We start from the raw sequence: 57,406 nt of genomic DNA, 5'->3' as shown, positions 1-57,406 counted from the left end.
GCCACCCTTGCATATCATAGAAGAATCTTATTTACAGACTTTTTCTCACAGTCTCAATCTGGATACAATTTCAACTGCATCGTTGATACACGCTGTGTTTATCTCGTTTACTGTATCATTCATAAGAATTTAATTGGTTATGTTTATTGTGATGATAGAGTAGCCTTTGTTTTGAACATCTTCCTTGAAAGATTTGTAAACGATACTGTAGATTATCATATTCATTATGTCGGCGTAGATTCTTTAGATGAAGAATGTATTGAATGCAGAAAATACTCTGATTATTGTGAACATATTTTACCTGCTTTCTGGATAGATGACGATTTTTGTGAATAATGAAACACTGGTGTTTGGTTATTCAAAATTTAAGCTGATAGATACTGGTGTTAAGTATATTAATCCGAAGCATTTTTCCGTAAAAAACTTTGTAAAGTATTGCAGATTCAATAAAGAGTGAAATTACAGTAAAATAAAAGATAGTTTTTTCGTTCCTTTGTTATGCCATTGTTCTACGCCGGAATCTTTTCTGCCATCTCCGGCAGGCACTTCTCAAATAATTCCCGATATCTTCGATACCCTTCATCCCGGAGTGGACCTTGCAGTGATGTCAGAGACCAAAGGAGAAGCTCTTCCTCTTCCACAGCATACGGAGAGGTATAGACAAATTTTTTCCCGTCAAAATGCGGTTTTGATAACTTCAGTATTTCCGTAATCTCTCCTTTTGTTTCCGCCTGCATAATCATTTCCACTTTCTTCCGATGGAACTCGCAGACGATGCTCTCCAGAAATCCCTGCTTCAGATAAAATTCCGCCCTTCTATAAAGTTTTACAAGAGCCTCCACTCTTTCATCAAATAACTTGTCCTTTTCACTGACTATCATCTGTGCCAGTGCGTTTGCATGTTCCATAACCAATGCTGTTCCCATTACATTTCCTCCCATAATAAAAGCTGGCATAAGAAATTTCTTCTCACACCAGCACGATTCTTTTATTCCTCTGTGATGATCTCACTGCTTAATTTTCCATGTACCAGATAGCGATAATTCCGTCTGGAATTGACACAGGTAGACAGCGTAACTATCCGATCCGTTGCCGACAGCTCGGTGCCGGTATCATAATCCCTATAAGAAGACACCGTATCCAGAAACGTCTGAAAATCTTCCGCTTCCGGGAAATGATACCTATATCCCTCACTTCCGGTTCTTCCCGCATAGCAGGAAAAGATACGATACTTGAGGATCTTGTCCGGCAAATAGAGATAAAACTCCGGATGTTGTTCAAATAGCTCTTTGTCTTGATACTTATCCAGAGTTCCGAACATGCTCCCGTTTTTCATATTATGCCCGTACACGATCGTATTCTGATCCGTAAAGTCCGGCTGATTATGGCAGTCCACAAAGATGCTCCCGTTGATATTGGATTCTCCCGAAAAAAGGTGATGAAGATAATATGCATTATCTTTCCCCTGTACCACTGGATAACTGATATCCAGTGCCGGAATCTGAATCCACGCTATGACATCCGGATTAACCGCTTTTAAACCTGCAAAATCAATTTCCAGATACCTATTCTTAGGTTCCTCCTTTTCTTTCTCAGGCTCCGGTGATTCTTCTTCCTCTGGTTCCTGAACATATTCCTGCAGTTTCTCGTAACTTACGTCCCCTTTCTGATACTTCAGATAAGCACCAAAGAGTTTTCCTGCCGCTGCGAGAAAAACAAGCAACAGGCAGATAATGAGTCCTGCAAGAACCGTATTTCCTTTTTTTCTCATGATTGTTCTCCTTTCGGAAGAGCCGAAGTCTGTGCCCCGGCTCCTTCCTTCTGTTTGATGGCGGCTAAATAGTCATCAATCCCCTTGTGTTTCCCGTTCCACTCCCCGCTCTCGTCCATATCCCAGACCATCCGGTTCATCGGCAGGGAAAGCTCCCGGCAGATTTCATAGACCTTATTGCAACCGTTCTGGATAATCCTCCGTTTCTCCGCCTTATGCTGGCAGATAACAGGGGAACGCTCAAAACAGACCGCACACTTACTGTCATGATGATTACAGGCTACTTTCATCTTCTTATCCATGTCATACGCCTCCAAAAGCTGTTTCATCCCATAACCTTTCATCCGTTCCAGCACTGGTTTTAAATTCCGATACTGATTCACTCCGGCAACACATACAAAGGTCGCACTGGATAGATAATGGGCGATAGTTCCTTTTAACGCCCCTTCTGTCAAATAGACTCGTTCAGCATGAAGATCACCGATGACATGTACCGGACTTCCAGAGGAAACTCCCTGGTCATAATTGACACTGGACAGCCAGATATATTTTTTCGTGTCAGTCACATGATCTACCCGGATCTGAAAACCCTGGATGAACCCGTCCAAAGAAACTATGGGAATCAGGATTCCTGAGTTTTCTGCTTTGAAGTTAATCGTCCAGTTTCCGTCTGTATCCCGGTAGAATCCCGGCACGCCTTTCACCCTATATCCTTCTTCTGCCAGCCTTTTGACCAGCTTCTTCATTCCAAACAGCGGGACACTCCGGTAACGCTGTGCTTCGATCTGTTCCGGTTTTAATCCCCGTCTTTGCAGATCCTCCTGATGCTTCCTGTTAAGCGTGAGCATGGACAGCATTCTCTGATACGTCCGATGGATTTCCTCTATGGGTGCAAGCTCTGCCGTTGCCTTTTCTTCCTGTACCGGCGTTGCTTTGATATAATCCGTCCGGTATTCTCCTTTTCCTAATGCTTCCCGGATCTGCTGATTTGCTTCGGAGAGTGTAACATTGTGCAAATCCGCATAAAGCTTCAGCATCCCCCCGGACGCATCACAGCGGTTGCACCGGAATACATTCTTTTCCACATTGATATTGAGTTTTCCATGCGTCTCTCCACAAAACGGGCAGTCATAATAGTTTCCCCGCCGCTTTCTGAGATGCAGCACCTGCACCACATCCAGTATTCCATAATCAAACCCAGACATATCATAATACATCCCGGTCTCTTCCTCCTTTCCCCCACAGAAAAAAGCTCTCTGCGGGGTTCTTCCTTAACCAGCCATCGGCATTGCTTTTTGTAAAATTACCTTTGCTGCCGCCGGAACCAGATTGTTCGGTCCGGAATATTGCTCGGCAAACCACTGGATCGTTGACGGGCTTTCAACTGCCACCTGTCCCATGGTCTTTCCGCCGTATTTTCCCTTTCCCGGAATCACAGTCCCGACTGCCATTTCATAGTTCATGTGTTTCATCAGTTCTTCTACCGGAAGGGACGTATCCAGATTCTGTAATGCTCCCTGCAGCATCTGTCCGGTCTTTGGCGGCGTAGAGGCAGCCGGAGCGGAACCGTAGCCAGGCATTTGTCCACTGCCATGGTAAATGGTGCTTCCCGCCGCCTGTGCCTGCTGATAGAACTGATTCATCATCTGCTGACCTGCATATTCCGACTGGCCTGGCATCTCTCCATAATTTGGCATAGCCGCCTTTGGCATGACACCCGAATCCGACATGGCAGCATTTGCCATGGCATCTGAATCCGGCATCTGTGGATTCTGATATGGAATTCCGGCATCTACCTGTGCAGGATCATTTTCCTCTCCCACATCCGCAAACTGCACACCATATCCAGCATCCGATAATGCCCTTCCTACGGCTGCTGTTTCCGCCATTTCCAGAAATTTGTCTCCAAACTTCGGATCATCGCTCCGGAATTTCTGTGAAAAGGAATTGGCTACATAATTGTCTTCCTGATCACATTTATCCAGATAGATACGTGCTTCCACAACTGCCATATTCTCTGTGAAAGTGATAATTCGGCTGATGATCTTTCCTGCAGGATTGACCAGACGAAACCAGAGCTTCCGGTATTTCACATCCAGATAAAGCTGCTCCTCCTGCCCTTCTTCTCCAATCTTTCTTGCCAGTTCCATCGGATGGAAGCCATCCACACGGTTTAAAGCGGCAACTGCCTCTGATTTCTTATACAATAATTCTTTCATTCTCTGCTCCTTTCATTTAGAAAAGCAGACGTTCCCCTATATAAGAGTAATAGTCCGCTTATTTCAAAAATTGAAAAATATTTTTAAACAACAAGTTTTAACTGCTCCATTTCCGGTTTCTGTTCACTCTGATACTGATCGTAATACTGTACGATCCGCTCACTCAGAATGGTGTTCCTTGTCCCGCTGTCATCCGTATGGATTGCCTGACAGACTGCAGCCCATTCCCCTACCAGATAAACCTTGCTTTTCGCTCTGGTCACTCCGGTATAGAGAATATTGCGCTTCAGCATCATATAAAAGGCTTTTACCCAAGGGATGATGACAACCGGACATTCGGAACCCTGTGCCTTATGGATGGTTGTTGCGTTAGCATGTTCGATCATTTCCATCTGGTCAGCTTCATATTGCACCTGCCGCCCATCCGGGAATCCGATCACTGCCCTGGCATTTCCATCCTCATCCGTGATACAGTCCAGTATCCTGCCCAGATCGCCGTTACTCGCCATCTCGGTATTTTTATTCTGTAAAATCTTATCGCCAACCCGGAACACCTGACTGCCGATATGCAGTTCCTTCTTCCCTGCGATTGGCGGATTTACAAAATCCTCCAGAGATTTGTTCAATTCATCCACTCCGGCAGCACTGCGTTTCCGATACGGAGTCAGGATCTGTACCTGATCCATGCCGTTTTTTGCAATCTCGTCCAGATAAATCCTCCGGACAATCTCTGCCGCTTCATCTGCTCCTTTACAGGCAATGAACTGAAAATCCTCCCCAAAGCTCAGATTAGTCTTATTCTCCTGCATCAGTTTTGCATTATAAGGTATGCTGCTCAAAGCGCCCTGCCGGTAAACCAGATCCAGTACCGTGACCGGAATCAGCCCGCAGGCAATCAGTTGCCGGAACACATCCCCGGCTCCTACGGATGGAAGCTGGTTCTTATCCCCGACTAAAAGGACTCTGGCATGTCTGCTAACCCGCCGGAAAAATTCATAGGCAAGATGCATGTCCACCATGGACACCTCATCTACATTTAGAAATCCGGCAGACAGGTACTCAAAATCCGGTTCAAAATCCGTATCATCTCCCAAAAGCCCCAGGGCCAGATGCATCGTGGATGCATTTTCACAGCCGGTACTCTCCACCATACGTCTTGCCGCACGTCCGGTCGGAGCCATAAGCTGTACCTCTGACCTGCATAACGCCTGATGGATATAGAGAATCACCTTGAGAACCGTTGTCTTTCCGGTTCCGGGACCTCCGGTAATAATACTGATGGGATGTGCAAACACCATCCGCACTGCCTGTTTCTGTGTTTCTGACAGCGTGATCCCCAGTGTCTTCTGTGCCTTTTCCAGCTCCGGTTCAATGGACAGCAAAACCGGCTTCTCCAAAAGCCGTCTGGCTATCATGGAAGCGGTCTGTGTTTCTTCTTCATACTGCCGGATAGAATAGATCCGTTCTTCCTCCACAACAATGCTTTTTTGCAGCACCAGCCGGTAAAGCACCTGACTGACATCCTGCTCCGATACTGCCATGACCTGCAGATCCCGGTTCAGCATTTCCAGTGCTTCCCTGATAACCTCCTGACGCTGCTTAAACAGATGTCCTTCTTTCATTGCCTGATTCATGATATGTCCGATGCACCCGGATATCCGCATGGGATCATTGAGTGCACAGCAGCACTGTCTTCCGATCGCATCCACAGTCAGAAACCCAAAGCCTTTGACTGCACTCAGCATGTAAGGGCGGTGCCGGATAATATCCACCGATTCATTTCCGAATTTCTTCAGAATCATATTCACTTTTTTGGGTGTTACCTTAAAAGGCGCCAGAAACGTCATCAGTTCCCGGAACACCTGGTTTTTTCCATAGGACTCCACAATAGCAGCCAGCTTCTTCTCGGAAATTCCACGGATCTTCAAGAGTTCCTGCGGGTTGTTTTCCATGATTTCCAGTGTCTGAAGCCCAAACTTCCGGAAAATAGTATCTGCCATCTTGGGACCGATACCTTTGATTGCACCGGAAGAAAGGTATCCTAAGATACCCTCCTTTGTCCGTGGTACAACCTCCATGAAATTTTCCACCTGATACTGAGTTCCATGCTCTCCGCTCTCCCATCTGCCTTCCATCTCAAGCTCAATCTCGTCTGTAAGCGGAAGACCGAATCCAATCGCTGAGAAGCCGATGATATTCCGGGATGCCAGATATTTGTCTCTGGCTGACAGGGGGACAGACGTATCCTGTGTGGTGAATATGGCAATCGTATACCCATTCTCCTCATTCTGGAAAATCTTATGTTTAAATCTGCACCTCATTGTTTATATCCCTCCAGCTTTTTATCCGCATCCGTTCATTTGGTTTTCTCATTACGCCGCCTCCTTCTTAATTCGGAAAGTACGGCTCTCCGTTGTTTTTGTATATTCCTCATAGATATCCGGATGCTGGTTTTTCAGCTTCTCCATCTGGTCTTTCCCAACCGAAGTACGTCTGGTCGGATTATAGGTAATACGGTAACGGTTCGTACCGTCCTCCAGCACTGCCTTGCAGCCCTGCCCCAGCTGTTCCACAAAAGGAACACTGATTGCCCGCTGTTCTGCTTCGATTTCCTTTTTCCGTTTTTCCAACTGTGACTTTTCCTCCGAAAGGGTAAGATACTTCTCAAGATTTTTTGATTCCAGACCGGAAAGCACAATTTCCGGAATAGATTTGTCTGCAAAACCACCATAATTACGGATATTTGCCAGAACCAGATCGGAATTCCCGTTATGCGGCGGTACTACATTTTTCAATACATGTTCCTGCCAGAAATACGTTTCCTGATCAATGATGTCTTCTTCCTCAATCAGATCACGCTCAATGGTGCGATACACAAACTCATTCTCGTTATTTCCATACAGGCATGCGATAAAGGCTTTCTGCATATTCATCACAGACAGATAATGCCTTACCTGCAGCACATAATGAGCTGGAATACCCTCATCAGCCCACTTATCTTTCGCATTATAATTGCAGGTTTTACATTCCAGAATCGCAAATGTCCCATCCGGCATACGAACAAAAAAATCCACATCTGCAAGCATGAACGGATATAATGGATGCCGGAACATGACACGTACCGGAAATACTTCCAGTCCGGTCTTTTTGGAAAAGATTTCTGCCACCAGATCTTCCAGCCGGTGTCCGACTTCCTTGGCAACCCAGTTGCTTTCCTCTTCCTCCTGAATGACCGGCTGCACACCTGTTTTGTTGTAAAACAGATCCCGGATAGTGGCAAATGGAGAGATCCCCATGATTGCCGCTACATCACTGCCGCCGATTCCTTTTTTGCGGTATTCCAACCAGTCTTCTCTTGACAGGTTACTGATATCCACAACCTTTTCCGGTGTATACTCTGCTTTGTTATTCATTCCAATTCCTCCTAACATTTGACTGCTCCATAAACGTCATATTTTTTCCAGTCTTTTATAAGCGCCTTCGTAATATCCTCCTCCAGCTTCAGGATGCCCTGTCCGGACATTCCTTCACAGGCTGCAAAAAAGGAGGCTTCATTCATGGCATAATAAAGATCATGTGCCGTACAGGCACCTTCCCCGTTCTGGGATACAAATAGCTCCACCACCTCATTCCGGATCTTCTGTTTAATGCCAAGTTCCTTCATCAGCAGCTTCAGGCAGTTCACCGGATTACGGATCTCAATGTCCATAAGCTGAGTAAGATTCTTCATCGCATCCACATAGCGGGCGCATACCTGCTCCAGATTTTTCCGGAAGTCCAGAATCGTTGCCCCTTTATCGTGAGCCAGCTTGATTGGACTTCCCAGACTGATAACGCCGTTTGGTCCGTCTGTCAAAAGCATCGGATACAGATTTGCACCGCTCGCTGCCACGTCAGATGTGGTAAAACGAAGTGCCGGTGACAGGATCTTCTCATCCATTCCGTGTGCATCCAGTGCTTTTCGGTAAGTATCCAGAAGTTCCTGACTTCCTCCGAGCTTCCACATGGCAGATACAATGGAATGGTCATAGATACCAGAGCCCTCCATGTAAACACTGCCTTTGAAATTCAGATTCAGATATTCGCAGGTTGTCTCAAACATGGCTTTCATATCAAGGATGCAATAATCATGTTTATCCCCGCCATGTACTGCGGAAACCTTTCCGTCCGCAATCTTAATCAGGGCATCCCCTTTTGCAACCCGCAGGCAGTAATTGACTACCTTCGCATATGTTGCCTTATCCAGCTTGCGAAGCCCGTCTCCATTGACACCTGCGCGGCTTAAAATGGTGCGGATGGCACAGTCACGTACCGGATAGGATTCTCCTCTCATTTTCAGTACAAGCTGCGTATTCTTCTCTGTATCCTCCAAAATTTCTTCCATGGATGCATCTGCCGCATCCAGATTTTGAGCCTCCTTTTCCAGTGGTGCCAGCCGTAACGTATTCGTTGGCTTTCTGATCCATTTGGCATTTCTTCCTCTCTCTGCCAGAAACTCCAGCAGATCTTTTACTTCTGCAAAGGATCTCTCAAATCCATCTGCATACACTCTTGCTTCATTCATGTTCTTATTCCACCTTTCTTAAAATAATATTTATCCATCAACAGCCGAAGCTGGTTGTGGCATGCAACTATGCCGAAACCTAAATGTAAGCACAAAAAAAGAATGAAAAGAGAGTCTTTTCTCTGTTCATTCTTAAAAGTCTGGTTTCTTCCTGAAAAAACAAAAGTGCCACGCAGCCAAAAAAGGCATACCGTGACACTCACTACAAACATAAACTACTTATGCCAGGAATCAGCTCCTGCTGTTTCCTGTAAGTTTGGAGATTCTTATGAATCCCGAAACTCCCCAAAAAGGGTGTGCATAAAATAAACTATATCAGTATACTAGCACAAGATATTCCTCATGTCAATTCAGGCTTATACTATATATGGTGTTTATATTTGTTCAAAATACTACATCTATTTTTCTACTACGAATTCAATCTTCTCTTTCAGATACTCCCGGCAGCCAAACCGAACCGTTCCACACTGCTTTGACTCCTCTTTCGCCTTTTCATTACAGCAGTCCAAGTAGGGACAATCGTTACATTGATTCCGCAGTGCTTCCTTCGCCCATTCAATTTCCTGCTCATTTCCTATAATCCGCACAGACATCCACTTCCTTTGCTATCATCATACCCCAAAATCCATTTTCTATCATCCATAATTTCTTTTTTGTATCATTTTAGTAAATTACGGTTATATTACGGAATAATCACTATATTTCAAATATATCTCTATTTTATTCCGTAATTTGCTGTAAGTAAATAGTTTAAAATGTGGAAGAGAGGTGTAAATGTATGGATAAAAACTTTATTGGAGAACGCATCAGCGAACTGCGTTTAAAGAAAAATGTATCTGAATATCAGATGAGTCTGGATCTTGGCAAAAATAAAAGCTACATCCAGTCCCTCACTTCCGGACGTTCTCTGCCTACCATGCAGAGCTTTCTGGATATCTGTGACTATCTGGAAGTCACTCCTCAACAGTTCTTCGATTCAGAGCTGCACAATCTTCCTCTGATTGACAAAGCAACTGATCTGATGAAACAACTCGATGACGAGGATATGCTTGCGCTCATTTCCATGCTGAATCGTCTGGCTCTAAAACGCAAATAGATTTCCGTGGCTGCCAAATCAAGGCAGCTTTTATTTTTATCATTTTTTCTTAAAATTTTTCAATCTTAAAGAAAAGCCCCCTATTCCTTAATTGAATGGGTAATATATCCATTCGCCGTACCTTGAAAACAAAAGAAATCTTTCGGGAGATTGATATAGGTGACTGCAGATAGTTTGCATCTTCGCACGCCTGCAGCTTAATAGTTACAAAGTAACACCGTTTTACGTGGCCGGAACGGGCATAGGAACTGGCTTCTGAAAGAATAACATAGACTTTTGGGATTTTAGCTTATAGCGCTTTTATTAGAGAACTTTTACTCAAAATTTGATATAATAATAGACAGGTATCAAGTTGATTCCCTGTCTGTGGAAAGGAGATTCATGATAACTGTAACAAAAAGGGATTTGATTGAATTAGGCTACGGTCCTTCCTTTGCTGCTGATATTATCAAAAAAGCAAAGGAACTTATGGTAGAAAAGGGGCATACCTATTATCAATCCAGAAAATTAGACAGGGTTCCAAAAGAAGCCGTTGAAGAATTATTAGGGATTACTTTGCCCGATAAGCAAGAATGATCGTGCTTTTTGCATTTTAGTAAGGAGTGAAATCATGGCAAAAGATCCAATTAAAAAAGCAGAAAACGGCACTTATTATTTTCGAGCCAACCTCGGATATCATCCTGTAACCGGAAAACAGATTCAAAAATACCGCAGCGGATTCTCAACAAAAAAAGAAGCCCGTGCCGAGTATTCCAAATTGATTCTTGCATCAACGGAAGAATTAGCTGATAAGAAGGAAGACATTACCTTCAAAAAGTTTATTGAAGAAATCTATCTTCCGTGGTACAAAACTCAGGTGAAAGAAAGTACCTACAAGAATCGTTACTCGACCATTCAAAAACACTTTGCCTATTTCTACAAGAAGAAAGTGTCCGAAATAGAAGCGATAAATGTACAGACCTGGCAGCTCAAGTTGGCAAAACAATTCAGTCCAAACTATGTACGCATTGTTCAGGGAATGTTATGTTTAGCTTTTGACCGGGCGATTATCCTCGGACTTGCAAAGAAGAATCCTGCCCGCATGATCGGCAATATCAAATCTAAAAAAGTAAAGATCGACTTCTGGACTTTGGAGGAGTTTCAGAAGGTAATATCCCTGCTGTACAAAGGTGACTACTACGAGCACTATCTCTTCATCTCGTTCTGGCTTTTATTTATGACTGGAATGCGTATTGGAGAGGCTGCCGCCTTACAGTGGGATGATATTGATTTTGAAACAGGTATGCTGATTATTAGTAAAACACTGTACTATAAAACAATGAATGACTACAAATTCGTTGAACCTAAGACGCAGGCAAGCAACCGTACCATTTATATTGATGCTGATACCATCAAGGAATTACAAGAATGGAAGGCGGTCCAGGCAAAGGTTTTACCAAATTGTGGATTCGTACTGAGTTATAACAGTACACCCACCAGCAAAACAACGCTTCCAAGAGCATTAGAGAAATTGGCAAATTTAGCTGGTGTCCACAGAATCAAAATTCATGCCCTGAGACATTCGCATGCTTCCCTGCTTATCAGCATGGGCGAAAATCCACTGCTGATTAAAGAGCGTCTTGGACATGAAAAAATACAGACGACACTAGGAACTTATGGTCATCTGTATCCAAACACCAATATTGAGATTGCAAAGAAGCTGACCGGGGTTCTCAGCTACCAGTCAGCTTCTCAAAGTATTGCTAATTATACCAGTAATCAGCATACTGCAATGTATCACAAAGAAATATAAAAATGCAATGATAATGCAATTTCAAACACCCAAAGCCGCAAAGCCCCGTGGTTACGGGCTTTGTAGCCCAGCGTCAACTATTCAAACTCAATCGTACCCGGCGGCTTGCTGGTCAGGTCGTAGAATACGCGGTTAACGCCTTTAACTTCGTTAATAATGCGGTTCATAACCTTATTCAGTACTGCATACGGAATCTCAGCAGATTCAGCTGTCATGAAGTCGATGGTCTTCACTGCGCGGAGCGCTACAGCGTAATCATAAGTTCTGAAGTCACCCATAACGCCTACACTTCGCATATTTGTCAGTGCTGCAAAGTACTGGTTCGGCATCCATGAAGGATCTTCACCATGTTCTTTCTTATACTCAGCTGCAGCATTGTCTACCTCTTCACGATAAATGAAATCTGCATCCTGTACAATACGAACCTTCTCTGCAGTAACTTCACCGATAATACGGATTCCAAGTCCTGGTCCTGGGAATGGCTGACGGAATACCAGTCTCTCCGGAATTCCAAGCTCCAGACCTGCTTTACGAACCTCATCCTTAAAAAGGTCACGGAGCGGTTCAATGATTTCTTTAAAATCAACGAAATCCGGAAGTCCGCCTACATTGTGGTGAGATTTGATCACTGCGGACTCTCCGCCCAGACCACTCTCTACAACGTCCGGATAAATAGTTCCCTGTGCCAGGAAATCTACCGCACCAATCTTCTTGGCCTCTTCTTCAAAAATACGGATAAATTCTTCACCGATGATCTTACGTTTTGCTTCAGGCTCTGTAACACCTGCCAGCTTGTCATAATATCTCTGCTGTGCATTGACGCGAATAAAGTTCAGGTCAAACTGACCGTTTGGTCCGAATACACCCTCAACCTCATCTCCCTCATCTTTACGAAGAAGACCATGATCTACAAATACACAGGTAAGCTGCTTACCGATTGCTCTGGAAAGAAGTCCTGCTGCAACGGAAGAGTCAACACCACCTGACAGGGCAAGAAGAACTTTTCCATCCCCGACCTTCTCGCGGATTTCTCTGATAGTGTGCTCAACAAAGGCATCCATTTTCCAGTCTCCGGCACATCCGCATACACCAAGTACGAAGTTGGAAAGCATCTTCTTTCCTTCTACTGTATGAAGCACTTCCGGATGGAACTGGATCGCATACAGCTTCTTCTCCTCATTCTGTGCAGTTGCTACCGGACAGTCTGCTGTGTGAGCAGCAATCTCAAATCCTGGTGCAACCTGAGAAATGTAATCTGTATGGCTCATCCAGCAGATTGTTTTATCAGATACGTCTTTGAAGATTTTGGAATCTGTCTTATCTACCAGAACCTCTGTCTTTCCATATTCGCTCACATCTGCTTTCTCAACTTTTCCGCCCAGAACATGCATCATAAGCTGTGCACCATAGCAAAGTCCCAGAACAGGAATACCAAGCTCAAATAATTCTTTATTGCATGTAGGTGAATCTGCCTCATAGCAGCTGTTCGGACCACCGGTAAGGATGATTCCCTTAGGATTCATTGCCTTGATTTTCTCAAGATCGGTCTTGTATGAATAGATTTCGCAGTATACGTTACATTCTCTCACACGTCTGGCAACCAGCTGATTGTACTGACCGCCGAAATCCAGTACGACGACTGTTTCTCTTTTCATGTTTTCCTCCTTGTTTCTCATTATTTGTAACTGTAAAGATATTGAACCGTTACCATTGAATTTTATTATAAATTACAGTTCGGATTTTTACAATGCTTATTTTCAGTTTTCCACCTTGTGTTTTCTTCCTACGTTATTGTTCACTCCGTTCATAGTAACGTAGCCAAAATTCATTCCAGATTGCCTGCGGCAATGGAATTTTGGCTTGTATGTCTCGGGATTTTGGCATATTCATGCCAAAACACCTCGCGGGATAGTGGTGTGTGAACAGTAATCTTCCTTCCAGTTTATAAGTTTTTTAGAATTTAATCACGTTTTTTTCAACAGTCCATCACATTTTGCTCACAAATTCCCTGTATATTAATAAGCAAATAAAGCAAATGCTTTACAAACAGGTTGCAAATGCTTTTTCACATAGATTTTTAACTTTTTTCTTTTTCATACTTATGCCGGGCCGCAAGGTCCGGCCCTCCTTCTTTTTACAGACCTTTGCAGGTCTTTTTTTCTTTTTTATAAGTTTTTTAGAATTTAATCACAATTTCTTCAACAGTCCATCACATTTTGCACACATTTTCCCTGTATATTAATAAGCAAATAAAGCAAACGCTTTATTTATAATAAAACTTTTTCTTTTTCATACTTGCCGGATCGCAAGATCCGGCACTCCTTCTTTTAAAATGTGAAATCCCGCTCACAGTAAGACACAACTGTGAGCGGGATTTTTGTGTTACCGCAGAGAACTAGTGTGCCGATAAGTTGATTCTTGAAACAATCTTGCAGGATAAATTTTCTTATTTCAAGGCGGAGGAAGGAGGCGTAGCGGTGGCTACGGCGACCGACGACAACGCGGAAATAAGAAATTTAGACGCAAGATTGTTCGAGAAATCAACTTGTTGGCACACTTACTTGATTCGGTTAAATTCCCATTGTAAGAATCTCCATCAGTACCCCAAGCAATGACGGATTCAAATTCATGGATACCAGAACAGGCACTGCCTCTGTGCCCAACTCTTTCACTACTTTATAAACGTCTGTCTTCTGTGCATAGGTAATCTGTGCTTTTTCCAGAATCTCATAGACCTCTTCTGCATAGTCTCTCTGATAAACAGCTGCATCTGCCGCAAAAGTAATCTTCACCTGTGCATCTGCCGGCACATCCTTCAAGATCACTATTGTTCCATGAAGTTTCTCATCCTCTGCGAACTCTGCATCCTTATATGCCTGTCCGTTTACAGTAACCTCCTGCGGTTTGTCTTGAATGTTGCAGAAGCGGATCTTCCAGGAACGTTTCTGCGGGATCACTGCTGTATTTCCCTGTGCAGCTTCTACAATAAATACTGTTCCATTCTCATCTGCAGTCTTCGTCATTCTGGTGGATACCCAATTCTCATCCAGGTCTTCCGGTGTGTCCCCACCGTCTTCCCAGAGTACAAATTCTCCTGATTCTCCAGGATATACAAGTACTTCCAGTTTCTCAGGATTCTCAGTGGAATTATCATATCCTTCCATGTCCTTCAGTGGAATGATGCTGCCTTCACGCACAAGTACCGGCATCTCATAAATATCTCTCCAGAGATCCACTTTTCTGCCGCCCTTATATGCTCTTCCGTTAAAGAAATCATACCAGATTCCCTGCGGAATCCATGTCTTTGCGCCTGCAAGTCCTGTTACCGGATCCAGCTTATCTGTGATTGGAGATACCATCATCTCTGTGCCGAAATAATAGTTGTTCGGTACTTCATAGGTTTCCTCACGCTCCGGCTCCAGATAATACATCGGCTGTACTAGCGGCAGTCCCGCTCTGCTTGCACGACGGTTCATGGTGTAAAGATACGGAACTAGCTTATGACGCAGTTTCAGGAAATTCTTCATTACTGTTTCTACAATCTGGTTGTATTTCCACGGTTCTTTTCCATTAAACGGGTTATCTGTGCTGTGCAGACGATTCATTGGTGAAAAGACTCCAAGCTGTACCCACCTTGCAGTGAGCTCGTCGTCTCTGTATCCAAACATATGTCCACCGATATCATGACTCCACCATCCAAAACCGATGTTGCTGGCATTTGCTGTGAAATATGGCTGGAATTTCAGACTTTCCCAGGTAATGACCGTATCACCTGAAAAACCAACCGGGTATCTGTGGCTTCCGGGTCCTGCATATCTTGAGAAAGTCAGCGCACGTTTTCCTTTCCACTTGCTGTCCAGATAGTGATAGTGGTTCAGCATCCAGAGCGGATCCAGTCCCGGAACCTTGGTTACAGTTCCCTGCTGCCAGTCAAGCCACCAGAAGTCTACTCCCTCTTCTTCCATCGGATGATGCAGTTCCTCAAAATATGTCTCAATGAATTTCGGATCTGTCATATCAAAAAGTACCGGTTCCTTACTTGCAGGATCAATTCCCATCTTCTCTGCAACTCTCGGATAGGCTTCTTCATAAGCACGCACTCCATCTGCCGGATGTACGTTCAGTGTGATCTTATATCCATGTTTGTGCAGCCAGTCCATAAATTCAGGCGGATTGGGGAAAAACTTCTTATTCCAGGTATATCCTGTCCATCCGCTTCCATATACAGGAGGTACATCCTCTACCAGATGCCAGTCCATATCTACAACTGCAACAGAAAACGGCACTTCTTCTTTCTCAAAACGCTCTACCAGTTCTTTGTACTCTGTCTCTGTGTATTTGTGATATCTGCTCCACCAGTTTCCGAACGTATATCTTGGAAGCAGAGGTGTTTTTCCACATAATCTGTAAAAATCCTGCAGACATTCCACATATCTGTGACCATATCCAAAGAAATAAAAGTCTGCTCTGTTTCCCTGACGTGGCTCTACCATTCCATCTTCGCCCATAGCCATTGTGTGGGAATCATCCAGCACTGAAAAACCGTTTCTGGACATAATTCCATGACTCAGCGGAATCTCACCGTCTGCTTCATCCAGGGTTCTGGCTGTTCCCAGCAGATCTTTTGGTTCATCACCATAATGCCACACGCGCTCGCTGGCTTTTCCACCCGCTACACGTATCATCAGACCGCTTGGAGAAAATTTCTGCCTGTCATAGTGGATTTCCAGGTCTTTGGTGTAAATATGTAATTCCTCACCGCCATCGCTCACCCTGAATTCCGGCACCGGGAAATCACGATTGCATACCATCTGTGTTGCTCTGTCCTCAAATGCTCCGTCTTCGCTGTACTCAAAACGGATCAGGGCAGTTGTCAGCATTGTAATCCTGAAATGATCGCCCACGATCACAGCTTCCTTTCTGCATACAGGATTACCTTCCAGCACAAATTTCTTTAAGTTCATAAAAGCTTTTCCTCCTTTTACATCAACAACAGTTGTAACAGCTGCTTTTATGTCTATTTTAATCTTCTGCAGTCTGATTGACAACGCCTTTTTTCAGCTACTGAACATTTATATGACATATACTTGTGATATTATTTTCTAGAACGTGTCTGAAAGATGCTTTACGCAAGATGTGCGTCACAATTTGCAGGAGATTTTGGGAATGATTTTCCAAACACACTCTAAAGCAGCTGCCGAAGAGGACGAATGATAATCCTGAGCACGCCGTAGTATAACTTCTTTTTCCGATTCAACACTTTCCCCTGGTACTTTGCGCCTTCGGTTTCCTGACCGTTTGCAAGTACCTCTTTGCTTTTTTCCATATAATCTGATTCTGTTTCGTGAATCTGCTGATTCAGTTTTTCGCTGTCAATTACCAGCATCAGTTCCGTATCCAGATAAGTACTTCGCATATCCAGATTATAGGAACCTACTACTGACAGACGGTCATTTATCAGCACAGCTTTTGTATGAACCGGATAATCATTCATCAGTTCATACACATCTGCCCCTGTTTCCAGAATTTTCTTTTTCTGATTAAGATAATCTGTACAGCCCCATGGATTAGAGCCTTTTTCCACTGCATTCAGCACGATCTGAAGCTTTGCATGATCTGAAATCCCCTGCAATACATCATACATGTAACCATTACAGATCACATAAGGAGTCTGTATTATTACATGATCTGCATTTTCAGTAAGATACTGAATTGTCTGGAGAACCTGCGGTGTTTTTCGTCCCGCCTCAATTCCATTATTGATCAGAGTGATCTTGTTTGCTTCTATCGTATCCTTTTCCCATGCACTGTAGGTTTCTATATCATTGTACCTTTTCAGCAGAGATATGTAAATTTCTTCCATGTGCCGGCATGCATCCGTATATCTGGAAGATTGTTTGCCGTTTTTAATGCTCACACAGCTTTCCTTCCATATTTTATGGAAATAATCCTCAAGCTGGTTCAGAGACTCTCCCTGTCCTTCTGATGTATCATACACCAGGATATCTCTGTCTTCATTAATGCCTTTTGTCTGATCCCCCAGAAAGATATCATTGCTGTTGCGTCCGCCCAGCAGATACATTTTCTCATCCACGATCAGATATTTATCATGCATGCGATAATTCACCTTAAACAGATTGACCGGTGTCACCGGATTGTAAACTCCCACTTCCACATTCTCATATGATGCCAGAGCCTGGAAATCGCTGCTTCCAGCCAGAAACAGTTGCTGATAAATTCCATCGATCAATAACTGAATCTTCACACCTCTTGCCGCAGCGCAATTCAATGCGGCAAGAATTTTAGTGCCATTATCATCCGCGCGTAAGTCAAAGGTAGACAGTACAATGCTCTCCTTCGCAGTGCCAATCATACGAAGCCTCCACAAAAGTGCCTCTTCATTATCGTCAATGCAGCAAATCCTTTCTACGCCTGCTGTCTCTGATGTAAATTCTGTCTTTCTCAGACTTTCCACATATGTTTCGTCCGGTTTCCTGCAAAAAAGAGGTGAAAGTATATTTACCAGCACCACGATCAGCAGGAAAAGGCAAAATATTTTTCCTGTTCTTTTTAGTATTTTTTTCATTCGATACCGTAACCTCCTTTGACCAGACCGGAACCCAGATATTTGACTTATTCCTCTTCTTTCGACAATACACTGAGTATAGAGTATAACATAATCAGAAGCCGTAGTGCATCTTTTGATACGAAAAGCGTTAAAATCTTTTCACAAACCCTTTTCTTTTTCTTGCAATGTCTTATATGTTTCCGACTTATAAAAATTCAATGTCATCAACTCTTTCCAACAGGGAGGGATTTCAATGTTATCAGGATGGTTTGTATAAAGTGTGATGACTGGTTATAAAGAGAGTTTATCTGCATCTTGCACAGCAGTCTTCTCTCCTGCATGAAGATATTTACCAGCTTGACCCTGTGTTCTTCAAGCGCTGTCAGCAGCATAAAATACTTTTACGCCCTTGTGGAACTTTCTCCGCAGGGGCGTAAATACTTCATTTCTTTCTATTTCCCAGACACCTTTATTTTTCACTTTCCCGTAAAACATAAAAAACACCGTCCCCGCGGCAATCGCTTTGTCCGCAAAAACAGTGTTCTTAGTGCGCCTTCAGGGGTTCGAACCCTGGACACCCTGATTAAGAGTCAGGTGCTCTACCAACTGAGCTAAAAGCGCATATTCTTTTGTTTTTCTTTGTGTTGAAGTTTTGCATCACCCTCAACGCAAGTGATATTATATATAATAGTCGTTTAAATGTCAATAGGTTTTTTCAAAAAAAATCAGATTTTTTTCTATTTCATTTATTTTTCCTTTTTTTCGTCGTTTTGGGACATTTTGTTAAGTGTTTTATTGACCTCTTCTGCGGATTTCCGCAGGCGGTTGAAGGTATTATCAAAGTTTTTGTGTTCATAGCGGAATTGTAGCATCTTATTATGGAAAGAACTTTTTCGTTTCACTGGCTGACTCCTTCGGGGCGCGAAGCACCCCGAAATTTTCTTATACTATAATATGCACTGCCAGCCACAATAGATAGTCAAATGAATAATCGCAATCCACTTCACTATGGAATTGCCATAAACCAGATGATTGCTCTGCTTCTTTATCTGTGACACTCTCTGGAAATCACCATCTTACAGATTGGATTTCCCATAGAAGAAAATTTCTCTTCATATTCTGTCATAACATTTCCCTGTACCATCTCTTCATTATGATGCAGATCAAAGGTAAAAGCTTCCAGATTCCATCCGGCTTCCTCCACTTCTTCCAGGGAAAATTCAAACAGTTCCTTATTATCTGTCTTAAATTCCACTTTTCCATCCTGAACCAGAATCTGGTCGTAACGTGCCAGGAATTCTCTGGATGTCAGGCGACGTTTTGCATGGCGGGCTTTTGGCCATGGATCGGAAAAGTTCAGATAAATCTTATCCACTTCACCTTTCTCAAAGATTTCCGGCAGAAGTCTGGCATCCACTCTCATAAAAAATAAATTAGAATAAACCTCTCCATTCTCCTCTAGTTCCTCCCTCTTCTGCAATGCGCGAAGAAGAACGCTGTCATACATCTCGATTCCTATATAATTGATATCCGGATGCAGCCGGGCCAGATCCATAAGAAATCTTCCTTTTCCCATCCCTACTTCAATATGAAGAGGCTGCTTTTTCGCGAAAACCTCCCCCCAGTGTCCTTTCTTTGTCTGTGGCTCCTGCACCACATAAGGGCTCTCCAGAATTGCATCCTGAGCTCCCGGAATATTTCTTAATCTCATAAAAATCTCCTGTTCCTTTTCTTATATCTCCAGAGCGTGTTTGAAAAATGCTTTACGCAAGATGTGCGTGCAATTTCCTGCCACCAATAAACTACCATACCATACTCCTAACGTCAATTACATCCCGGACAGATATTTACAGGAGATTTCTTTAACTTGTCTAAAAAATAACAATTTTTTCCTTTCAGAAAAAATTTAGATGGTTTTTTTTTATAAAAGGGTGTATGATATCTAACAGATATTACTATTTTTCGCATAGTAAATCTGAATTTTTTGTAAAATTTTGACAATCAAGGAGGTTGAAGATGGAGCAGATACTTAACAAATTATCTGAAATCGAGCTTACAGCCCAACGCATCATGGAAGACTGCGACCGGCAAAAGCAACAGCTTTCTGAAGAGGCAGAACAGAAATGTAAAAATTATGACAGACAGCTGGAATCCCGGACAGCAGAGCAGATTCGACGGATCCGTCAGCAACTGGAAGAAGAAAAAGATTCCCGCCTGGCACAGTTACGTGCAGACACAGACGCTACCTTTTCTTCACTGGATGCTCATTACGAACAGCAGCACTCACAACTTTCCAGAGAATTGTTTGAGAAAATACTGGCTATGTAAAGATCTGTCTCAAACGCTAGAGCGTGTCTGAAAAAGGCTTTCTGCAAGATGTGCGTCACAATTTGCGGGAATGATTTTTCAGACACACTCTAGTACATCGTTTCGTAAATAACTATACCAATCGCGTAGGATGCGGATTCGAGTGTGCAGGTCTAAAAACGCAGGCGTAGCGGGCTACGCTGAGGCTTTTAGACCTGTGCACTCGGATTTGCAGACAAGTGAGTGGTATAGTTATTTCGAAAACGATGTACTAGATGACATCAGGAAAGGAAGTGAAAAACAATGGGAGGCGTACTCTCCTACAGCGGACTTTCCACGAAAATCCGCGCAATGCAGAGCAGGCTTACTACCATGGATCAGTTCGAGGAAATCCTCCAACTCTCCGATGTCACGCAGGTAGCCGCCTATCTGAAGCGAATGCCGGAATACTCTTCCAGGTGGGATGCACTGGATGAAAATACCCTGCACCGTGGCCAGATTGAGAAGCTTCTGAAGAAATCCATATTCCAGAATTTCTCCAGAATTTATCACTTTGCCAACCCGGAGCAGCGTAAATTTCTGGATCTGTATTCCAAGCGATATGAAATCCGTGTACTGAAGGAAGTCATGACAAATATCTTCGATCACCGCGACACGGATCCTGTAGATGTTTCTCCGTACCGTGAATTTTTCCGTCTGCATTCCAATATTGATGTAGACCGGATCACTACCTGTTCCACCATGGAGGAACTGATCTCCTGCCTCAAAGGAAACGAATTTTATATCCCGCTTTCGAAGATCCAGGAGCATGAAACAGCACTTCTCTTCGACTATGGTATGGCACTGGATCTGTACTATTTTACCCAGATCTGGAACATCCGTAAGAAGCTGTTTAAAGGTAAAGATCTGGAAGAGATTACCTGCACTTACGGCGAGAAATTTGATATGCTGAACCTGCAGTTTATCCAGCGTTCCAAAAGGTATTACAACATGGATCCGGCAAGTATTTATGCCCTGCTGATCCCTGTAAATTATAAGTTAAAGAAAGAAGAGATCACAGCTTTGGTGGAAGCACCTTCATACGAAGAAGGTCGAAGAATTTTCCAGAAAACATGGTACGGCAACAAATATGAACAGCTTACCGTAGCCAATCTGGAAGAATTCTACAACCACATCCACCGCTCGATCCTTGAGAAGGAATCTCACAGAAATCCATATTCTGTAGCAGTGATCTATTCTTATCTGTATAACAAGGAACACGAAGTAAACCGCCTGACTATCGCCATTGAATGCGTACGTTATGGTGTGCAGCATGATGAAGCCATGCGTTATATTTGCAACAGTTGATTTCTATATGGCGCATAACTGAATAACTGCTTCGCAGTTTAAAGAACATTAACCAGGAGGTGAATTTATGATTGAGAAAATGAAGTTCCTGAGCATTACCGGTCCTAAGGCCGATATTGACAGAGTGGTAAACACCTATCTTTCCAAGTACGAAATTCATCTGGAAAATGCCCTTTCCGAGCTGACCGCAGTAGAGAGTCTTTCTCCGTTTATGGAAATCAATCCATATAAGGAAGCACTCTCTACTGCCAACAGTTTCTATGATGAACTGGCAGATCCGGAGAAGATTTCTGCCAAACCCATGGATACTGAACAGGCTTTAAATACAATCCGCCGGATTCAGTCTGATTATCAGGAACTAAGCAATAAACGTGCTGATCTGGAGAGTCGGCTTGCAGCTCTGGATGAATCTCTGCGGGTGATCCGCCCGTTCAGAAATATTAATTACAATATTTCCTCAATCCTGAAATTCCAGTTCATCCACTTCCGTTTCGGAAGGATTGAGAAGGAATATTACCAGAAATTTGAAAAGTATATTTACGAAAATCTGGACACAATTTTCATTAAATGTGATGAAGATGACCAGTATGTCTGGGGTCTGTATTTTGTCCCGGAGCACGAAGCCCAGAAAGTAAAAGCCGTCTATTCTTCCATGCACTTCGAGCGTATTTATATGCCGGATACGTATGAGGGAACAGCAAAAGAAGCTTTCGAACAACTGACTGAAACACGCAACAGAGCTGCTGCTGATCTGGCATCTGCCGATCAGAAAAAAGCAGATTTTCTTCTTAGAAATCAGAAAGATATCGTTGCATCACGCAATGCTATCGCACAGCTTTCCGGTAACTTTGATGTGCGCAGACTTGCAGCATGTACACATGGGGATAAGGATGTTTTCTATATCTTATGTGGATGGATGACAGAGAAAGATGCCCATTCTTTCCAGAATGATATCAAAGACGACAGCCGCATTTTCTGCATTATTGACGGTGAAGAGGACGAACATCTGAAGCCAGGCATCCACCAGCAGCCACCTACCAAACTGAAGAACCCGAAACTGTTTAAACCATTTGAAATGTACATCAAAATGTATGGTCTTCCGGCCTATAACGAGATGGATCCAACATGGTTTGTAGCACTGACTTATTCCTTTATTTTCGGTGCAATGTTCGGTGATGTGGGGCAGGGATTGCTGCTCTTTATCGGTGGTTTCCTGCTTTATAAATTCAAACATATCACACTGGCAGGCATTATCAGTTGTGCAGGTGTATTCTCCACAATCTTCGGATTTATGTTCGGAAGTATCTTCGGATTCGAAGATGTGATACCTGCCCTGTGGCTTCGCCCGATGAACAATATGATGTCAGTTCCGTTTATCGGAAAGCTGAATACAGTATTTATTGTTGCCATTGGTTTTGGTATGTGCCTGATCCTTTTATGTATGGTATTTAACATCCTGAATGCCTGGAAAGCCGGAGATGTAGAACACATCTGGTTTGATACAAACTCAGTGGCTGGTCTGGTATTCTACGGCTCTGCAGTTGTCTCCATTGCACTTATACTGAATGGCAAAACACTTCCCGGCGGAATCGTACTGTTTATCATGTTCGGCGTACCATTGATTCTGATCTTTTTGAAAGAGCCACTTACAGCCCTCATTGAGAAGAAATCAGAAGTTATGCCAAAAGAGAAGGGAATGTTCGTTGTACAGGGACTTTTTGAAATGTTTGAAGTCCTGTTAAGCTACTTCTCCAATACCCTTTCTTTCGTCCGTATCGGAGCTTTCGCAGTCAGCCATGCAGCGATGATGGAAGTCGTTCTCATGCTTGCAGGCGCAGAAAGCGGAAACCTGAACTGGATAGTAGTAGTTCTGGGAAACCTTTTTGTATGTGGTATGGAGGGCCTGATCGTTGGTATCCAGGTGCTTCGTCTGGAATATTATGAAATGTTCAGCCGCTTCTACAAAGGTACAGGACGTAAATTTGAGCCGTTCCGCTCTGTAAAATAGACAGAAAGATCATTAGAAATTATACTATTTTCATTTATATATCATCCCCGGGAAACCCATATCTGTCGGTCAGCCAGATATTCGAAGCCGAATAAATATGATATATATGAACAGCAAAATCAAGAACTAAGAGGAGATTTAATTATGACAACAATCGCACAGATCATTTTAGCAATCGCACTGGTACTCAGCATCATTCTTCCATTTGGCTACTATCTCATCGGTGAAAAAAACCGCGGACGTTACAAAACAGCTCTCGGTGTAAACGCCTTCTTCTTCTTTGGAACTATGCTTATCGCCATTGCAGTTATGTTCACAGGTGCTTCTTCCGTACAGGCAGCTGCAGGCTCTGAAGGCACACTTGCAACAGGTATGGGTTATATCGCAGCAGCCCTTGTAACCGGACTTTCCTGTATCGGTGGTGGTATTGCCGTTGCCAGTGCGGCAAGCGCAGCCTTAGGTGCTATCAGCGAGGATCAGAGTATCCTTGGTAAATCCCTTATTTTCGTAGGTCTTGCAGAAGGTGTTGCCCTTTATGGACTAATCATCTCCTTCATGATCCTGGGACAGTTATAAGATGCAGATGTTTTTGATCAGCGACAATATCGATACCTACACAGGGATGAGACTGGCAGGTGTGGAGGGCGTGGTCGTACACACACATGATGAATTAAAAGATGCTTTGCAGAAAGCTATCTCCAATAAAGAAATCGGAATCATACTCCTGACCGAGAAATTCGGCCGGGAGTTTCCCGAAATTATAGATGATGTAAAGCTTCATCACAAAACCCCTCTGATCATTGAAATTCCCGACAGGCACGGTACTGGCCGCAAACCGGATTTTATCACTTCATATGTGAATGAAGCTATTGGTTTAAAACTGTAAAACAGTTACCAATAGTAAATCTAATGTTACTGTTCACACACCACTATCTCGAGACATACAAACCAAAATCCCATTGCCGCAGGCAATCTGGAATGAATTTTGGCTACGTTACTGTGAACGGAGTGAACAGTTACAATCTAAATATTACAGGCAGGTGTTAACATGACAATTGATGAAAAACTCAGCCATTTTTATGATATCACTGTAGAGGAAGCCCACGAAAAAGCTGCAGCCATTCTCGATGAGCATAAAGCGGCTCTGGAGAAAATGGCAGAAGAACACAAAACTCTCAGTGAAGAAAACGCCCAGACACAGATCAAAGCGGAAACTGCCAGCGCCCGACGTGAAATAAACAAGGCTCTCTCCGCAGAACAGCTCACGATCAAGCGTGACTGGACCAGAAAACAAAACGAATTAAAAGAGAAAATTTTCTCCGAAGTAAAAGGACTTCTGGAATCCTTTACCAAAACTCCGGAGTATGAGAACTATTTAACTGCTAAGATCAAAGAAGCTCTGGATTTCGCGGGAAATGATGAGATTACCATCTATCTCTCTCCGGAGGACAGATCTCTTGCAGAGAAGCTTCAGCATACAACAGGTACTGCTATCCAGCTTGCAAAGGACTCTTTTCTTGGCGGTATCCGCGCTACGATTCCTCAGAAAAACATCCTGATCGATCACTCTTTTGCAGGAAATTTTGAGGCAGCATACAAAGAATTCAAGTTTGACGGAGGACCAGAACATGAGTAATACAGGTATTATCTACGGTGTCAACGGCCCCGTCATTTATCTGAAGGGCGACAGCGGATTTAAGATTTCCGAGATGGTCTATGTAGGTCCGGAACATCTGGTAGGTGAGATCATCGGCCTGAAGAAAGGCATGACCACCGTACAGGTTTTCGAGGAGACTACAGGACTGAAACCGGGCGATACAGTTACAGGAACCGGAGATGCCATTTCTGTACTTCTGGGACCTGGAATCATCCACAATATTTTTGATGGTATCCAGCGCCCTCTGGAAGAGATTGCCAAAGCCTCAGGCAAATATATTTCACGAGGTGTCAGCGTTGATTCTCTTGACACAGAAAAGAAATGGAACACTCACATCATAGTAAAAGAAGGAGATGTTGTAGGTCCCGGCTCTGTTATCGCAGAAACTCAGGAAACAGACTCCATTCTCCATAAATCCATGGTTCCTCCGAATCTTACAGAAGCCACAGTTATCCACGCGGCATCTGACGGAGCATACACCATTCTGGAACCGATCGTAACCATTCAGTTCGCAGACGGAACCACCAAAGATCTGGCACTTGCACAGAAATGGCCGATCCGTATCCCGAGACCAACCCACAAACGTTTCCCTGCAAGCGTCCCACTTGTCACAGGTCAGCGTATCCTGGACACTCTTTTCCCGATTGCCAAGGGCGGTACAGCCGCTGTTCCGGGAGGTTTCGGTACAGGTAAGACCATGACTCAGCATCAGATTGCAAAATGGTCTGATGCAGACATTATCATCTACATTGGATGCGGAGAACGTGGAAACGAGATGACTCAGGTTCTGGAAGATTTCAGTAAACTGATCGACCCGAAATCCGGAAACCTGATGATGGACAGAACCACATTGATCGCCAATACTTCCAACATGCCGGTTGCGGCGCGTGAAGCTTCTATTTATACAGGTGTAACTCTTGCGGAATATTACCGGGACATGGGTTACGACGTAGCTATCATGGCAGACTCCACTTCCCGTTGGGCAGAAGCTCTTCGAGAACTGTCCGGCCGTCTGGAGGAAATGCCTGCAGAGGAAGGTTTCCCTGCATATCTGGCATCCAAGCTGTCCGCATTCTATGAACGTGCAGGAATGATGCAGAACTTAAACGGAACCGAAGGCTCTGTCTCCATTATCGGAGCAGTTTCTCCACAGGGTGGTGACTTCTCAGAGCCTGTCACACAGAATACCAAACGTTTCGTCCGCTGCTTCTGGGGACTGGACAAATCCCTTGCCTATGCCCGTCACTTCCCGGCAATCCACTGGCTCACCAGCTACAGTGAATATCTGGAAGACCTGACTCCATGGTACAGAGAACATGTTTCCCCGAAATTTGTAGCAGACAGGAATCAGCTCATGGCAATCCTGAATCAGGAGAGCTCCCTGATGGAGATCGTCAAGCTGATCGGAAGCGACGTTCTTCCGGATGACCAGAAACTGACGCTGGAAATTGCCAGAGTCATCCGTCTGGGCTTCCTCCAGCAGAACGCTTTTCACGCAGAAGACACCTGCGTACCAATGGAAAAACAGTTTAAAATGATGGAAACGATCCTCTATCTTTATGAAAAATGCCGTGCACTCATCAACCGTGGAATGCCGGTTTCCGTACTGAAAGAGGGCAACAACATTTTTGAAAAAATTATTTCCATTAAATATGATGTGGCAAATAATCAGCTTGATAAATTTGACCAATACAAGCAGGACATTGATACTTTCTATGATAACATAATGGAAAAAAACGGCTGATGCCGGAACAGTTACATTCATAGTCATAAACGGCTATGAGTCGTAACAGAGAGGAGAAGTTTATGGCAATTGAATATTTAGGCTTAAGCGAAATAAACGGACCTCTGGTGGTCCTGGAAGGCGTCAAGAATGCCTCCTATGAGGAAATCGTAGAATTTCACATGGATGACGGGACTCGCAAGATCGGCCGTATTATTGAGATTTATGAGGACAAAGCTGTTATCCAGGTTTTTGAAGGAACAGACGGTATGTCCTTAGGCAATACCCATACCCGGCTGACCGGACGTCCCATGGAAATCGGGCTTTCCCCGGAAATCCTCGGACGAACCTTTAACGGTATCGGACAGCCCATCGACGGTCTGGGGGACATCACCCCGGATGTAAAATTAAACATCAATGGTCTGCCGCTGAACCCGGTAGCACGTGAATATCCCCGAAACTATATCAACACCGGTATTTCCGCAATCGACGGACTGACCACCCTGATCCGAGGACAGAAGCTTCCGATCTTTTCCGGAAATGGTCTTCCACACGACAAGCTGGCTGCACAGATCGTACAGCAGGCTTCTCTGGGAGAGGACTCTGATGAAGATTTTGCCATTGTTTTCGCGGCAATGGGTGTCAAATATGACGTAGCGGAATTTTTCCGCCGTACCTTCGAGGAAAGCGGTGCCGCAGACCATGTAGTTATGTTCCTGAACCTTGCAAATGATCCGGTTGTTGAACGTCTTCTTACACCGAAGATCGCCCTCACTGCCGCAGAGTATCTTGCTTTTGAAAAAGGAATGCACATCCTGGTCATCCTGACAGACATCACATCCTTCTGCGAGGCCATGCGAGAGGTTTCCTCCTCCAAAGGTGAGATTCCGTCCCGTAAAGGTTATCCGGGTTATCTGTACAGTGAGCTTGCAACCCTGTACGAACGTGCTGGTATCGTAAAAGGCAAACCGGGTTCCGTAACCCAGATCCCGATCCTGACCATGCCAAACGATGATATCACTCACCCGATCCCTGACCTTACCGGTTATATCACCGAAGGTCAGGTCGTTCTGGACAGACAGCTTCATGGACAGGCAATCTATCCGCCTATTAACGTACTGCCATCTCTTTCCCGTCTGATGAAGGACGGTATTGGTGAAGGTTATACAAGAGCAGACCATCAGGACGTGGCAAATCAGCTTTTCTCCTGCTATGCAAAGGTTGGAGATGCCAGAGCCCTTGCTTCCGTTATCGGTGAGGATGAGCTTTCCCCGCTGGATAAACGCTATCTGGTATTTGGTAAAGCCTTTGAGAGTGAATTTGTCGGCCAGTCCGAAACCGAGAACCGAAGCATCACCGAAACCCTGGATAAGGGCTGGGAGCTTCTGGGACTTCTTCCGAAAGAAGAGCTCGACCGAATTGATACGAAGATCCTCGACAAGTACTATCACGAAACAGTACGCTAAAAGAAGCGAGGTGATTACATGGATCCGAATACCTTTCCCACCAAGGGAAACCTGATACTTGCAAAGAACTCACTGAAGCTTTCCCGTCAGGGCTATGAACTGATGGACAAGAAGCGTAACATCCTGATTCGTGAAATGATGGAGCTGATCGATCAGGCAAAGGATATCCAGACACAGATTGATGTGACTTTCCGCACTGCCTATACAGCACTGCAGAAAGCCAATATGGAGATTGGTATCGCCTTTGTCCAGCAGATTGCGTGTACGGTTCCTGTCGAGAACTCTATACGCATTAAAACCCGAAGTGTTATGGGTACGGAAATTCCTCTGGTGGAATATGACAAAACCACTAACACTCCCACCTATGCCTACTACAGCACAAAGATGTCTCTGGACGAAGCCAAGGCTGCCTTTGAAAAGGTAAAAGAGCTGTCCATCCGCCTGTCCATGGTGGAAAATGCAGCCATCCGCCTTGCAGCCAATATCAAGAAAACTCAGAAACGTGCCAATGCTCTGAAGAATATCACTATTCCGAAGTACGAGGCACTGACCAAAGATATCCAGAATGCACTGGAGGAGAAAGAACGTGAGGAATTTACCCGTCTGAAAGTCATCAAACGGATGAAACAGAAATAGTGTATATCTGAAAACAGCCGAATGAATATTTATTATTCATCCGGCTGCTTTTTTATTTGACGTATGATAAGGACATCTAACACAGGACTTCATGCTGTGTGGATAATATCTGTGAAAAGTTATCCCCATTCGAATTCATTTTGTGCATTTCTCATCCACATCTGTCTCTCCTATGTGGAAATTTCCTGTTTCTGTCAAATGTATTCTTTTTTTCATTGTTGTTGTAGATTTCAGCAGAATATCTTTTCGAATATTCTGATTATTTATGTATATATTATTATATTTTGTCTTTTTTGTACAATATTATATGTTTTTTAGAATATAAAAAAGTCAATAGATTTGTGGATTTTTTCGTCCAAAAATGTCGATTTATCATTTTACACAAAACATCTGTTTCTTTTTTACTTATGTAAATCGAGTATTCCACACATATAAAATGTGGATAATGTGGATAACTTTGTGTATAACTTTAATTTACGGGATTTTTCAATAACCGGGTATGTGGATAGAGTGTGTATGACTTTATCCACTTTTCCCACCTCTCGACATTCTTTGTGCAATTTGTCGAATCATATAATTTTAAGCATTACAGCTATTCCATAAACGTACCTACAGCTGCCGGCTGCTCATAATCATAGTTGGAAATCTTGATTCCCGTTGCAGCACCACTGGCATGGATAATCTTGCCGTCACCGATATAAAGTGCCACATGGTCAACATATCCGCTTCCGTAGAATACCAGATCTCCCGGCTCAAGCTGACTGATGTCTTTCTTTGTGGAAGCATCACACTGCGCTGCAGCCACACGTGGAAGACTGTATCCGAAATTAGCAAATACAGACATTACAAATCCTGAACAGTCTGCACCGTTTGTCAGGCTTGTTCCGCCGTAAACATACGGATTTCCCTCAAACTGCAGTGCAAAATCCACAACCGCCTGACGTTTCTCAAGACGCTGTTCCTCTGCCTTCTTCGCTTCCTCTTCAGCTTTCTTTCTGGCCTCTTCCTCCGCTTTTTTCTTAGTTTCTTCTACTGTCTGCTGAATAAACTGCAGAGCATCTTCTTTCTCCTGCTCTGCTTTTTCGGAAGCTTTCTGCGCTTTCTCCACTCTGCGTTCCTCTCTGATCTGTGCAGCTTCCTCTTCCTTCGCAACAAACTCCTGTGTCTGTTCCTCTGTCTGCTTCGCCAGTGTACTTGCCAGAGCACTTACACTTCCTGTTCCATCAGAAAACGCTGATGCGCCATCATCAAACTGTGCTGCGCTTACACATACCCCCTGTGTCAGAACCACAGAGCTCATAATTGCTGCCATCAAAATTGTCTTTATTTTATTATTCATTTTACTAATCAACTCCTGTTATACATCGCTGTAAAATTATTACATTTTTATTACGTTTTGTTACACATTTGTGTATGTTAACATAACATCCCAATTTTGTCAAATGAAAAAAGTGTGGCGGGCATTTGAAAGGATGTTATGTTACTGAAAGCATACTTCATGCTTTCCTTCAATAAGATAGTAAAAAACAGCTTCCGAGGTGGATATGCGTATTCATAAAAATATCCCCAAAAGAATCCTCAGCCTGTGTCTGGTCTTTGCCATTGGCATCAGCATGGGTGTTCTCTCCGACCACTTTGTTTCTGAAAACTCCCGTTTTCAGACCTTTACGGAAAAATTATTCCGGTCCGAAGTATGCAGCAATAACCTCACCCTTCACTACACTCTTGCACACCCTGAAAAAAAAGGTATCAGAAAGCCCGAGGCAACTCTTGGAACTGCACTTTCTGACCCGGCTAAGACCACCAGTCTCTGTCAGGAATATGAGAAAGAGCTGAAATCCTTTGCCTATTCCAGGCTCTCCGAAGAAAACCGGCTTACCTGTGATATGCTTCTTCTCTATTTTCACACCAGAGCCTCCCTTGGAAAAAACAGCGCCCTGGATGAGCCGCTGGGACCAGGCCTGGGTGTGCAGGCACAACTTCCCATTCTTCTGGCGGAATATACTTTCCGGACAAAAGAAGATATCTCTGATTATCTGAAACTTCTGAGTACCGTCAGGCCATATTTTCAAAGCATTATAAAACTGGAAAAGCAGAAATCCCAGGCAGGGCTTTTCATGAGTGACACAACTCTGGACCGTATCCTGAAACAATGCCATTCTTTTGTCGCAAATCCTGACTCCAACTACATGGATGATATTTTTGCACAGAAACTGAAAGCATTCTCCAATCCTGTATTAAGCAGAGAGGATCAGAAAAAACTCTGTACATATCATCATAAGCTGATCTTAACCGAAGTGATCCCCGCTTATCAGAAACTGGCAGACAGTCTGGAAAGTCTTCGCGGTACAGGCAAAAGCAGCCGGGGCCTGGCATTTTTTGAGGGTGGGCGTGAATATTACCTTTACCTGCTGCAAAGCCAGACAGGAACCTATGTACCTGTCGGACAAATCGAGAAAAGGATGTCAGCTCAGCTTTTGTCCGATTACCGGGAGATATCTTCTCTGCTGAAACAGGATCCCTCCCTGATCGACAGGCTGAATCAATGTTCCAGTGAACTTACACTGACACCAACTCAGATGCTGGAGAAGCTTCCGGAATTGATGGAAAAAGATTTCCCGGAACTGAAAGATGCCACTTACGAACTCCGCACCGTCCATCCTTCCATGAAGAAATTCTTAAGTCCTGCTTTTTACCTCACACCGCCTGTGGATACCCGAAGCCCCAACGTGATCTACATCAATGATTCCGGGCGCACCTCTTCTCTGGAACTTTTCGGCACACTGGCACATGAAGGATTTCCCGGCCACCTTTACCAGACAGTTTCTTTTGCCGGAAACAATCCCTCTGACATCAGATATCTGGTCACCTCCTCCGGCTATGTGGAAGGCTGGGCAACCTACGTGGAATCCTACGGCTATGAATATGCCGCCTCCCTTATGAATGATCCGGATTCTGCCAAAAATGCCGTCCGGCTTGCCTGGTTAAACCGGAGTATGAATCTGTGTATTTACTCCCTGATCGATATCGGCATTCATTACAGGGGCTGGGATGCATCCCGCACTGCTGTCTTTCTGAAAGCATTTGGCATCAACAATGCTTCTACTGCTGCCGAAATCTATCAGTATATTGTGGAAACTCCCGGTAACTATCTGAAATACTATTGGGGATATCTGAATTTCCTTGACTTGAAAACAGTCTGTCAGAAAAGACTTGGAGATGATTTCGACCTGAAAGAATTTCACCGCCGGATTCTGGACATCGGACCTGTACAGTTTCCGGTTCTGGAAAAATACATGAAATAAACGAATTACTGTTCACTCGTTACGGTTTGACATTTTCTGTAAAACATTTTAGAATATTTATATCTGTTTGTAATTATTCAGCAGTCTGCTATTTTGCAGGATATTTTGACCTGTCACTGTAAGGATACTGCTGAATAATTACCAAATATTTATCATTGGAGGTGACGTTCAATTATGCTTAATGTACCGGAAAATCTGTCAGGTGCAGTAAACAGACAGACCGTTCTGACTATCAACACTAAAAAAGTCATGGAACCATTATCCTCACACAGCATAGGCAGCATCAATAATATGAGCTGCAGAAATTCCCCCCATACCCGCTCTGCGCCAGTTACAGCTTCATCTTCTGTCAGAGCCACCGCTCCGTCTGCTGATTCATCTTCTGTCAGAACTACAGCTCAATCTGCCGCCAGAACTGTCCCAATCTTAAAAAATCCTGCTCGAAAGGGACAGAAGGTTTCTCTCGAAACCAATGCCCGGATTACAGGAATCCGGGCATATCTGGGATGGGACATCACTAATCCTGAATGTGATGTGGATGTATCCGCTTTTCTTCTGAATAATACAGGCAAGGTTATCGGCGATTCCTGGTTTGTCTTCTACGGTCAGGAAACAAGCCCGGATGGAAGTACTGCTTTTGGGGCAGGTCAGGAAGAGAATCATGAGATCATATCTGTGGACTTTAACAGACTGAATCCTGCTGTATCCAGAATCGTTTTTGTCCTTACTATAAACGAAGCACTGGAAAAACATCTGAATTTCAGTATGCTGAGAGATGCCTACATAAAAATCACCGATACTTCTGATACAGAGCTGGTCAGCTTCAAAATGGACGAATACTATTCCAACGTCACTTCCATGATGATCGGAGAAGTGTACCGACACAATGGAATCTGGAAATTCAATGCAATCGGAAACGGAGTCACAAGAGATCTCGCCGGGCTCTGCGAGCTATATGGGGTTCAGGTAATCTGAGAAGGGAAGGCACTATCATGTTGTCATTTGAAACCATCAACGAATTAACACTGAAAGTTACATGCACCGGCAGCGATGTTCTTTTTGTAAAAGCCGGAGCTTTTATAGCCGGAGATAATTGCGGTCCAAAGAATTACCGTTTTGAAAAGGTACTTCTTGGTCCACAGCAGAGTGTCGGACAGGCTTTATTTGGACAGCTTGCCAGAAGAGTCACAGGAGAAAATATTCCGCTGATGAAGGTCAGTCTGAACGGTGATTCCGTTACATATTACGCCAATTACGGACAGCACGTTGTCATCTATCAGCTGGCGCAGGGCGAAACCATCTCCGTTGAATCCGAGAATATTCTGGCATTTACCCAGGATTGTGATTACAGCGTCCGTTTCATCGGTGTGGGTGTACTTTCCCAAAAAGGTCTTGCTACTTCCACACTTACGGCCAGAGGCAGGAATGCATATGTTGCCGTATTGTCAGACGGCAACCCTGTTGTACTGAGCAATGTTGGCAGGAATAATACCATTTCCGTAGATCCGGATGCTGTGATCTGCTGGATTGGAAACGGACACTGTGATCCCAGTGTCACTGCCGATGTATCCTGGAAAACTTTCATCGGCCAGACTTCCGGAGAGTCTTATCAGTTTGAGTGGCATGGTGGAGATAATGTTACGGTTATCATTCAGCCATCTGAACGTCAGAGCGGAATCCGCGTCAGTATGGATTAACAGCCTGATATAACAAAGAGCCGGACTGACTGCAATATTTTATAGAATTGCAGTCAGTCCGGCTCTTTAAAATATAAAACCAAACATTTCTCAAGTAATGTTTCCGAAAACAGTCTTCCTGCCTCCATTTCCATCACTGTCTCTTTGAATCTGTCGCTACCATTACCGTAAATCTTTTTAAATCCGGCCGGAACTAATCCCAGGTCGCTTTCTTCCACCATGGAAACATCGAATTCGCTGTCTCCGGCTGCTATGATATATGCAGGCTGCAACCTCTTTCGAAGTCTTCTCACAGCCATTCCCTTACTCAGATTTACAGGAACAACATACACCTTCTCTCCATTATGAAATACGTCCACCAGCTTCGTAGTCAGTTTTGCCTGCAGATCTTTAATCACTTCCTCTGGCTTTTCACATTTTGTAAAAATAAAAAGCTCATCTAGAAATCTCAGCTCAAACTTTCGTCTGGAATCCCCGGCAAGAATCTGCTGCGCTTTTTCCATTTCCGGTCTGCTGTTCCGGATCATTTGCAGCGACTCCAGATACCACTCTCTGTCACGCTTACCATTTACCAGCAGTACTCCTCCATTACAGACAAGGGCATAGGGTACGATTCCTATATCCAGATCAATACGTTTATACTGTTCTTCCGTCCTTGTGGATGTTGGTATGATAGTCATCTTCTCACTTACTTTTTTCAACAGATCATGCGTTTTTTCAGAAATAAACGAGATTTCTCTTCCATTATATAACTCAACATTTAATTTATTTTCACCGATATTGCGCTTATACGAATATATTATGGTATTGTCCATGTCCGCGCATAAAATGCCATTCATTCGCTTCCTCCAAAAATGGGACTGCCGCACTGTTATTACCTGCGACAGCCCCATAATTATTATTTCATACGTATTGTTTACCTGCTCATGATTGCTTTTCTGATAAGATCCACCGGTATAATAAGTACTGCAAGTACCATGGATACCAGTAATGCCTTTGGCTCAAGCAGAGTTGTGTTAAATACTTTTCCGCCGATTTCAATGATAATGGTCTGAAGAACAAAGATTGCTCCCATTACCAGTACGAAGTTCTTATTCTCCCCGATATGCTCAAACAGATTAAACTTCTCAGATCTGGTATTCAGACTGTTAAAGATAATCGCATAAATGAAGAACGCAAACATAAATGTTTTCTCATAAAGCTCCGGATCTGCACAGCCCGCAGGGATTACCCAACTGGTAATGCCGCCGATATTCTCAAGTATCAGGATAGAACCAAGGGTAATAAATATTGCACTTACTCCGATCGCTGACTTGATGTACGGAGTCAGAATATTATCTGTTCTCTTTGCCGGCTGATCTTTCATATATCTGTCAAGAATAGGTTCTCCACCAAACGCCATGGCAGCCAGTGTATCCATGATCAGGTTGATCCAAAGGATCTGGACAATGGAAAACGGCTCTGTCCATCCCAGGATCGGTGCAATGATATTCATTAACAGAGTACTGATATTTACAGTAAGCTGGAAAATGAGGAATTTTCCAACAGATTTCGCCATAGTCCTGCTGTTAAGCACACAGTCTTTAATGGAAGTCAGACTGTTATTAAGGATAACAACATCTCCTGCCTCCTGTGCAACTGCTGTACCATCTCCCATTGCAAAACCAATGTCTGCCTGTTTTAATGCGGGAGCATCGTTCACACCGTCACCGGTCATACCACAGACATTATCAATCTGCTGTGAAAGAGATACCAGTCTTTTCTTATCAAGCGGTTTCGCACGGCTTACCACTCTCAGGTTCGGGAGAACTTTCTTCAGCTCTTCATCTGATAATTTCTCCATTTCTTCATGGGTAAGAACCACATCCTTCTTCTCATCTGCAAGAATACCTGCCTCTTTTGCAATGGCTACTGCAGTTTCCTCTGCATCACCGGTAACCATAACTACCTGGATTCCTGCATCATTGAGAATCTGAACAGTCTCAACCGCATCTGTTCTGACATTATCACGCAGACACAGAACTGCCATAAGAACAGTCTTTCCATCACTGATTTTCGCTACGGAGAGCAGCTTCATAGTTCTCTTTGCCTGTGCATGCATCTGTTCTTCTACTTTATCTTTATCTGCCTTTGTAAACTCTCTTTCTTCCCCGTCCGGAAGCATGTAATGTGTTACTTTATCAATGATATTCTCTGTAGCACCCTTCCAGTAAACAAGTCCGTTTTTCAGTATTACAGTGGCACATTTCTTCTCAGAATCAAATCCGCTGATCTCTTCTACCTTCTCCGGATCATTGTCAGAATCATTATAACCATGATTGATGGCATAAGAGAGCAGTGCTCTGTCCATGTTGTTACTTCCGATTGCCTTTCCTTCTGAGGAAATCTTTGCAAGGTTATTCAGAGTGATAGCTTCTATAAACTCCCTGCTCTGGATGGAATCAACAATCTCACCGTTACCTGTGATAAATTCTACCAGTGACAAGTTACCCTGTGTGATCGTTCCGGTTTTATCACTGAACAGCACGTTCATGTAAGCAGAATCTGAAAATGCCGCCTTGTGGCTGACAAGGATATTCTTTTTATACATGGACTCTGTATTCATTGACTGAACCAGACTGTTCATCATCGGGAGTCCCTCCGGAACTGCCATGATCACGATAGAAGCCATAAGCATAACTGCTTCCGCTATTACAAGGAGAACGGAAACAACAGTGATTGCCTGATCTGCCCTGATCAGAGTCAGGACAACATGAAGGATACCTGCGATCGCTGCAGCTGACACACCCAGTTTACCGATACCTGCTGCCACACCCTCCAGCTTCAGGCTAGAAGTATCTTTTCGCTCTTCTTCCTCGGAGGTATCTGTCAGAGCTTTGTTTATCTTTCCTAATTCAGAACTGTCTCCGATAACAGTTGCGATCATGTAACCTTCGCCTGAAGTCACAACAGAACCCATAAAGACTTTTCCATGTGAGGAGTAATCCGTAGATTCTGCCTCGTCCATATTGGTTACTGCTGCTTTGTTCTCATCTCTTGATTCACCGTTTAATGCCGCCTGAGATACTTTGATCTTACCTTCAAATAACAGACCATCTGCCGGAACCTTATCTCCTGCCTGGATAAGAATCGTATCACCTTTAACGATTTCACTGGTAAGAATATTGACCAGCTTTCCGTCTCTTACAACTTTGGCATAGGTCTTGCTGTATTCTTCCTGAAGCGCCTCACTTCTTGAAGTATTTCTGTACTCTGACAGGGTACTGAAACCGGTAGCAAGTGCGATTGCAATCACAATACTGATGATCTCCACAACATCATTTCCGCCGGATAATGCAGGGACAAAGATTCCCAGCACAGCCAGGATAACTTTAAGAGCCAGAGCCGCACATAATACCTTGATCCAGATGTCATCAAATGCACCGATAAACATGGACCAGAGTGATTCTGTCTCTTTCTTCGCCAGCTCATTGGTGCCGTACTTCGCCTTGCTCTCGCTGACCTGCTGTCCGGACAGGCCCTGCATTCGCTCCTCTTTGTTTATTTCATTCATAATAATTAACCTCCTCTTTCGGGTTTTGCAACTGTTCAATCATGGACAGACAGTTACCGGATTTTATATAAAAAGAGGAACCATAACAGCTCCTCTTTTTATTTTCACACAAATCTCTGGCAGAGTTCCCCAAGTCCGGGATCTGTTGTGCCATTTCCTACGGCGTTGAATTTCCATTCACCGTTATACCTGTATATTTCCCCAAAAATCATCGCAGTCATACCTGAATAATTCTCAGTTAAATTATATTTGCACATTTCTTTATTGTTTCTGGCATCAACCAGACGGATAAATGCATTCTGGATCATTCCAAAATGCTGTTTTCTCTTTACTGCCTGATAGATATTGACAACAATGACAATCTTATCATATTCAGCCGGAACTCTTGACAGATCAATAACGATCTGCTCATCATCTCCCTCGCCTGCTCCTGTAAGATTGTCTCCCATATGATTGACTGTCCCGGATTTATGTTTCAGGTTGCCGAAATATACCAGGTCTGTTTTATCTGTAAATTTACCATTTTTCAACATGATTGCAGAAGCGTCGCAGTCGATTGCCTGATGTGATGAAGATCCAAACAATGCACTAAATAATCCACCACCGCCGGATGGCTTTGCCTCATCCCAGCCAAGTCCCACGATCACCTTTGCTAATCCTGCATGCTCCTTTGACAGATTTACCTTCTGTCCTTTCTGTAAGCTTACTGACATTTTCGTCCCTCCTGTTGCCCTCTGGCACTATTCTACGTCTACACCATAACTGTTGCACAAAGCAGCCAGACCACCCTGATAAACGCTTCCAATGGCATTAAATTTCCATTCGTCACCATTCTTGTACAGTTCACCAAATACAACTGCTGTTTCAATAGAGAAATCTTCTCCAAGATCATATCTGAGGATTTCTTCTCCTGTCACTTCATTGAAGATTCTCACAAAGGCATTAGAAACCTGTCCGAAATTCTGGCGTCTTGCCTCTGCATCATAGATGGTAACTGTAAATGCAATCTTTGTGATATTGGCAGGAATCTTTGACAGATCGATCTTAATCTGCTCATCATCTCCGTCTCCGGCACCTGTAAGGTTGTCTCCCATATGCTGGACTGCTCCGGACGGATGTACAAGATTTCCATAGAATACAAAATCGTTCGAATCAGAAACCCTTCCGGAATCTGTCAGACAGAACGCTGCTGCATCCAGATCGAAATCTCCGCCTGTGTCAAAAGCATTGATATCCCATCCGATACCTACAACTACATTCTTAAGTCCCGGGTTACCTTTTGTAAGACTGACCTTCTGTCCTTTTTTTAAACTAACTGGCATATATTTTTCCTCCCATATTGTCTTATCCGCTTCGCTATACAGCTCCATACCTGATAACTGTTTAGTATTTTTACCAAACAGCCGACTGTCTCTTACATTACGCTACTTCAATACCATAATGACCGCAGAGTGCTGCAAGTCCACCTTGGAATCCGCTTCCGATGGCATTAAACTTCCACTCTCCGTTATGTCTGTAAAGTTCTCCTACAACTACTGCTGTTTCAATGGAGAAGTCCTCCCCAAGATCATAATGGATCAGTTCCACCTCATTGGATTCATCTACCAGACGGATGTAAGAGTTTGAAACCTGTCCAAAGTTCTGACGTCTTGCTTCTGCATCATAAATGGTAACTGTAAACGCAATTCTCTCAATATTCGCCGGAACCTTTGACAGATCGATCATGATCTGCTCATCATCACCTTCACCCTCACCGGTAAGGTTATCTCCCATGTGGATGACTGATTCACTGACATGCTTCAGATTGCCATAGAAAATGAATTCTTTCTCTGTAGGGCATTTTCCGTTGGCACCAAGCATAAATGCTGCTGCATCCAGGTCAAAATCCGAACCTGAATCAAAAGCGTTTACATCCCATCCAAGTCCTACCATGATCTTCTTAAGTCCCGGATTCTTCTTTGTTAAATCTACCTTCTGTCCTTTTGATAAATTAATAGGCATATCATTCATCCTCCCTTTTTTCTGTGTTTTTATTTTCTTACCGGTGGCACATTGTATTGTTTGTTAAAATCCTGTTTGATTGCCTCCAGACGAACCTGATCCTCCTGGCGTTTCTTTCTGGCATCTTCCTGGATCCTTCTTGTCTCTTCGATTCCATTTGTAATGGTTGCCCATGTCTTCTCAAGAGTCTCAATCTGAATGGAACTTCCGGATGCCATTTTAGCTGTCATCTTCGATACATCTACTGTATTCTGGGCATTCTTAAGAAGCATCTCATTTGTTTTCTTATCCAGTTCTGCAATAGATTCTGCCTGTATCTTCTGCCTTTTCAGAAGAATTGCCTGCGCAAGTGCCTGCTTAAATACAGGAAGCGTAACGATAAACGCAGAATTGATCTTTCTCACCAGATTGTAATTGCTGAACTCCATAGTCTTGATCATGGGAATGGACTGCATTGCCACATTCTCTGCTGTTCTCAGATCCTGTGTCCTCTGTTCCAGCATCATCAGTGCCTGATTCAGACTGGTAAGTTCAAACTGAATAGACTGATCTCCCGTATTCTCCATATCCTGCTGTCTCTGGGCAATGTAGGCTTCAATCTCTTTACATGCCTGTTCTCCTGCAAGGATATATTTCACCAGTTCATGATAATAATCCACATTGGTCTTAAACATGGTATCCAGCTTTTTGTTGGACTGTTTGATTTCAGACTCATATCCTTTAAGCTGAACATAAATCTTATCAACTTCTTCGCCCATTGTGTGATACTTGGCCAGTATCTTATCCAGCTGTTTTCTGAAATTTCCGAAAAGCTTTCCAAAAAGTCCCGGATTATCCTTAATTTCATTAATGTCAAACTGATCCATAATCTTTGCCAGCGATTTAAGCATCTCGCTTGTCTCATTAAGCTGCGACATATTCATGCTGTTGAGGACCACATCAGATGCCTTGGAAATCTCCTCTGCTGCTTTCGCACCAAAAGATACAATGGTATCCATATTGTAAACTTCAATCGTGCTGACAATATCGTCCACTTCTTTTGAATTGACCAGCTCAGCATTCATCTGCTGCCTGTCAGCGACAATATCATATTTCTCCACAACTTCAATCTCATTTTTCTCCTGAAGACCATTACCGGCCTGAGCAGGATTTCCCATAGATGATTTACCGAAATCAAGTCCCATAATCTACTAACCTCTCCTGAAAAGTTTTCTCCGCCATGAGGGGCGGGTACTGTTTGTCGAAATGTTATTCAGATCCGGAACCTGCATATCGTATTTATATTCCCCGATCTGGTGCTCTTCCATCAGTTTTTCTGCAAAGTAGTTCTCCACACTCTGATAGCCTGTAGGGACAAAAAACAGAATGTCAAATCCTGCCAGGTTCAGGAATGTTACAAGAATCGAATCCTGAAGTGAAATCATCGTCTCCCCTGTATTAATATATATCAGTTTCGGATTCTTTTTTGTAAAATCAAATTTCTGGATCAGACGCAGAATCTCCTTCGGCAGATCCAGAATCTGCGCGATCACTGTATATTCTGTACCATTTTCCCCAATACCCTTTATCAGTTTCCGCTCGATCAGAAGCTGCAGCTTGTCAAGTATAAATTCCTGCATTTCCTCCCGAAGAAGATGATAAGGATATCTGGGATGATTCTTTATTTTATTCCGCAGAAGCTTTCCGTTTTTATAAAATTCTACGGCAAAGGCTTTCATTGGACCGGAGGTAGTTGGTTCAATGTACGGAGCACTTTTCACAACAACGGTATCCTCTGTGATCAGTGCTGCTATGGATTCCCAGTACTGAGAAACACTTCCATCCTTCACTCCTGAGATTTTTGAAAAAATAACCGGAATATTTACCACACCGTTAACTGTGCTGAAATTAGGTCTGTATTTCAATTCCTGATCCCACAGTAGTTTTATCTCTTCATACATGGTCTGCAGATTGATAACATTCGCCTTCACATACTGCTGATTTCTGTATATCCCACTGTCCTGATACATCAGAGTATCAAGTTCTCTTTCCGCATGATAAGCGGCTGTTCCAATCTTTACCTGAGAACTCTCTTCCGGATATTCTGTGATTGCCAGACTCTCCGGATAGTTGACCTCATACAGAAGTTTATCTTCCAGACAGCACTTAATGTTCAGATCAGGACATAAGATCAGCACATCCAGTGGCAGCCGCCCAAGGAAACTCATAAACAGAGCTTCGTTTTCATTCCGGCAGCCCCCCAGATAAATAAAGCATCCAATCTCCGGTGATTTCCAGTTTATGAACAGCTTCGGCAGATATCTTCTCATCCAGCACAGCAGATACACTGCCCTGTTTGTCAGTCTGTTAAGATTTTCCCCTTCCTTCTGAGATTCAGCCAGCATAACATCCACAAATGTTTTATGCAGGATCCGCTGAAGCTCCGGATTGGCTCCATACTGTATATTACACGCAAGTCCCAGGAGCATCTGATCTCCGGATGTATAGTTTGACCTCTTTATCTCTGAAATTTCCTGCGGCGTTGGTCTTGGAATCTCTTTACTTACGACCACCGTATTTCTCTTTGAATTTCTCAGTTCCTGCTGCAATCTGAATAACTCATTTGCATAAGTAAGCTTATCTTCTGCCCCGTTAATCCTGCAGAAACAGTTATAAAAAAAACGGCTGTCATTTCCCCTTAACAGAATGCTCTCGCGGATATCATCCAGGCCGTTTCCCTTTAGCCATGCATTTGTACAATTTGTAAGCGAAGGTCTGATTCCATACAGTCTCTCATTGTTGAGTTCATTCTGAATCTCATCTCTGACCTTTTTCACACAATATCCCTGCGGAAATGGCTGCAAACCTTCCATCTGCAAACTGTCTGAAAGAACGGAACCCGGATCTGTTTTCAGATATCCCTGATCCCCTGCATACTGAAGCAGCACTACATCACAGCCTACATTGGAAAGAATCGATATGAGCATTAACTCATAATTGCTTATCTGCCCTTCATATAATATTTTAGGGATATGGTTCTCTCCAAGCTGATTTACAATGCGTTCAAATTTATAATACAGCCAGCACATGAACTTGATATATGCGTTCCTGATCATATTCTCGGTTTTCCCGGCTTTTCGCAGGGAATCCAGAGAGTCATAAATGGAGGCTGCCACATTCTGTCTCTGAAACTCATTCATCCTTGGCAGCCATTTTCTCAGACTGACATGGATAAAATCCATACTCATCTGAAAATCCATTCCCATTATTTCATTATAATATGCAAGATTCCCCTCATCGGGATTAGGTATCTTCCCTTCGATAACCACTCCGGTTCTTCTTGCTGTATCATAATATTTCTTTATAAATTCGCCGACTTCTTCAGAATATCCGTTGATACGGTAGAAATAAACACCTTTCTCCCGCCTGCTGTTCAGTTCGACAAAATAATCACTGAGGTTTTGAATTTTTTTGTGTTCCAACATATAAGTATCTCACCTTCAATATCTGCTTATCTTATTTCTGTTCATGATAAGTTCTACAGTAATTTCATAAAATAATGCGGAACCATAATTTTCTCCAAATTTTCGTATAAATTCTACCTCAAAATTGTATCATATTGCTATTTATATTTCAAGAAAATTCCCCTGTTCTTTCTATGGCTTATTCCCCTGAAATGTGCTATGATGTAGCTGCTGACTCGGTCCTTCACACTGTGATGGGCCGGATTACCTGCAGTATTTTATTGAATTTCTATAAGGTACCCTATTTACGGGAATTTTTGTAGATATGTCAGAAGGAGTGTTATGAAAAATAATGTTTTATATTACAGTGTAGGTCCATTACTCTATTGTCCTGCCAACAGAATATCCATCACTGATTCTCTGATAAATGAAAGATTCGGGAACAGATTTTCTCTTGCTCTCTGTCTTGAAGATACCATAAACGACGATCATGTTGAAGAAGCCGAGCAGATACTGATTTCTTCTCTCAGCCAGATATTCATACAGCATGAACAAAAGCCATTCTATCTGCCCCAAATATTTATCCGGGTTCGGAATCCACAGCAGATTCAGAGATTAACAAAAGCTCTTGGGCAATCCATTAAGATTGTTACCGGTTTCATCGTCCCTAAATTCAGCCCGGATAACGCACAAAGTTATATTGAGCAGATGATTCTCGTCAATGAACTTGTCGCAAAAAAGCTTTACATGATGCCTATTTACGAAAGTCCTTCCATTATAGATTTGCGAAACAGAATTGATATTCTCTACTTGTTAAGGGATTCTTTAGCCAGAATTGAAGATCTTATATTGAATATACGTGTTGGCGGAAATGATCTGTGCCATATGTTTGGGTTTCGCAGACATGCCAATGAATCTATTCACAGCATCAGACCTGTTTCAGATATTTTCTCAGATATTATCACTGTATATGGTATGGATTATGTGATTTCCGGTCCTGTATGGGAATATTATGCCGGTGACAGCTGGAAAGAAGGAATGATTCAGGAAATCCGGGAGGACAGACTTTGCGGTTTCATCGGAAAAACCGTTATCCACCCTTCACAGATCCCTGTAGTAAACAGAGCTTATCAGGTTTCACGAAATGACTACCTTGACGCACGGGCGATTTTAAACTGGAATGCTGATTCTGCTTCCCTTGTTGCAGGAAGCAAAACCAGAGAAAGAATGAATGAATATAAAACCCATCTGAACTGGGCTAAGAAAACAGTTTATCTTTCAGAAGTTTTCGGAATAACAGAATAAGTATTACCCTTCTCACGCATCCGCAAGCTTCTTAATGATTCCACAGCATTTATAATGTGTAAGTGGATAGTATTCTACAGGTGTATGTTTCTCTTCGGCAAGTCTGACAATATGCTCCAACTGAGGATTTCCCTTATATCGCTCATCGATCAGCACCTTCCAGGGAATTCTCCTCAGTAATACTCTTGTTGTCTCTCCGATCCCCGGTTTGATCAGATTAATATCGTCAATACCGAAATTCTTTCCTATATTTATTACCTCATCAATACCCTGACTTTCCACTCTTTTTTCCAGATCAGGTGTATTCTCCATATTAAATTCCTTTTCAATGGTTTCAATAAAGTCATATGACAGATCAGAATCTGTCAGTTCTCCGTAATAGACTGCCCCATGGAAATCATCTCTGCCTATTATGTCATCTCTCAGAAAAGTACGGCTGATAAGGCCGGATACTGTACTGTTCAGGCAGGAACTTGGGATCAGGATATCTTCATGTGTTCCGCAAAGCTCCGTAACATTTGCCGGATCTGCCACTACCGCTATGTCAGCAGAAACCCCTTCATATGCAGAGATATCTTTCTTCAATTCATTCAGGATCGCACCCTTGCCAATCCATCCGTCCACAAATAAAATCTGCTGCGGTCTGTACTTTTCAAGCAGATACTTCATGGCATTATCGTCAATCCCTCTTCCTCTGATAATTGAAATGGAATAATGCGGCACATTTATACCATATTTGAATTTGATGTATCGCTTCACAAGGATACCAATTGGGATTCCCGCTCTGGCAAGGGATACCAGGACAATTTTCTTTCCCTTATTCTCTATGATCTTATCTGCCAGCATTCCTACTGCATTGGCAACCGGCTTCGCATAATGTTTCAGCGCATTATGATATACCTGCATATACTGATCTGTAGGAACATATTCAACAGGCAGCATCTCGCTGTAATGTTTTCCGGACTGAATCAGTTTCTCCCGCACTTTGGCAGGCTGAGGTTCTACCAGCCCGGTAATATCCTTCAATAATAAAATCACATCTTCTTCTGAATAGGAACTTCTCAAATCAGCACCACCTTACAACTGTAATATCCTTGTTCTGCATCCGGACAGCATTTATCAGCGTTTCCTGACTCTCCTTTATTTCCGGGGAATCTGTGACAATCAATACCTTGTCATATTTTCCTATATCGTAAATAAACGTTCTCCTGTCCGGATCATATAAACTTTTCAGTTCATATCTGCTGTGAAGGGGATACTCTTTTTCCAGACTCACAGCAATGGGACTTCTTGTAGTCGAATGGCACCTTACTTCGGCTCCCTCTTTTTCCATCTTTCTTCCGATATAAAGTGCAGGGAACATAAACTCCTCAGTGCCGATCACCAGTATTCTTTTGCCAGATATATTATCAGCCATATTTCCGGTTTTCTCCCGGATTTCTCTCCACAGATTCTCACATGCTTCTTCATATTTCCCGGAATCAATCAGTCTGCGGGCATCCATCCGGTTTTTAACATAAATCGTTGTATACTCTGCGGCCTTATCCGGACATTTATAATAAAATCCGTCTCCCTTAAATGTTTCTGCTCTGTCTCCGTAAGTACTGTGATCCGTTTTTACCAGATAATACAGAGAAATCCCCTGTCTCTTATAACGTTCCAGATTCTCCTCGCTCATTCCGTTTAACAGAGATGCTACTGAATATTTAAATTTTCCGTCATATTCCCTGTCAAGAATACTGATGATATTCCGAATTGTTTTTCCGGTAGTTACTTCATCCTCGATAAATATGATCCGATCCGTCTCCGCCGCTGCTCTGTCAATATCATCTTTTACCAGCTTCTGCTCTGTGGCATGGCTGTGTTCCTCGGAAAAAAACAGATAATTCACGCCGGGAATAACTTCTCTGGTGGTCTGAATATAATCTGCCCCCACAGTAATCGCTGCCTGAGCACCTATGGCAGTTGCTGTCTCCGCAAAGCCCACCAGCAAAAGTTTTTCATCTTTGTATTTCTCCCTGAAAGTATCTGCCAGAGCAGCAAATAAATCCAGTGCCTTTGATGGCACTACCGGAATATGCTTTCCCTGAAGCGGATCCACTACCAGATAGTTTCTCTTCGTATTATTTTCCCTTTTTGCGATCTTTACTAAATCCTTCTCAGTATATTCCATCTTTACTCCTTCTACTGATATGATCTGAAAAATGCCTGCAACTTGGTCAGAGCTTTCGTCAATGCCTCTGTCTCCTCCACATTCAGGCCTTTAAGTACAGCCAGTACCATCTTCTCATGGAAATCTTTATGATGGTAATAAGCTTTCTTCCCCTGTTCTGTCAGGGAGATCAGCACAACCCTTCGGTCCTCCTGACTTCTCATACGCTGGATATATCCCTTCTTTACAAGATTATTCACAGCGATCGTCAATGTACCCACAGTCACATTCAGTTCTCTGGCTACTGTTGACATATTCTTCTGTTCCCGGATACCTACTGCATTAATAATGTGCATATCATTGACGGAAATATTCTTATATTCTCCCGTAATCAATGCCCGTTCTTCCAGGTCCAGAATCTCATTAAATAAATTGACCAGTACATCATTAATTGCCTCATAATGGTTCATCCGGTTACCTCCCTCTTTTTGCTTAAGCAATTCCATATAGCATTGCTGTAGCATGTTTGTACATTCATGGTTATATTGCTACCTATTATACACTAAAATACTTTGTCTCACAAAGCATTTCTGGCAGGTTTTCAAAGAATTTCTCTCTTAATTCTTTCTTTGAACCATGAAATTTGTTATAATGAACAGATAGATTACAGTTCATACGCTCCTGTCTCATTTCCGTATGCAGTCTGCAATGAATTTGGGATACGGTACTGAGGACAGCAATACAGGCTGCAGATTGCTGTAACTGTTCAGCACTCTCACTGTTAAGAACTATTTTAGTTAAAGGGAATTTTCTATGAAAAAAAATAATATGCCACTTAATTTACGGGAGAGAATCAACTCCCGGATCAGTCTTCTGTGTTCTGTTATTGTTCTGGTTCTGCTCGTTCTGGTGATGCATCAGATGGATTACACCCTGATCCGTAAACCGCAGAAAGAAGCAGCAGAAGCAGCGGCTCTCAAGGAACAGCAGGATAAGATCAAAGCTGAAACACCTGTCATCTCCACTGCAAGTGTAATTGCTGTTGGAGATAATCTTTATCACAGCAAGCTGTATGAATCCGGCGAAAATGACTCCGGCATATGGAATTATGACCATATCTACACTCATGTTCTGGACCAGATCCAAGCTGCAGACGTAGCCATGATCGACCAGGAAACGGTTTTTGCTCCAAGCCACGATGCTGTCAGCACTTATCCTTCTTTTGCCACTCCCCAGGAAGTGGGAGATGCCATTATCAAAGCAGGGTTTGATGTAGTGGAATCTGCCACAAATCACGCCGATGATTATGGATATGACTATCTGAAAAGTACTCTGGATTTCTGGAGCACCAATTATCCGGATATTCCTGTACTTGGCATCCACGCCACCCAGGAAGATGCAGACACTGTCAAAGTAAAAGAAGTGAATGGTATTAAGATTGCTTTTCTTGACTATACATACGGCACCAATAATTCCGGTGCAGGCGAAGGATATGAGTACATGATCGATATCTTTGATAAGGATAAGATCACCACAATGATCCAGAAAGCCAAAGAAATCAGCGACTGCATCATCTTTGTGGCTCACTGGGGAACAGAAGATGAAACCATGCCAAATGAATACGAGAAACAATGGGCCGCTTTTCTGATGCAGCAGGGTGTTGATGTGATCATTGGCGGTCATCCGCATGTGCTTCAGCCTTACGGACAGCTTTCTGATGACCAGGGACACAATACCACCATATTCTACTCCCTCGGAAACTTCGTTTCCACCCAGCAGGAACTCCCGGAACTTCTGGAAGGAATGGCAAGTTTTACCATACAGAAATCAACTCTGAACGGCAAATCAACCATCCAGATCCTTTCTCCGGAAGTGAAACCTATGGTCATGCATTATAATCACGATAACGGAGAATACGGACCATATATGCTGGATGATTATACAGAAGAACTTGCTTCTTCCCACAGTGTAAGAAATGTGATCGGTGATGAGTTTACTCTCGATAACCTGAAAGCCAAATTTAAGGAAATCATGTCCATGAATGTGAAGCCTTCCACAAATACAAACCTGCTGAACGTCAAGTTTGACTGGGAGGGCAACATGATTGACAAAACTACCGGAAATGTAGTGGAAGATACAGAATCCATCCACTCCTGGGAATATCAGGCAGACACATCAGACGGAACCGAAGACTCTTCCGACGTTTCTGACAGCTCTTCAGATGAAAGTTCAGATGAAAGTTCGGATGAAAGTTCGGACGAAAGTTCAGATGAAAGTTCGGATGAAAGTTCAGATGAAAGTTCGGATGAAAATTCAGATGATTCTTCAAACGAATATGACAGTGGTTATTGATGAATTCCCAGCAGTTTCTCTGCATTCTGTCTGGTCACATCAATAACCTCCTCTGCTGTAATTCCCTTCAGTTCTGCGATTGCCTGTGCTACATAAGGCAGATTTAATGACGAATTTCTCTTACCTCTGTTTGGCTCCGGAGACATATAGGGACAGTCTGTTTCCAGGACAAGCTGAGACAGGGGTGCATACTGAACCGTCTCTTTCAGTTTCTTTGCATTCTTAAAAGTGACAACTCCGCCGATTCCCAGATACAGTCCCATTTTCAGATATTCTGCTGCAATCTCCCTGCTGTATGAAAAACAATGAATGATACCGCCATACATACCACCCTGCATATATTCTCTGACAATATTCAGAGTATCCTCGGCAGCTTCTCTGCTGTGGATCATAAACGGAAGCTTCTCTTCTCTCGCAATATCAAGCTGAGCGCGAAACATCTTCTGCTGGATCTGATGTTCCTCTTCTTCCTTATGCCAGTAATAGTCCAGCCCGATCTCACCGATTGCCACCATCTTGTCCATATGGGATAATCTGCGAATCTCATCCAGAGTCTCCTGTGTCATCTTATCTGCATCATCCGGATGGATTCCCACTGCTCCATATACAAAAGGATATTTCTCCATCAGCTTCACAGTATCCTGAAAACCGCCTACAGATGCACAGACATTCACAATCTTCTCAATCCCTCCATCGTACATAGACATAAGAAGCGCTTCCCTGTCTGTGTCAAAGGCCTCGTCATCATAGTGCGCATGTGTATCAATAATCATTTTTTCCTATCTCCTCATGTAATCTTATAGCAATTCCATAAAATAATGCAATCAAGACAGTTCAGCAGGACTTCACGCTATGATGGACTGGATTGTTTGCAGTAATTTATGGAATTGCTATAGTCCGATTAAAAAATCTGTTATAAAATTACCAGTTCATCCCCCGGATGGATCACACCGCCATGAATAACCTTCGTAAAAACTCCCTGTTTCGGCATAATGCACTCTCCCATTTTCTTAAAGATCGCACATCCGCTGTGGCATTCTTTTCCAATCTGTGTCAGCTCCAGGACTACATCATTGCACTGGAATTTCGTACCGATCGGAAGTGTGGCAAAGTCGATTCCCTGAACCACCAGGTTCTCTCCGAATGCCCCGTCTTCTACCTCTGCACCTCTGGCGCGAAAATCTTCAATCTTGTCAAAAGAGAGCAGACTTACCTGACGGTGCCATTTGCCGGCATGGGCATCACCCTCGATTCCCCAGTCCTCAATTACTTTAATCTCCGGAACACTTGTCTTCTCTATTCCCTTTCTTTCACTTGTACAAACCGCAATTACTTTTCCCATAAGATTATCCCTTTCACCTTCCTGTTTTAGTTTCAGATACTGTTTTCGTACCTGCTCTTCCGTTTATTGCCGTCAGCTTATATTCTCTGCTTTCTTATCCCTGTTATCGCCATCAGTTATCTTGCGCAGTTCCCTGCTTCCCCTGTCATGATCTCAATGCCATGTCCAAGCGCATCAATAATATACTCCAGGCTCTCTTTTACAGCTTTCGGACTTCCCGGAAGATTGATGATCAGTGTTTTTTTTCGGATACCTGCCGTAGAACGGCTGAGCATGGCGCGTTTCGTGATAGTCATACTGTACGCACGCATTGCCTCCGGAATCCCCGGTACACGTCTGTCAATAATATCCTCCGTTGCCTCCGGTGTAATATCTCTGGGTGAAAAACCGGTTCCGCCTGTTGTCAGGATCAGTTCCGCTGTGCCGCTGTCTGCAATTTCCGCCATTCTCTCTGACAACATCTTTCTGTCATCCGGCAGAACATCTTCAGACACAACCTCATATCCATTCTTCTCAACAATCTCTCGGATCGCAGGTCCGCTTAAATCCTCACGTTCTCCGCGATATCCCGTATCACTGGATGTAATAATCGCTACTCTTTTCATTTTATAAAAACCTCCCTGTCGGGCAGATAATTTTTTTCGTTATCTGCCATTCTGTATTTCCATTATACACATTTCTTTCATTTTACCCAACAAATATTTTGCAAATCGCAGAGCAATTCGTGGATATCAAAAATAAAAATCTCCACTCTTACCGCCCGTCTTTTCAACCAGATGAATATTGGACATTACCATATGCTTGTCAATTGCCTTACACATATCATAAATCGTCAGAAGCGTCACCTGAACCCCTGTCAGTGCCTCCATTTCCACACCGGTCTTGCCTTCTGTTTTCACTGTACAGAAAGCGCGGATAATTCCGTTTGTCTCATCCAGTTCATAGTCTACGGAACATTTCTGGATCGGAAGCGGATGGCACATGGGAATCAACTCAGAAGTCCTTTTCACTCCCATAATCCCCGCTACACGTGCTACTCCAAGCACATCTCCCTTTTTCACAGACCCCTCTTTCACAGCCTCCATGATTGCTTCTCCTACATGAATCTCACCTGTGGCAACTGCTGTTCTGCAAGTGACATTTTTCCCGGAAACGTCTACCATAACTGCGTTTCCATTCTCATCAAAATGATTAAAACCCTGTGACATGATCAAAATCCCCCTGTTTAAGTTTTTACAAAAAGCGAGGCTCTTATTGTACGGGAACATACAATAAAAGCCTCGCCTGTTCATCACGATACGGTTGGAGTCTTTACCCACCGAAATTGACGACACCATGAATACTCATGAGTCAGTCACTCCCCTTTATCTAAATATTAATATAGCTTTTGAGAGTGTATTTGTCAAGATAATATTCGTAAGTTTTCACACATTTTCGCTACCGTTCGCTTTGTTCTCAGTAATACAAAGATCAGCAGATTTCTGCACCTGCAGGCATTTCCTTTTCCGGTACCATCAGGGAAAGGTTTCCGTCTGCATCTTCTGCGCAGAGGATCATTCCTTCACTGAGTACACCGGCAAGTTTGGCTGGTTTCAGGTTTGTGACTACCATAACCCTCTTACCTACCATTTCTTCTGCACTGTAGTGTGCTTTGATTCCGGATACGATCTGGCGCACCTGGCTTCCGATCTGTACCTGTGAGCAGAGCAGTTTCTTTGATTTCTTTACTTCTTCACATTTGATGATCTTACCAACCTGGAACTGAAGCTTGCCGAAATCTTCAAATGTGATCTCAGGTTTTGCTTCGATATCAATTACGTCTTCTTTTTCTTCTTTTGCAGGTTCTTCTGCTTTCGGCGGATGAAGCTCTGCCACCTTTGCAAGTACCTCTTTCAGGTCAAGGCGGGCGAAAAGGATTTCCGGTTTTTCAGTTACTTTATTTCCTGACGGATAGAGGCCAAAGGTCTTAAGGTCTTCCAGTTCTCTGTCCTGTGCATTTAACTGGGCAAGGATTCTCTCTGTTGTTTCCGGCATAAAGGATTTCAGCAGAACCGCACCAATGCAGATTCCCTCAACCAGATTGTAGAGAACTGTTGCAAGACGGTCTTTTTTCTCTTCATCCTTAGCAAGAGCCCATGGCATTGTTTCGTCGATGTATTTGTTGCAGCGTTTGAAGATTGTGAATACTTCCGTCATTGCATCTGCCACGCGGAGTTTATCCATTTTTTCGTTTACTTTGGCAGGTACGGAGAGAATGAAGTTCTTCAGATCATCATCTACAGGTTCTGTAACGCCTTTGTTTTCTACCACACCGCCGAAATATTTGTTTGACATGGAAATGGTACGGTTTACAAGGTTTCCAAGGGTGTTAGCGAGTTCAGAATTGAGACGCTCTACCATCAGTTCCCATGTGATCACACCATCATTCTCGAATGGCATTTCATGAAGTACGAAGTAGCGGACTGCATCTACACCGAAGAAGTCTACCAGTTCATCTGCATAGATTACATTTCCTTTGGATTTACTCATCTTACCATCACCCTGAAGAAGCCATGGATGTCCGAATACCTGTTTCGGAAGCGGCAGATCCAGTGACATCAGGAAAATCGGCCAGTAAATTGTATGGAAACGGATGATGTCTTTACCGATCAGATGCAGGTCTGCAGGCCAGAGTTTGTTAAACTGTTCTGTGCTTTCGCCATCGCAGTCGTAGCCGATTCCTGTAATATAGTTTGTAAGGGCATCAAGCCATACATATACTACGTGTTTCGGATCAAAGTCTACCGGAATTCCCCATTTGAAGGAAGTTCTGGATACACAGAGATCCTGAAGTCCCGGGAGAAGGAAGTTGTTCATCATCTCATTTTTACGGGATTCCGGCTGGATGAAATCCGGATGTGTATTGATGTAGTCGATAAGTTTGTCAGCATATTTGCTCATTTTGAAGAAGTATGCTTCTTCTTTTGCAGGTACACATGGGCGGCCGCAGTCCGGACATTTGCCGTCTACAAGCTGGGATTCTGTAAAGAAAGATTCACATGGTGTACAATACATTCCTTCGTAGTGTCCTTTGTAGATGTCGCCTTTTGCGTACATTTTTTTGAAGATTTTTTTGACCTGTTTTTCGTGGTCTTCATCTGTGGTACGGATGAATTTGTCGTAGGATGTGTTCATCAGATCCCAGATTCTTTTGATCTCACCGGATACGTTGTCTACGAATTCTTTTGGGGTGATTCCGGCTTCTTCGGCTTTTAATTCGATTTTCTGACCATGTTCATCGGTTCCTGTCTGAAAGAATACGTCATAGCCCTGCTGACGTTTGTAGCGGGCGATGGCATCGGCAAGGACGACTTCGTAGGTGTTGCCGATATGGGGTTTGCCGGATGTGTAGGCGATGGCGGTGGTGATGTAGTATTTCTGTTTTTCCATGGTTTGTTGTCTCCTTTTTTGAATGTGGACGCTCCGTCGCAGTGTGATCCTGCCCGGAGGGCTTTTTTATGTTATAGGAACATTACAGAGTAATTTCCTATAACATAAAAAACGTCTCCTCAGATTATCTGAGAAGACGAGTATTACCCGTGTTACCACTTCTGTTCGTTTCCGGGCTCACGCGGGGAAACCTTAGGAGGTACGTTGTGATACCTCTACGCTGTAACAGGCGTGCCTGTCGCTGCCTAAAGCTGTTGGCTCTCAGCAGTGCCTCTCGGAAGCCATCTTCAACCTGCTCCTTGCATATCCCTCTCAGCCTTTGAATCTGTGATATGTGATCCATGGGGATTTCTCTGTAATACGGTCTGCGGATCTACTCTCTTCTTCAATGAGTTTGTGTTATTTCATGACAGCACTCCGCTCTATGATCGTGGAACGCTGTTAGCTATAGGAAATAGTTATCTCCTGTTATAGGGAAAATATAGCACATTTTGGTGGATTTGTAAACCCACATTGAAGTTGTCGCTTTTATAGATCTGATGTCTTATCAAGAAGTTCCTTTACTCCTTTTAGTGCTACATCAATTTTCCGTTCTTCCAGATGGTAATTTAATACATAACGAGTTCTTGCCTCCCACAGGGAAAACATTTCACTATGGTCTTCTATATATTCTGTCACCAAAAGGTCTGCACCATTCTCTTTTCCTATTCGCAGTAACTGATCTATATCATGTGTTTTAGGGTATTCAATTCCTGACATCTCTAACTGATATTTCAGATTCAGTTCTACTGCTTGCTGTAAATGATAACCAATGTAATTTAAATATGCTTCGTCACTCCCCATTTGATTACGAATCATAACAGCAACATTATAATTGCTTATCGATTTATCCAGCAATGTCTCGCTCATATACGGTAACTCCTTTCTTTGTTATTTCTTCATACATACGGGAATCCACCGTATAGTTTGTCCATATATCATACATAAATGACAGTGTTTCTTTAAAAGTAATTTTCTGATCCTGTTTCAGTACAATGTAAAAATCCACATCACTTCCCATGTGACATGTATCCTGTACACTTGATCCAAATACAACTATTTTTTCCACATTAGAGTCTTCTTTTATATTATTTATCATTTGTTTTACTTTTTTCTGTTGTATAGGATATATCTTTTCACAATTTTCAAATGGATCTTGAATACATACTCTCCATTCTTTTTTTTGATCTGCTGTTTTTCTTTTGTAAAAAAGTGGAACTGTTCTTGTCTTAGTCATATAGGCTCCCCCTTTTTTGAAAGTATTTTATTTGTAATATTATATCCTGTATTTGTTTTGTGTACAAGAGTTGTAAAATAGATTTTCCAAACTATGTTACTGTTCACTCCGTTCACAGTAACGTAGCCAAAATTCATTCCAGATTGCCTGCGGCAATGGAATTTTGGCTTGTATGTCTCGGGATTTTGGCATATTCATGCCAAAACACCTCGCGGGACAGTGTTGTGTAAACAGTAACCAAACTATAACAATTCTATAAAATAATAATTTTATATCTTGACAATTTCAATCCAATATTGTATAGTATCAATATCAGTAATGATTATCGTTATTGAACAGATTATAACTGCAACTATCCTGAACAGTTATGATAAATCATTTGCGAGTAAACAGGGAAGGGAGGAATACCATGGCGACACTGAAATACAGCCGTCAGAGGGAATCGATCAAAGAGTTTCTAAGAACCAGAACAGATCATCCTACTGCCGATGTGGTATATGAGAATATGAAGCTCATCTATCCGAATATCAGCCTCGGTACGGTATATCGCAACTTATCTCTGCTGGCTGATCTGGGAGAGATTAAGAAGCTTTCCTCTTTCGCCGGAGCGGATCACTTTGACGGGCGGACCGAGAGGCACTGCCACTTCATGTGTATCAGATGTGAGCGGATCATCGACCTTGAGAGCGAGGGAATTCACCACATTATGGATCTTGCAGGTGAGAACTTCAAAGGAAAGATTACTGATTACAGTGCCAGATTCTTCGGCCTGTGTGAGGACTGCCTGAAAGAGACAGAAGGCAACTCTGATAGTTCAAAGTAGTTTTGCTTACATCATTAGTGGCCAAATTGGGAATAACAACTAATGATAAAAAGTTGCAAAAAAGCTAAAATTAAACTTGACTTTTTCAATCAAGTATGGTAATCTAAAGTCACAGAAAATAGTAATAATTACTATTATTAAAAAATTACTTTTTCTGCCGCACAGACGGAAAGCAGTAAGAACTAAACGATGCTGAGATAATCAATTTATTTTCTGGCATCCCTAATAAATTCATTAAAAAGAAAAGGAGATTTTAATTATGACAAAATGGGTATGTAGTGTATGTGGTTATGTTTATGAAGGTGAGAAAGCTCCGGAAGCCTGTCCTGTATGTAAGGCACCGGCTGATAAATTCGTAAAGCAGGATGGCGAAATGTCATGGGCTGCTGAACACGTTGTAGGTGTTGCTCAGGGATCCAGCGAAGACATCATGGCTGATTTAAGAGCAAACTTCCAGGGTGAATGCTCTGAAGTTGGTATGTATCTTGCAATGGCAAGAGTTGCTCACAGAGAAGGATATCCGGAAATCGGTTTATACTATGAAAAAGCAGCTTATGAAGAAGCAGAACATGCTGCTAAATTCGCTGAATTATTAGGTGAAGTTGTAACAGACAGCACAAAGAAAAACCTTCAGATGCGTGTAGAAGCCGAGAACGGTGCTACAGCTGGTAAAACAGACCTTGCTAAACGTGCAAAAGCTGCTAACCTTGACGCTATCCATGATACAGTTCATGAAATGGCAAGAGATGAAGCAAGACATGGAAAAGCATTCGCTGGTCTTCTTAAGAGATATTTCGGAGAATAATTCTATCGGAAAATCGCATAAAATAAACCTTTTAAAGGGAGAACCATTGAGGTTCTCCCTTTTTATCCGTTCGTATTTTCATCATTGGAAGCTTAACTGGATTTCGCCTGAAGTCTGGCAACCTGATCTGTCAGAGCATTCATCTTAACTTCATTAATCATAATCCTGTTCATCCAGGTAGCCGACACATCCATCTTATTGATAAGATTCAGATGATTCTCTGCAAGGATAGAAATATTCCTATCCGTTATGTTCTCCAAATGCAGTTTGATATCTGCAAAGTTATTTCTGGTCTCTTCTTCAAAACGCTTCTGACTTTCTTCCATTCGGTTCATCTGGCTTTCGAATTTATCCATTCGACTTTCGAATTTATCCATTCGCGTCCCAAATCCTCTGACCTCTGTCAAAACAGCTTCCAGTATTTGTCTGTCTGTCACCACTTTCACCTCCTCTGTAGCCCGTATCGTTCTTTTGTATGTGATTGATTATATCACATACATAAAAATATGTCTATAAAAATCTATAAACATTAGAGTGTATTTGGAAAATGCGTTACTGTTCACTCCGTTCACAGTAACACGCTTCGCGATGCACAGAATTTATGCTGATCGCATAAATTCGCGCGGTATGTCTCGGGTTTTCTGTGATCTTTGCTCACAAAAAACACCTCGCGGGATATTACCAGTGAACAGTAACGAAAATGCTCCCCACAAGATGTGGTATGCTCCCCGTCAAGAGGACAATAAAAAATAATAAATTTTTGTATCGT

52 protein-coding genes, 1 tRNA gene and 1 pseudogene are annotated in these 57,406 nt (G+C 43.0%); 21 read left to right on the top strand and 33 right to left on the bottom strand.

Features of this window, described 5'->3' with window-relative positions; genetic code table 11:
- Positions 1–336 (top strand): hypothetical protein (locus tag LJE12_RS11200; protein ID WP_331466142.1); only part of this gene is annotated, 336 nt, incomplete at its 5' end.
- A gap of 173 nt (positions 337–509) precedes the next feature.
- On the opposite strand, the gene LJE12_RS11195 is transcribed toward LJE12_RS11200, so the two are convergent.
- The 8 genes from LJE12_RS11195 to LJE12_RS11160 form a co-directional block, all read right to left on the bottom strand.
- Positions 510–926, bottom strand: a complete 417-nt coding sequence (locus tag LJE12_RS11195) for a hypothetical protein (RefSeq protein ID WP_020436703.1) — start codon at positions 924–926, stop codon at positions 510–512.
- Between the two features lie 62 nt (positions 927–988).
- Positions 989–1,771, bottom strand: coding sequence for a class B sortase (srtB, locus tag LJE12_RS11190; RefSeq protein ID WP_117887981.1), 783 nt, complete (start codon positions 1,769–1,771; stop codon positions 989–991).
- On the bottom strand, positions 1,768–2,988 hold the full coding sequence (locus LJE12_RS11185; RefSeq protein WP_119246869.1) for a CHC2 zinc finger domain-containing protein: 1,221 nt from the start codon (positions 2,986–2,988) through the stop codon (positions 1,768–1,770). Before LJE12_RS11185 ends, srtB begins: the two co-directional genes overlap by 4 nt.
- Positions 2,989–3,042: 54 nt before the next feature.
- Positions 3,043–3,990, bottom strand: coding sequence for a hypothetical protein (locus tag LJE12_RS11180; protein WP_117887979.1), 948 nt, complete (start codon positions 3,988–3,990; stop codon positions 3,043–3,045).
- A gap of 83 nt (positions 3,991–4,073) precedes the next feature.
- Positions 4,074–6,311, bottom strand: coding sequence for an SF1B family DNA helicase RecD2 (recD2, locus tag LJE12_RS11175; protein WP_005333356.1), 2,238 nt, complete (start codon positions 6,309–6,311; stop codon positions 4,074–4,076).
- 51 nt (positions 6,312–6,362) lie between these two features.
- Entirely contained in the window at positions 6,363–7,421 is a 1,059-nt protein-coding gene (locus LJE12_RS11170; RefSeq protein ID WP_005333354.1) for a YqaJ viral recombinase family nuclease, read from the bottom strand.
- A complete protein-coding gene (locus tag LJE12_RS11165) occupies positions 7,415–8,554 on the bottom strand; it encodes a hypothetical protein (protein WP_005333353.1) in 1,140 nt (379 codons plus the stop codon). The genes LJE12_RS11170 and LJE12_RS11165 overlap by 7 nt, the downstream gene beginning before the upstream one ends.
- A 398-nt stretch (positions 8,555–8,952) precedes the next feature.
- Positions 8,953–9,141 (bottom strand): 2-ketoisovalerate ferredoxin oxidoreductase, encoded by a 189-nt coding sequence (locus LJE12_RS11160; protein WP_425458801.1) that lies wholly within the window; start codon positions 9,139–9,141, stop codon positions 8,953–8,955.
- A gap of 191 nt (positions 9,142–9,332) precedes the next feature.
- Here LJE12_RS11160 and LJE12_RS11155 point away from each other — a divergent pair, with 191 nt between their 5' ends.
- The 3 genes from LJE12_RS11155 (at position 9,333) to LJE12_RS11145 (ending at position 11,442) form a co-directional block, all read left to right on the top strand.
- A complete protein-coding gene (locus LJE12_RS11155; protein ID WP_005333350.1) occupies positions 9,333–9,650 on the top strand; it encodes a helix-turn-helix domain-containing protein in 318 nt (105 codons plus the stop codon).
- A 381-nt stretch (positions 9,651–10,031) separates the two neighbouring features.
- Positions 10,032–10,226, top strand: coding sequence for a DUF3173 domain-containing protein (locus LJE12_RS11150; protein ID WP_005333349.1), 195 nt, complete (start codon positions 10,032–10,034; stop codon positions 10,224–10,226).
- 34 nt (positions 10,227–10,260) lie between these two features.
- Entirely contained in the window at positions 10,261–11,442 is a 1,182-nt protein-coding gene (locus LJE12_RS11145; RefSeq protein WP_005333347.1) for a site-specific integrase, read from the top strand.
- Positions 11,443–11,519: 77 nt separating this feature from the next.
- On the opposite strand, the gene guaA is transcribed toward LJE12_RS11145, so the two are convergent.
- The 5 genes from guaA to trmB all read right to left on the bottom strand — a co-directional run bounded on the left by guaA (position 11,520) and on the right by trmB (position 19,721).
- Positions 11,520–13,097, bottom strand: a complete 1,578-nt coding sequence (guaA, locus tag LJE12_RS11140) for a glutamine-hydrolyzing GMP synthase (RefSeq protein ID WP_008705330.1) — start codon at positions 13,095–13,097, stop codon at positions 11,520–11,522.
- 915 nt (positions 13,098–14,012) lie between these two features.
- On the bottom strand, positions 14,013–16,406 hold the full coding sequence (locus LJE12_RS11135) for a glycoside hydrolase family 31 protein (protein ID WP_227226963.1): 2,394 nt from the start codon (positions 16,404–16,406) through the stop codon (positions 14,013–14,015).
- A 221-nt stretch (positions 16,407–16,627) separates the two neighbouring features.
- Positions 16,628–18,028: a phospholipase D-like domain-containing protein gene (locus LJE12_RS11130; protein WP_118593208.1), complete on the bottom strand. Its 1,401-nt coding sequence runs from the start codon at positions 18,026–18,028 to the stop codon at positions 16,628–16,630.
- A gap of 530 nt (positions 18,029–18,558) precedes the next feature.
- Positions 18,559–18,631 (bottom strand) — tRNA-Lys (locus LJE12_RS11125).
- Between the two features lie 424 nt (positions 18,632–19,055).
- On the bottom strand, positions 19,056–19,721 hold the full coding sequence (gene trmB / locus LJE12_RS11120; RefSeq protein WP_118330485.1) for a tRNA (guanosine(46)-N7)-methyltransferase TrmB: 666 nt from the start codon (positions 19,719–19,721) through the stop codon (positions 19,056–19,058).
- 305 nt (positions 19,722–20,026) lie between these two features.
- Between trmB and LJE12_RS11115 the strand changes: the two genes are divergently transcribed.
- Positions 20,027–20,338 (top strand): hypothetical protein, encoded by a 312-nt coding sequence (locus tag LJE12_RS11115; RefSeq protein ID WP_119252765.1) that lies wholly within the window; start codon positions 20,027–20,029, stop codon positions 20,336–20,338.
- A gap of 9 nt (positions 20,339–20,347) precedes the next feature.
- Here LJE12_RS11115 and LJE12_RS21085 read toward each other — a convergent pair whose 3' ends face one another.
- A complete protein-coding gene (locus LJE12_RS21085; RefSeq protein WP_368205631.1) occupies positions 20,348–20,410 on the bottom strand; it encodes a DUF6783 domain-containing protein in 63 nt (20 codons plus the stop codon).
- On the opposite strand from LJE12_RS21085, the pseudogene LJE12_RS21080 reads away from it, so the two are divergent.
- The 9 genes and pseudogenes from LJE12_RS21080 to LJE12_RS11075 form a co-directional block, all read left to right on the top strand.
- Positions 20,382–20,450 (top strand): annotated as a pseudogene (locus tag LJE12_RS21080) (DUF6783 domain-containing protein); the annotation flags it as partial. The gene LJE12_RS21085 and the pseudogene LJE12_RS21080 overlap by 29 nt on opposite strands.
- 170 nt (positions 20,451–20,620) lie before the next feature.
- Positions 20,621–21,664, top strand: a complete 1,044-nt coding sequence (locus LJE12_RS11110) for a V0D/AC39 family V-type ATPase subunit (protein ID WP_022380359.1) — start codon at positions 20,621–20,623, stop codon at positions 21,662–21,664.
- 67 nt (positions 21,665–21,731) lie between these two features.
- Entirely contained in the window at positions 21,732–23,672 is a 1,941-nt protein-coding gene (locus LJE12_RS11105; RefSeq protein ID WP_055151805.1) for a V-type ATP synthase subunit I, read from the top strand.
- 144 nt (positions 23,673–23,816) lie between these two features.
- Complete coding sequence (locus tag LJE12_RS11100; protein WP_008705339.1) at positions 23,817–24,248, top strand: ATP synthase subunit C; 432 nt, start codon at positions 23,817–23,819, stop codon at positions 24,246–24,248.
- A 1-nt stretch (position 24,249) separates the two neighbouring features.
- Positions 24,250–24,558, top strand: coding sequence for a V-type ATP synthase subunit F (locus tag LJE12_RS11095; RefSeq protein WP_008705340.1), 309 nt, complete (start codon positions 24,250–24,252; stop codon positions 24,556–24,558).
- A 162-nt stretch (positions 24,559–24,720) separates the two neighbouring features.
- A complete protein-coding gene (locus tag LJE12_RS11090; RefSeq protein ID WP_025578303.1) occupies positions 24,721–25,308 on the top strand; it encodes a V-type ATP synthase subunit E in 588 nt (195 codons plus the stop codon).
- Positions 25,301–27,073, top strand: a complete 1,773-nt coding sequence (locus LJE12_RS11085; protein ID WP_008705342.1) for a V-type ATP synthase subunit A — start codon at positions 25,301–25,303, stop codon at positions 27,071–27,073. Before LJE12_RS11090 ends, LJE12_RS11085 begins: the two co-directional genes overlap by 8 nt.
- A gap of 62 nt (positions 27,074–27,135) precedes the next feature.
- A complete protein-coding gene (locus tag LJE12_RS11080; protein WP_055151808.1) occupies positions 27,136–28,518 on the top strand; it encodes a V-type ATP synthase subunit B in 1,383 nt (460 codons plus the stop codon).
- An 18-nt stretch (positions 28,519–28,536) separates the two neighbouring features.
- Positions 28,537–29,154, top strand: coding sequence for a V-type ATP synthase subunit D (locus LJE12_RS11075; protein WP_008705345.1), 618 nt, complete (start codon positions 28,537–28,539; stop codon positions 29,152–29,154).
- A gap of 592 nt (positions 29,155–29,746) precedes the next feature.
- Here LJE12_RS11075 and LJE12_RS11070 read toward each other — a convergent pair.
- Positions 29,747–30,493, bottom strand: coding sequence for a C40 family peptidase (locus tag LJE12_RS11070; RefSeq protein WP_227194464.1), 747 nt, complete (start codon positions 30,491–30,493; stop codon positions 29,747–29,749).
- A 205-nt stretch (positions 30,494–30,698) separates the two neighbouring features.
- On the opposite strand from LJE12_RS11070, the gene LJE12_RS11065 reads away from it, so the two are divergent.
- From LJE12_RS11065 to LJE12_RS11055, 3 genes are all read left to right on the top strand, one after another.
- Entirely contained in the window at positions 30,699–32,459 is a 1,761-nt protein-coding gene (locus tag LJE12_RS11065; RefSeq protein ID WP_227226964.1) for a DUF885 domain-containing protein, read from the top strand.
- Positions 32,460–32,633: 174 nt separating this feature from the next.
- Complete coding sequence (locus LJE12_RS11060; RefSeq protein ID WP_118521508.1) at positions 32,634–33,434, top strand: TerD family protein; 801 nt, start codon at positions 32,634–32,636, stop codon at positions 33,432–33,434.
- 17 nt (positions 33,435–33,451) lie between these two features.
- The gene (locus LJE12_RS11055; RefSeq protein WP_118330476.1) at positions 33,452–34,156 is read left to right on the top strand and encodes an AIM24 family protein; all 705 of its coding nucleotides are present in this window, start codon (positions 33,452–33,454) and stop codon (positions 34,154–34,156) included.
- Between the two features lie 53 nt (positions 34,157–34,209).
- Here LJE12_RS11055 and LJE12_RS11050 read toward each other — a convergent pair whose 3' ends face one another.
- The 7 genes from LJE12_RS11050 to LJE12_RS11020 all read right to left on the bottom strand — a co-directional run bounded on the left by LJE12_RS11050 (position 34,210) and on the right by LJE12_RS11020 (position 43,174).
- Positions 34,210–34,995: an HAD hydrolase family protein gene (locus LJE12_RS11050; protein ID WP_227226965.1), complete on the bottom strand. Its 786-nt coding sequence runs from the start codon at positions 34,993–34,995 to the stop codon at positions 34,210–34,212.
- A 77-nt stretch (positions 34,996–35,072) separates the two neighbouring features.
- Positions 35,073–37,709: a cation-translocating P-type ATPase gene (locus tag LJE12_RS11045; protein ID WP_227226966.1), complete on the bottom strand. Its 2,637-nt coding sequence runs from the start codon at positions 37,707–37,709 to the stop codon at positions 35,073–35,075.
- Between the two features lie 104 nt (positions 37,710–37,813).
- On the bottom strand, positions 37,814–38,422 hold the full coding sequence (locus LJE12_RS11040) for a TerD family protein (protein ID WP_177968098.1): 609 nt from the start codon (positions 38,420–38,422) through the stop codon (positions 37,814–37,816).
- A 27-nt stretch (positions 38,423–38,449) separates the two neighbouring features.
- Complete coding sequence (locus tag LJE12_RS11035) at positions 38,450–39,031, bottom strand: TerD family protein (protein WP_227226967.1); 582 nt, start codon at positions 39,029–39,031, stop codon at positions 38,450–38,452.
- 97 nt (positions 39,032–39,128) lie between these two features.
- Complete coding sequence (locus tag LJE12_RS11030; protein WP_008705354.1) at positions 39,129–39,710, bottom strand: TerD family protein; 582 nt, start codon at positions 39,708–39,710, stop codon at positions 39,129–39,131.
- Between the two features lie 29 nt (positions 39,711–39,739).
- On the bottom strand, positions 39,740–40,894 hold the full coding sequence (locus LJE12_RS11025) for a toxic anion resistance protein (protein WP_020993224.1): 1,155 nt from the start codon (positions 40,892–40,894) through the stop codon (positions 39,740–39,742).
- A 6-nt stretch (positions 40,895–40,900) separates the two neighbouring features.
- The gene (locus LJE12_RS11020; protein ID WP_227226968.1) at positions 40,901–43,174 is read right to left on the bottom strand and encodes a YceG family protein; all 2,274 of its coding nucleotides are present in this window, start codon (positions 43,172–43,174) and stop codon (positions 40,901–40,903) included.
- A 321-nt stretch (positions 43,175–43,495) separates the two neighbouring features.
- Here LJE12_RS11020 and LJE12_RS11015 point away from each other — a divergent pair, with 321 nt between their 5' ends.
- Positions 43,496–44,458: an HpcH/HpaI aldolase/citrate lyase family protein gene (locus LJE12_RS11015; RefSeq protein ID WP_227226969.1), complete on the top strand. Its 963-nt coding sequence runs from the start codon at positions 43,496–43,498 to the stop codon at positions 44,456–44,458.
- Between the two features lie 12 nt (positions 44,459–44,470).
- Here LJE12_RS11015 and LJE12_RS11010 read toward each other — a convergent pair whose 3' ends face one another.
- From LJE12_RS11010 to LJE12_RS11000, 3 genes are read right to left on the bottom strand one after another with little or no spacing between them, the layout of a single operon-like run.
- On the bottom strand, positions 44,471–45,523 hold the full coding sequence (locus tag LJE12_RS11010) for a cysteine protease StiP family protein (protein WP_008705360.1): 1,053 nt from the start codon (positions 45,521–45,523) through the stop codon (positions 44,471–44,473).
- A 1-nt stretch (position 45,524) separates the two neighbouring features.
- Positions 45,525–46,631, bottom strand: a complete 1,107-nt coding sequence (locus LJE12_RS11005) for a phosphoribosyltransferase domain-containing protein (RefSeq protein WP_055057767.1) — start codon at positions 46,629–46,631, stop codon at positions 45,525–45,527.
- Positions 46,632–46,642: 11 nt separating this feature from the next.
- Positions 46,643–47,080 (bottom strand): MarR family winged helix-turn-helix transcriptional regulator, encoded by a 438-nt coding sequence (locus LJE12_RS11000; RefSeq protein ID WP_022380519.1) that lies wholly within the window; start codon positions 47,078–47,080, stop codon positions 46,643–46,645.
- Positions 47,081–47,423: 343 nt separating this feature from the next.
- Between LJE12_RS11000 and LJE12_RS10995 the strand changes: the two genes are divergently transcribed.
- Positions 47,424–48,962: a CapA family protein gene (locus LJE12_RS10995; RefSeq protein WP_118593216.1), complete on the top strand. Its 1,539-nt coding sequence runs from the start codon at positions 47,424–47,426 to the stop codon at positions 48,960–48,962.
- Here LJE12_RS10995 and LJE12_RS10990 read toward each other — a convergent pair.
- The 7 genes from LJE12_RS10990 to LJE12_RS10960 all read right to left on the bottom strand — a co-directional run bounded on the left by LJE12_RS10990 (position 48,956) and on the right by LJE12_RS10960 (position 55,009).
- Entirely contained in the window at positions 48,956–49,735 is a 780-nt protein-coding gene (locus LJE12_RS10990) for a TatD family hydrolase (protein WP_055151843.1), read from the bottom strand. The two genes, LJE12_RS10995 and LJE12_RS10990, sit on opposite strands and share 7 nt — an antisense overlap.
- A gap of 140 nt (positions 49,736–49,875) precedes the next feature.
- A complete protein-coding gene (locus LJE12_RS10985) occupies positions 49,876–50,304 on the bottom strand; it encodes an MOSC domain-containing protein (protein WP_055151846.1) in 429 nt (142 codons plus the stop codon).
- 116 nt (positions 50,305–50,420) lie between these two features.
- Positions 50,421–50,909 (bottom strand): MogA/MoaB family molybdenum cofactor biosynthesis protein, encoded by a 489-nt coding sequence (locus tag LJE12_RS10980; protein WP_022379966.1) that lies wholly within the window; start codon positions 50,907–50,909, stop codon positions 50,421–50,423.
- A gap of 126 nt (positions 50,910–51,035) precedes the next feature.
- Positions 51,036–51,512: a cyclic pyranopterin monophosphate synthase MoaC gene (moaC, locus tag LJE12_RS10975; protein WP_118614352.1), complete on the bottom strand. Its 477-nt coding sequence runs from the start codon at positions 51,510–51,512 to the stop codon at positions 51,036–51,038.
- A gap of 262 nt (positions 51,513–51,774) precedes the next feature.
- Positions 51,775–53,757 (bottom strand): methionine--tRNA ligase, encoded by a 1,983-nt coding sequence (gene metG, locus LJE12_RS10970; RefSeq protein ID WP_081017142.1) that lies wholly within the window; start codon positions 53,755–53,757, stop codon positions 51,775–51,777.
- A gap of 504 nt (positions 53,758–54,261) precedes the next feature.
- Positions 54,262–54,642, bottom strand: coding sequence for a HEPN domain-containing protein (locus tag LJE12_RS10965; RefSeq protein WP_118330465.1), 381 nt, complete (start codon positions 54,640–54,642; stop codon positions 54,262–54,264).
- Positions 54,620–55,009: a nucleotidyltransferase domain-containing protein gene (locus LJE12_RS10960; protein WP_118330464.1), complete on the bottom strand. Its 390-nt coding sequence runs from the start codon at positions 55,007–55,009 to the stop codon at positions 54,620–54,622. Before LJE12_RS10960 ends, LJE12_RS10965 begins: the two co-directional genes overlap by 23 nt.
- 409 nt (positions 55,010–55,418) lie before the next feature.
- Between LJE12_RS10960 and LJE12_RS10955 the strand changes: the two genes are divergently transcribed.
- Complete coding sequence (locus tag LJE12_RS10955) at positions 55,419–55,832, top strand: Fur family transcriptional regulator (RefSeq protein ID WP_008705371.1); 414 nt, start codon at positions 55,419–55,421, stop codon at positions 55,830–55,832.
- Between the two features lie 259 nt (positions 55,833–56,091).
- Complete coding sequence (locus tag LJE12_RS10950; protein WP_008705373.1) at positions 56,092–56,637, top strand: NADH peroxidase; 546 nt, start codon at positions 56,092–56,094, stop codon at positions 56,635–56,637.
- A gap of 92 nt (positions 56,638–56,729) precedes the next feature.
- On the opposite strand, the gene LJE12_RS10945 is transcribed toward LJE12_RS10950, so the two are convergent.
- The gene (locus tag LJE12_RS10945) at positions 56,730–57,074 is read right to left on the bottom strand and encodes a hypothetical protein (RefSeq protein WP_226852791.1); all 345 of its coding nucleotides are present in this window, start codon (positions 57,072–57,074) and stop codon (positions 56,730–56,732) included.
- Positions 57,075–57,406 lie beyond the last annotated feature (332 nt).

The organism is Blautia sp. DFI.6.71, from assembly GCF_020593585.1.
Lineage (GTDB): Bacteria > Bacillota > Clostridia > Lachnospirales > Lachnospiraceae > Blautia_A > Blautia_A wexlerae.
This window is presented reverse-complemented; position numbering and strand designations above follow the sequence as displayed.

What these genes read in the sequence shown, in the direction of transcription:
- LJE12_RS11015 (WP_227226969.1), top strand. Translation starts at nt 43,496, where the DNA reads ATGAAAAATAATGTTTTATATTACAGTGTAGGTCCATTACTCTATTGT.
- LJE12_RS11185 (WP_119246869.1), bottom strand. Translation starts at nt 2,988, where the DNA reads ATGTATTATGATATGTCTGGGTTTGATTATGGAATACTGGATGTGGTG.
- LJE12_RS10960 (WP_118330464.1), bottom strand. Translation starts at nt 55,009, where the DNA reads ATGACTAAGACAAGAACAGTTCCACTTTTTTACAAAAGAAAAACAGCA.
- LJE12_RS11025 (WP_020993224.1), bottom strand. Translation starts at nt 40,894, where the DNA reads ATGGGACTTGATTTCGGTAAATCATCTATGGGAAATCCTGCTCAGGCC.
- LJE12_RS11130 (WP_118593208.1), bottom strand. Translation starts at nt 18,028, where the DNA reads ATGAAAAAAATACTAAAAAGAACAGGAAAAATATTTTGCCTTTTCCTG.
- LJE12_RS11060 (WP_118521508.1), top strand. Translation starts at nt 32,634, where the DNA reads ATGCTTAATGTACCGGAAAATCTGTCAGGTGCAGTAAACAGACAGACC.
- LJE12_RS11135 (WP_227226963.1), bottom strand. Translation starts at nt 16,406, where the DNA reads ATGAACTTAAAGAAATTTGTGCTGGAAGGTAATCCTGTATGCAGAAAG.
- LJE12_RS11090 (WP_025578303.1), top strand. Translation starts at nt 24,721, where the DNA reads ATGACAATTGATGAAAAACTCAGCCATTTTTATGATATCACTGTAGAG.
- LJE12_RS11095 (WP_008705340.1), top strand. Translation starts at nt 24,250, where the DNA reads ATGCAGATGTTTTTGATCAGCGACAATATCGATACCTACACAGGGATG.
- trmB (WP_118330485.1), bottom strand. Translation starts at nt 19,721, where the DNA reads ATGAGATTAAGAAATATTCCGGGAGCTCAGGATGCAATTCTGGAGAGC.
- LJE12_RS11195 (WP_020436703.1), bottom strand. Translation starts at nt 926, where the DNA reads ATGGGAACAGCATTGGTTATGGAACATGCAAACGCACTGGCACAGATG.
- LJE12_RS11000 (WP_022380519.1), bottom strand. Translation starts at nt 47,080, where the DNA reads ATGAACCATTATGAGGCAATTAATGATGTACTGGTCAATTTATTTAAT.
- LJE12_RS10950 (WP_008705373.1), top strand. Translation starts at nt 56,092, where the DNA reads ATGACAAAATGGGTATGTAGTGTATGTGGTTATGTTTATGAAGGTGAG.
- LJE12_RS11065 (WP_227226964.1), top strand. Translation starts at nt 30,699, where the DNA reads ATGCGTATTCATAAAAATATCCCCAAAAGAATCCTCAGCCTGTGTCTG.
- LJE12_RS11155 (WP_005333350.1), top strand. Translation starts at nt 9,333, where the DNA reads ATGGATAAAAACTTTATTGGAGAACGCATCAGCGAACTGCGTTTAAAG.
- LJE12_RS11035 (WP_227226967.1), bottom strand. Translation starts at nt 39,031, where the DNA reads ATGCCAGTTAGTTTAAAAAAAGGACAGAAGGTCAGTCTTACAAAAGGT.
- srtB (WP_117887981.1), bottom strand. Translation starts at nt 1,771, where the DNA reads ATGAGAAAAAAAGGAAATACGGTTCTTGCAGGACTCATTATCTGCCTG.
- LJE12_RS11165 (WP_005333353.1), bottom strand. Translation starts at nt 8,554, where the DNA reads ATGAATGAAGCAAGAGTGTATGCAGATGGATTTGAGAGATCCTTTGCA.
- LJE12_RS11145 (WP_005333347.1), top strand. Translation starts at nt 10,261, where the DNA reads ATGGCAAAAGATCCAATTAAAAAAGCAGAAAACGGCACTTATTATTTT.
- LJE12_RS11040 (WP_177968098.1), bottom strand. Translation starts at nt 38,422, where the DNA reads ATGTCAGTAAGCTTACAGAAAGGACAGAAGGTAAATCTGTCAAAGGAG.
- LJE12_RS10985 (WP_055151846.1), bottom strand. Translation starts at nt 50,304, where the DNA reads ATGGGAAAAGTAATTGCGGTTTGTACAAGTGAAAGAAAGGGAATAGAG.
- LJE12_RS11045 (WP_227226966.1), bottom strand. Translation starts at nt 37,709, where the DNA reads ATGAATGAAATAAACAAAGAGGAGCGAATGCAGGGCCTGTCCGGACAG.
- LJE12_RS10955 (WP_008705371.1), top strand. Translation starts at nt 55,419, where the DNA reads ATGGCGACACTGAAATACAGCCGTCAGAGGGAATCGATCAAAGAGTTT.
- LJE12_RS11180 (WP_117887979.1), bottom strand. Translation starts at nt 3,990, where the DNA reads ATGAAAGAATTATTGTATAAGAAATCAGAGGCAGTTGCCGCTTTAAAC.
- LJE12_RS11070 (WP_227194464.1), bottom strand. Translation starts at nt 30,493, where the DNA reads ATGAATAATAAAATAAAGACAATTTTGATGGCAGCAATTATGAGCTCT.
- LJE12_RS11085 (WP_008705342.1), top strand. Translation starts at nt 25,301, where the DNA reads ATGAGTAATACAGGTATTATCTACGGTGTCAACGGCCCCGTCATTTAT.
- LJE12_RS11080 (WP_055151808.1), top strand. Translation starts at nt 27,136, where the DNA reads ATGGCAATTGAATATTTAGGCTTAAGCGAAATAAACGGACCTCTGGTG.
- LJE12_RS11030 (WP_008705354.1), bottom strand. Translation starts at nt 39,710, where the DNA reads ATGCCTATTAATTTATCAAAAGGACAGAAGGTAGATTTAACAAAGAAG.
- LJE12_RS11075 (WP_008705345.1), top strand. Translation starts at nt 28,537, where the DNA reads ATGGATCCGAATACCTTTCCCACCAAGGGAAACCTGATACTTGCAAAG.
- LJE12_RS10965 (WP_118330465.1), bottom strand. Translation starts at nt 54,642, where the DNA reads ATGAGCGAGACATTGCTGGATAAATCGATAAGCAATTATAATGTTGCT.
- LJE12_RS11150 (WP_005333349.1), top strand. Translation starts at nt 10,032, where the DNA reads ATGATAACTGTAACAAAAAGGGATTTGATTGAATTAGGCTACGGTCCT.
- LJE12_RS11055 (WP_118330476.1), top strand. Translation starts at nt 33,452, where the DNA reads ATGTTGTCATTTGAAACCATCAACGAATTAACACTGAAAGTTACATGC.
- moaC (WP_118614352.1), bottom strand. Translation starts at nt 51,512, where the DNA reads ATGTCACAGGGTTTTAATCATTTTGATGAGAATGGAAACGCAGTTATG.
- LJE12_RS10995 (WP_118593216.1), top strand. Translation starts at nt 47,424, where the DNA reads ATGAAAAAAAATAATATGCCACTTAATTTACGGGAGAGAATCAACTCC.
- LJE12_RS11005 (WP_055057767.1), bottom strand. Translation starts at nt 46,631, where the DNA reads ATGGAATATACTGAGAAGGATTTAGTAAAGATCGCAAAAAGGGAAAAT.
- LJE12_RS11050 (WP_227226965.1), bottom strand. Translation starts at nt 34,995, where the DNA reads ATGAATGGCATTTTATGCGCGGACATGGACAATACCATAATATATTCG.
- guaA (WP_008705330.1), bottom strand. Translation starts at nt 13,097, where the DNA reads ATGAAAAGAGAAACAGTCGTCGTACTGGATTTCGGCGGTCAGTACAAT.
- LJE12_RS11105 (WP_055151805.1), top strand. Translation starts at nt 21,732, where the DNA reads ATGATTGAGAAAATGAAGTTCCTGAGCATTACCGGTCCTAAGGCCGAT.
- LJE12_RS11110 (WP_022380359.1), top strand. Translation starts at nt 20,621, where the DNA reads ATGGGAGGCGTACTCTCCTACAGCGGACTTTCCACGAAAATCCGCGCA.
- LJE12_RS11100 (WP_008705339.1), top strand. Translation starts at nt 23,817, where the DNA reads ATGACAACAATCGCACAGATCATTTTAGCAATCGCACTGGTACTCAGC.
- LJE12_RS11020 (WP_227226968.1), bottom strand. Translation starts at nt 43,174, where the DNA reads ATGTTGGAACACAAAAAAATTCAAAACCTCAGTGATTATTTTGTCGAA.
- recD2 (WP_005333356.1), bottom strand. Translation starts at nt 6,311, where the DNA reads ATGAGGTGCAGATTTAAACATAAGATTTTCCAGAATGAGGAGAATGGG.
- LJE12_RS11170 (WP_005333354.1), bottom strand. Translation starts at nt 7,421, where the DNA reads ATGTTAGGAGGAATTGGAATGAATAACAAAGCAGAGTATACACCGGAA.
- LJE12_RS10980 (WP_022379966.1), bottom strand. Translation starts at nt 50,909, where the DNA reads ATGAAAAGAGTAGCGATTATTACATCCAGTGATACGGGATATCGCGGA.
- LJE12_RS11115 (WP_119252765.1), top strand. Translation starts at nt 20,027, where the DNA reads ATGGAGCAGATACTTAACAAATTATCTGAAATCGAGCTTACAGCCCAA.
- LJE12_RS10990 (WP_055151843.1), bottom strand. Translation starts at nt 49,735, where the DNA reads ATGATTATTGATACACATGCGCACTATGATGACGAGGCCTTTGACACA.